This is a genomic window from Methanomicrobium sp. (assembly GCF_055145805.1).
Genome location: NZ_JBSREC010000121.1, coordinates 1 through 57,671 on the forward strand (window position 1 = coordinate 1; position 57,671 = coordinate 57,671).

At 41.0% G+C, this 57,671-nt stretch carries 55 protein-coding genes and 1 tRNA gene (1 of these 56 running past the window's edge); 15 read left to right on the plus strand and 41 right to left on the minus strand.

The window, feature by feature from the left end; translation table 11 throughout:
• From ACTB1O_RS11070 to ACTB1O_RS11155, 18 genes are all read right to left on the minus strand, one after another.
• The coding region (locus ACTB1O_RS11070) for an ABC transporter permease (RefSeq protein ID WP_462995195.1) at window positions 1-1,107 on the minus strand (1,107 nt) is incomplete at its 3' end.
• Window positions 1,104-1,781, minus strand: a complete 678-nt coding sequence (locus ACTB1O_RS11075; RefSeq protein ID WP_462995196.1) for an ABC transporter ATP-binding protein — start codon at window positions 1,779-1,781, stop codon at window positions 1,104-1,106. The genes ACTB1O_RS11070 and ACTB1O_RS11075, both read right to left, overlap by 4 nt.
• A gap of 35 nt (window positions 1,782-1,816) precedes the next feature.
• Entirely contained in the window at window positions 1,817-2,965 is a 1,149-nt protein-coding gene (locus ACTB1O_RS11080) for a COG1361 family protein (protein WP_462995197.1), read from the minus strand.
• 15 nt (window positions 2,966-2,980) lie between these two features.
• Window positions 2,981-3,613 (minus strand): YIP1 family protein, encoded by a 633-nt coding sequence (locus ACTB1O_RS11085; RefSeq protein ID WP_462995198.1) that lies wholly within the window; start codon window positions 3,611-3,613, stop codon window positions 2,981-2,983.
• A 188-nt stretch (window positions 3,614-3,801) separates the two neighbouring features.
• Window positions 3,802-4,962, minus strand: coding sequence for an ATP-binding response regulator (locus ACTB1O_RS11090; RefSeq protein ID WP_462995199.1), 1,161 nt, complete (start codon window positions 4,960-4,962; stop codon window positions 3,802-3,804).
• 3 nt (window positions 4,963-4,965) lie between these two features.
• Window positions 4,966-5,334, minus strand: a complete 369-nt coding sequence (locus ACTB1O_RS11095; protein WP_462995200.1) for a response regulator — start codon at window positions 5,332-5,334, stop codon at window positions 4,966-4,968.
• Window positions 5,331-7,262: an ATP-binding response regulator gene (locus ACTB1O_RS11100; RefSeq protein WP_462995201.1), complete on the minus strand. Its 1,932-nt coding sequence runs from the start codon at window positions 7,260-7,262 to the stop codon at window positions 5,331-5,333. Before ACTB1O_RS11100 ends, ACTB1O_RS11095 begins: the two co-directional genes overlap by 4 nt.
• 102 nt (window positions 7,263-7,364) lie before the next feature.
• The gene (locus ACTB1O_RS11105; protein ID WP_462995202.1) at window positions 7,365-7,730 is read right to left on the minus strand and encodes a DUF2703 domain-containing protein; all 366 of its coding nucleotides are present in this window, start codon (window positions 7,728-7,730) and stop codon (window positions 7,365-7,367) included.
• A 4-nt stretch (window positions 7,731-7,734) separates the two neighbouring features.
• A complete protein-coding gene (locus tag ACTB1O_RS11110; RefSeq protein WP_462995203.1) occupies window positions 7,735-8,160 on the minus strand; it encodes an arsenate reductase ArsC in 426 nt (141 codons plus the stop codon).
• Window positions 8,161-8,220: 60 nt separating this feature from the next.
• Window positions 8,221-8,625 carry an arsenate reductase/protein-tyrosine-phosphatase family protein gene (locus tag ACTB1O_RS11115; protein ID WP_462995204.1) on the minus strand — a complete coding sequence of 135 codons (405 nt, stop codon included), beginning with the start codon at window positions 8,623-8,625 and terminating at the stop codon, window positions 8,221-8,223.
• A 21-nt stretch (window positions 8,626-8,646) separates the two neighbouring features.
• The gene (locus ACTB1O_RS11120; RefSeq protein ID WP_462995205.1) at window positions 8,647-9,318 is read right to left on the minus strand and encodes a small multi-drug export protein; all 672 of its coding nucleotides are present in this window, start codon (window positions 9,316-9,318) and stop codon (window positions 8,647-8,649) included.
• A gap of 105 nt (window positions 9,319-9,423) precedes the next feature.
• The gene (locus ACTB1O_RS11125; protein ID WP_462995206.1) at window positions 9,424-10,146 is read right to left on the minus strand and encodes a small multi-drug export protein; all 723 of its coding nucleotides are present in this window, start codon (window positions 10,144-10,146) and stop codon (window positions 9,424-9,426) included.
• Window positions 10,147-10,161: 15 nt separating this feature from the next.
• Complete coding sequence (locus ACTB1O_RS11130) at window positions 10,162-11,292, minus strand: pyridoxal phosphate-dependent aminotransferase (RefSeq protein WP_462995256.1); 1,131 nt, start codon at window positions 11,290-11,292, stop codon at window positions 10,162-10,164.
• Window positions 11,293-11,348: 56 nt separating this feature from the next.
• A complete protein-coding gene (gene ribH, locus ACTB1O_RS11135; protein ID WP_462995207.1) occupies window positions 11,349-11,753 on the minus strand; it encodes a 6,7-dimethyl-8-ribityllumazine synthase in 405 nt (134 codons plus the stop codon).
• Between the two features lie 134 nt (window positions 11,754-11,887).
• The gene (ablB, locus tag ACTB1O_RS11140; protein ID WP_462995208.1) at window positions 11,888-12,736 is read right to left on the minus strand and encodes a putative beta-lysine N-acetyltransferase; all 849 of its coding nucleotides are present in this window, start codon (window positions 12,734-12,736) and stop codon (window positions 11,888-11,890) included.
• Window positions 12,729-14,039: a lysine 2,3-aminomutase gene (gene kamA / locus ACTB1O_RS11145; protein ID WP_462995209.1), complete on the minus strand. Its 1,311-nt coding sequence runs from the start codon at window positions 14,037-14,039 to the stop codon at window positions 12,729-12,731. Before kamA ends, ablB begins: the two co-directional genes overlap by 8 nt.
• Window positions 14,040-14,597: 558 nt before the next feature.
• Window positions 14,598-15,059, minus strand: a complete 462-nt coding sequence (gene ribC, locus ACTB1O_RS11150; RefSeq protein ID WP_462995210.1) for a riboflavin synthase — start codon at window positions 15,057-15,059, stop codon at window positions 14,598-14,600.
• An 18-nt stretch (window positions 15,060-15,077) separates the two neighbouring features.
• Complete coding sequence (locus ACTB1O_RS11155; RefSeq protein WP_462995211.1) at window positions 15,078-16,208, minus strand: pyridoxal-phosphate-dependent aminotransferase family protein; 1,131 nt, start codon at window positions 16,206-16,208, stop codon at window positions 15,078-15,080.
• A gap of 493 nt (window positions 16,209-16,701) precedes the next feature.
• Here ACTB1O_RS11155 and ACTB1O_RS11160 point away from each other — a divergent pair, with 493 nt between their 5' ends.
• Window positions 16,702-17,091 carry a 5-(carboxyamino)imidazole ribonucleotide mutase gene (locus ACTB1O_RS11160; protein WP_462995212.1) on the plus strand — a complete coding sequence of 130 codons (390 nt, stop codon included), beginning with the start codon at window positions 16,702-16,704 and terminating at the stop codon, window positions 17,089-17,091.
• A gap of 76 nt (window positions 17,092-17,167) precedes the next feature.
• Here ACTB1O_RS11160 and thiC read toward each other — a convergent pair whose 3' ends face one another.
• Window positions 17,168-18,424: a phosphomethylpyrimidine synthase ThiC gene (gene thiC, locus ACTB1O_RS11165; protein ID WP_462995213.1), complete on the minus strand. Its 1,257-nt coding sequence runs from the start codon at window positions 18,422-18,424 to the stop codon at window positions 17,168-17,170.
• Window positions 18,425-18,464: 40 nt separating this feature from the next.
• Here thiC and ACTB1O_RS11170 point away from each other — a divergent pair, with 40 nt between their 5' ends.
• The 4 genes from ACTB1O_RS11170 (at window position 18,465) to ACTB1O_RS11185 (ending at window position 23,889) form a co-directional block, all read left to right on the plus strand.
• On the plus strand, window positions 18,465-19,070 hold the full coding sequence (locus tag ACTB1O_RS11170; protein ID WP_462995214.1) for an MBL fold metallo-hydrolase: 606 nt from the start codon (window positions 18,465-18,467) through the stop codon (window positions 19,068-19,070).
• A gap of 69 nt (window positions 19,071-19,139) precedes the next feature.
• Window positions 19,140-19,556, plus strand: a complete 417-nt coding sequence (locus tag ACTB1O_RS11175; protein WP_462995215.1) for a GIY-YIG nuclease family protein — start codon at window positions 19,140-19,142, stop codon at window positions 19,554-19,556.
• 64 nt (window positions 19,557-19,620) lie between these two features.
• The gene (locus ACTB1O_RS11180) at window positions 19,621-20,199 is read left to right on the plus strand and encodes a flavodoxin family protein (protein ID WP_462995216.1); all 579 of its coding nucleotides are present in this window, start codon (window positions 19,621-19,623) and stop codon (window positions 20,197-20,199) included.
• A gap of 195 nt (window positions 20,200-20,394) precedes the next feature.
• On the plus strand, window positions 20,395-23,889 hold the full coding sequence (locus ACTB1O_RS11185) for a tetratricopeptide repeat protein (protein ID WP_462995217.1): 3,495 nt from the start codon (window positions 20,395-20,397) through the stop codon (window positions 23,887-23,889).
• 81 nt (window positions 23,890-23,970) lie between these two features.
• On the opposite strand, the gene ACTB1O_RS11190 is transcribed toward ACTB1O_RS11185, so the two are convergent.
• Together ACTB1O_RS11190 and ACTB1O_RS11195 are read right to left on the minus strand one after the other, a co-directional pair.
• The gene (locus ACTB1O_RS11190) at window positions 23,971-24,495 is read right to left on the minus strand and encodes a ribbon-helix-helix domain-containing protein (RefSeq protein ID WP_462995218.1); all 525 of its coding nucleotides are present in this window, start codon (window positions 24,493-24,495) and stop codon (window positions 23,971-23,973) included.
• Window positions 24,496-24,885: a tetratricopeptide repeat protein gene (locus ACTB1O_RS11195; RefSeq protein WP_462995219.1), complete on the minus strand. Its 390-nt coding sequence runs from the start codon at window positions 24,883-24,885 to the stop codon at window positions 24,496-24,498. It abuts the gene before it with no gap.
• A gap of 218 nt (window positions 24,886-25,103) precedes the next feature.
• Between ACTB1O_RS11195 and recQ the strand changes: the two genes are divergently transcribed.
• Complete coding sequence (gene recQ / locus ACTB1O_RS11200) at window positions 25,104-27,257, plus strand: DNA helicase RecQ (protein ID WP_462995220.1); 2,154 nt, start codon at window positions 25,104-25,106, stop codon at window positions 27,255-27,257.
• A 72-nt stretch (window positions 27,258-27,329) separates the two neighbouring features.
• Here the strand turns inward: recQ and cofH are convergent, their stop codons facing one another.
• Together cofH and ACTB1O_RS11210 are read right to left on the minus strand one after the other, a co-directional pair.
• Complete coding sequence (gene cofH / locus ACTB1O_RS11205) at window positions 27,330-28,421, minus strand: 5-amino-6-(D-ribitylamino)uracil--L-tyrosine 4-hydroxyphenyl transferase CofH (RefSeq protein WP_462995221.1); 1,092 nt, start codon at window positions 28,419-28,421, stop codon at window positions 27,330-27,332.
• On the minus strand, window positions 28,418-29,077 hold the full coding sequence (locus ACTB1O_RS11210; RefSeq protein WP_462995222.1) for a S26 family signal peptidase: 660 nt from the start codon (window positions 29,075-29,077) through the stop codon (window positions 28,418-28,420). Before ACTB1O_RS11210 ends, cofH begins: the two co-directional genes overlap by 4 nt.
• 127 nt (window positions 29,078-29,204) lie before the next feature.
• Here ACTB1O_RS11210 and ACTB1O_RS11215 point away from each other — a divergent pair, with 127 nt between their 5' ends.
• Together ACTB1O_RS11215 and ACTB1O_RS11220 are read left to right on the plus strand one after the other, a co-directional pair.
• Window positions 29,205-29,540, plus strand: coding sequence for a cupin domain-containing protein (locus tag ACTB1O_RS11215; RefSeq protein WP_462995223.1), 336 nt, complete (start codon window positions 29,205-29,207; stop codon window positions 29,538-29,540).
• Window positions 29,541-29,553: 13 nt separating this feature from the next.
• The gene (locus ACTB1O_RS11220) at window positions 29,554-29,820 is read left to right on the plus strand and encodes an NAC family transcription factor (RefSeq protein ID WP_462995224.1); all 267 of its coding nucleotides are present in this window, start codon (window positions 29,554-29,556) and stop codon (window positions 29,818-29,820) included.
• 98 nt (window positions 29,821-29,918) lie between these two features.
• Here the strand turns inward: ACTB1O_RS11220 and ACTB1O_RS11225 are convergent, their stop codons facing one another.
• The 3 genes from ACTB1O_RS11225 to ACTB1O_RS11235 all read right to left on the minus strand — a co-directional run bounded on the left by ACTB1O_RS11225 (window position 29,919) and on the right by ACTB1O_RS11235 (window position 33,826).
• A complete protein-coding gene (locus ACTB1O_RS11225; RefSeq protein ID WP_462995225.1) occupies window positions 29,919-32,576 on the minus strand; it encodes a PAS domain S-box protein in 2,658 nt (885 codons plus the stop codon).
• Window positions 32,577-32,825: 249 nt separating this feature from the next.
• Window positions 32,826-32,898, minus strand: a tRNA-Gln gene (locus tag ACTB1O_RS11230).
• A 172-nt stretch (window positions 32,899-33,070) separates the two neighbouring features.
• Window positions 33,071-33,826, minus strand: a complete 756-nt coding sequence (locus tag ACTB1O_RS11235; RefSeq protein ID WP_462995226.1) for a hypothetical protein — start codon at window positions 33,824-33,826, stop codon at window positions 33,071-33,073.
• A gap of 115 nt (window positions 33,827-33,941) precedes the next feature.
• Between ACTB1O_RS11235 and ACTB1O_RS11240 the strand changes: the two genes are divergently transcribed.
• The 3 genes from ACTB1O_RS11240 to ACTB1O_RS11250 all read left to right on the plus strand — a co-directional run bounded on the left by ACTB1O_RS11240 (window position 33,942) and on the right by ACTB1O_RS11250 (window position 36,870).
• Window positions 33,942-34,826 carry an alpha/beta fold hydrolase gene (locus tag ACTB1O_RS11240; RefSeq protein ID WP_462995227.1) on the plus strand — a complete coding sequence of 295 codons (885 nt, stop codon included), beginning with the start codon at window positions 33,942-33,944 and terminating at the stop codon, window positions 34,824-34,826.
• A 139-nt stretch (window positions 34,827-34,965) separates the two neighbouring features.
• Window positions 34,966-35,814: an alpha/beta fold hydrolase gene (locus ACTB1O_RS11245; RefSeq protein ID WP_462995228.1), complete on the plus strand. Its 849-nt coding sequence runs from the start codon at window positions 34,966-34,968 to the stop codon at window positions 35,812-35,814.
• A gap of 144 nt (window positions 35,815-35,958) precedes the next feature.
• Window positions 35,959-36,870 (plus strand): restriction endonuclease, encoded by a 912-nt coding sequence (locus ACTB1O_RS11250; RefSeq protein ID WP_462995229.1) that lies wholly within the window; start codon window positions 35,959-35,961, stop codon window positions 36,868-36,870.
• A 116-nt stretch (window positions 36,871-36,986) separates the two neighbouring features.
• Here ACTB1O_RS11250 and ACTB1O_RS11255 read toward each other — a convergent pair whose 3' ends face one another.
• The 3 genes from ACTB1O_RS11255 to ACTB1O_RS11265 all read right to left on the minus strand — a co-directional run bounded on the left by ACTB1O_RS11255 (window position 36,987) and on the right by ACTB1O_RS11265 (window position 40,203).
• A complete protein-coding gene (locus ACTB1O_RS11255) occupies window positions 36,987-38,486 on the minus strand; it encodes an MFS transporter (protein WP_462995230.1) in 1,500 nt (499 codons plus the stop codon).
• Window positions 38,487-38,616: 130 nt separating this feature from the next.
• Window positions 38,617-39,165, minus strand: a complete 549-nt coding sequence (locus tag ACTB1O_RS11260) for a DUF7504 family protein (protein WP_462995231.1) — start codon at window positions 39,163-39,165, stop codon at window positions 38,617-38,619.
• 12 nt (window positions 39,166-39,177) lie between these two features.
• Window positions 39,178-40,203, minus strand: a complete 1,026-nt coding sequence (locus ACTB1O_RS11265) for a PAS domain-containing protein (RefSeq protein WP_462995232.1) — start codon at window positions 40,201-40,203, stop codon at window positions 39,178-39,180.
• A 207-nt stretch (window positions 40,204-40,410) separates the two neighbouring features.
• Between ACTB1O_RS11265 and ACTB1O_RS11270 the strand changes: the two genes are divergently transcribed.
• Window positions 40,411-41,685: a HEAT repeat domain-containing protein gene (locus tag ACTB1O_RS11270; RefSeq protein ID WP_462995233.1), complete on the plus strand. Its 1,275-nt coding sequence runs from the start codon at window positions 40,411-40,413 to the stop codon at window positions 41,683-41,685.
• A gap of 5 nt (window positions 41,686-41,690) precedes the next feature.
• Here the strand turns inward: ACTB1O_RS11270 and ACTB1O_RS11275 are convergent, their stop codons facing one another.
• The 9 genes from ACTB1O_RS11275 to ppsA form a co-directional block, all read right to left on the minus strand.
• Window positions 41,691-42,869, minus strand: a complete 1,179-nt coding sequence (locus ACTB1O_RS11275) for an MFS transporter (RefSeq protein ID WP_462995234.1) — start codon at window positions 42,867-42,869, stop codon at window positions 41,691-41,693.
• Between the two features lie 9 nt (window positions 42,870-42,878).
• Window positions 42,879-43,478 (minus strand): METTL5 family protein, encoded by a 600-nt coding sequence (locus ACTB1O_RS11280; protein WP_462995235.1) that lies wholly within the window; start codon window positions 43,476-43,478, stop codon window positions 42,879-42,881.
• 270 nt (window positions 43,479-43,748) lie between these two features.
• Complete coding sequence (locus ACTB1O_RS11285; RefSeq protein ID WP_462995236.1) at window positions 43,749-44,444, minus strand: 2'-5' RNA ligase family protein; 696 nt, start codon at window positions 44,442-44,444, stop codon at window positions 43,749-43,751.
• A gap of 53 nt (window positions 44,445-44,497) precedes the next feature.
• Window positions 44,498-44,863, minus strand: a complete 366-nt coding sequence (locus ACTB1O_RS11290) for an NUDIX domain-containing protein (RefSeq protein WP_462995237.1) — start codon at window positions 44,861-44,863, stop codon at window positions 44,498-44,500.
• Between the two features lie 12 nt (window positions 44,864-44,875).
• Window positions 44,876-45,049, minus strand: a complete 174-nt coding sequence (locus ACTB1O_RS11295; protein ID WP_462995238.1) for a hypothetical protein — start codon at window positions 45,047-45,049, stop codon at window positions 44,876-44,878.
• A 174-nt stretch (window positions 45,050-45,223) separates the two neighbouring features.
• Window positions 45,224-46,171 carry a diphthamide biosynthesis enzyme Dph2 gene (gene dph2 / locus ACTB1O_RS11300; protein ID WP_462995239.1) on the minus strand — a complete coding sequence of 316 codons (948 nt, stop codon included), beginning with the start codon at window positions 46,169-46,171 and terminating at the stop codon, window positions 45,224-45,226.
• Window positions 46,149-46,700, minus strand: coding sequence for a hypoxanthine/guanine phosphoribosyltransferase (gene hpt, locus ACTB1O_RS11305; RefSeq protein ID WP_462995240.1), 552 nt, complete (start codon window positions 46,698-46,700; stop codon window positions 46,149-46,151). Before hpt ends, dph2 begins: the two co-directional genes overlap by 23 nt.
• 5 nt (window positions 46,701-46,705) lie before the next feature.
• The gene (gene mfnA, locus ACTB1O_RS11310; protein ID WP_462995241.1) at window positions 46,706-47,797 is read right to left on the minus strand and encodes a tyrosine decarboxylase MfnA; all 1,092 of its coding nucleotides are present in this window, start codon (window positions 47,795-47,797) and stop codon (window positions 46,706-46,708) included.
• A 21-nt stretch (window positions 47,798-47,818) separates the two neighbouring features.
• Complete coding sequence (ppsA, locus tag ACTB1O_RS11315) at window positions 47,819-50,086, minus strand: phosphoenolpyruvate synthase (RefSeq protein WP_462995242.1); 2,268 nt, start codon at window positions 50,084-50,086, stop codon at window positions 47,819-47,821.
• Window positions 50,087-50,281: 195 nt separating this feature from the next.
• On the opposite strand from ppsA, the gene serA reads away from it, so the two are divergent.
• Complete coding sequence (gene serA, locus ACTB1O_RS11320; protein ID WP_462995243.1) at window positions 50,282-51,868, plus strand: phosphoglycerate dehydrogenase; 1,587 nt, start codon at window positions 50,282-50,284, stop codon at window positions 51,866-51,868.
• Between the two features lie 364 nt (window positions 51,869-52,232).
• Window positions 52,233-53,723 carry an MFS transporter gene (locus ACTB1O_RS11325; protein WP_462995244.1) on the plus strand — a complete coding sequence of 497 codons (1,491 nt, stop codon included), beginning with the start codon at window positions 52,233-52,235 and terminating at the stop codon, window positions 53,721-53,723.
• 67 nt (window positions 53,724-53,790) lie between these two features.
• Here the strand turns inward: ACTB1O_RS11325 and ACTB1O_RS11330 are convergent, their stop codons facing one another.
• On the minus strand, window positions 53,791-54,093 hold the full coding sequence (locus tag ACTB1O_RS11330; RefSeq protein WP_462995245.1) for a hypothetical protein: 303 nt from the start codon (window positions 54,091-54,093) through the stop codon (window positions 53,791-53,793).
• Window positions 54,094-54,550: 457 nt separating this feature from the next.
• Between ACTB1O_RS11330 and ACTB1O_RS11335 the strand changes: the two genes are divergently transcribed.
• Window positions 54,551-55,195: a hypothetical protein gene (locus ACTB1O_RS11335; RefSeq protein ID WP_462995246.1), complete on the plus strand. Its 645-nt coding sequence runs from the start codon at window positions 54,551-54,553 to the stop codon at window positions 55,193-55,195.
• Window positions 55,196-55,229: 34 nt separating this feature from the next.
• Here ACTB1O_RS11335 and ACTB1O_RS11340 read toward each other — a convergent pair whose 3' ends face one another.
• Window positions 55,230-56,456, minus strand: coding sequence for an aldo/keto reductase (locus ACTB1O_RS11340; protein WP_462995247.1), 1,227 nt, complete (start codon window positions 56,454-56,456; stop codon window positions 55,230-55,232).
• Window positions 56,457-56,561: 105 nt separating this feature from the next.
• A protein-coding gene (locus ACTB1O_RS11345; protein ID WP_462995248.1) for an arginine deiminase crosses the window boundary here: on the minus strand, window positions 56,562-57,671 show its 3' portion. 159 nt of this gene lie beyond the right edge of the window; the window shows 1,110 of its 1,269 coding nt (coding positions 160-1,269); its start codon lies beyond the right edge, outside the window; its stop codon occupies window positions 56,562-56,564.

Genomic DNA, 57,671 nt, shown 5'->3' on the forward strand with positions numbered 1-57,671 from the left:
GTGTGCTCTTCCGATCTTTACTATTCCAAAGAGCATTCCGAACGGGATGTAGATTAAGGTTGAGGGTTCGAAGAGATAAGCGGTATCCTGAAGCATTATAAAAATTGCAAGATATCCGCCGACAAAACTGAAGACTGCTCCCAGTGTTGCTCCGAAAAATCCAAGTATTAAGGATTCGTAGATAAACATCTTCAAAACCTCGTTTTTTTGTGTTCCGATACTCCGGATAATTCCAATCTCTTTTATTCTCTCTGTAACAGACATCATCTGGACATTAAATATTGAAACTCCTGCAACAAGGAGAGAGATGCCTCCGATTGCGGTTGTAAACATTGAAATCTTGCCGAATGTATCAAGGATTGTTTCAAGAATAGCCTTCGTGTCGAATGCATCAATGACATCATCACGCTTGTTCATCTTTTTGTCGATTGCATCCATCACATTGTCTATCTCATTGATATCAGCCACTTTTACAATGACCTGATCATAGTCGTCCTGATCATAAGTTGAATGGTAGTATTTGTCGGTTACAATAATTGCATTATCGGGATTGATATCAAAGCCCATTCCTCTTTCTTTTAGTATCCCGACAATCCTGAGGTTATTATCCCCGAGTTTTATCCGGCTTCCCGGCTTTAATTCATACTCCTCTGCCAGTCTGGCACCTGCCATTGCTCCTGAGGAGCTTTTTAGCCACTGTCCCTCCTCAAGTGTGAGAACTATAGGCAGATCTTCAGCATTAAGGCCGTAAACAGATGCAATGCCGTCTTCTCCGCCGACTCTTATCTCTTCTGCCGTGGAATAGAGGGGCACCACCTCGTTTCCGCCTGCCGCACTTTTAATGTCCTTTACCTGTCTCTCTGTAATCTTGTCATTTACAGCCGTTGTTCCCGGCCCCTGTTGTATTCCTCCGTGGGGATAGATTACAATAGAATCGCCCACATCTGATAAGGAATCCGAAACCGACAGAACAAGACTGTTTCCAAGCATTCCCATTGATGCTATTGCAGCAACTCCTATTACAATTCCGATGACGGCAAGTGATGACCTGAGCCAGTGAAGTATGACACTTCTTTTTGCAAATTCAAAAAATATTCTGTTGCTCACTCCACCTCACCATCCTTCAAAACTATCTTCCTGTCGGCGTAATCGGCGATATTCTGGTCATGAGTGACCATAATCACAGTCATTCCCTGGCGGTTGAGTTCTACTAAAAGCTCCATTACCTGCTGTCCTGTTTTTGAATCCAGATTTCCTGTCGGCTCGTCGCACAGGAGTATCTTTGGATTGTTCACCAGAGCTCTTGCAATTGCGACCCTCTGCTGCTGGCCTCCGGAAAGCTCTGACGGTTTATGATGAATCAGGCTGTCGTTTAAGTCAACGCGGTGCAGGAGTTCCTCACATCTCCCTTCGTTGTCTTTATGCCTGTATTTGAGAATATAAGGGTACTCTACGTTTTCCTTTATGTTAAGAAGAGGAATCAGATTGAACTGCTGAAATATAAATCCTATTCTGTCACGCCTGAGATTTGTAAGTTCGTCGTCAGAAAGTTTCTTTATATCAATCCCGTCAATAAAAAGGCTCCCTGATGTAGGGATGTCAAGGGAGCCTATAAGGTTTAACATGGTCGATTTGCCTGAGCCTGAAGGACCCATAATCGCCACAAAATCGCCTGTCATTATATCCAGGGATACTTTTTTTAATGCATTGACATCACCAAAAGGAAGGGAGTATGTCTTGCATACATTCTTTAAACTTATAACGGGTTTATTATCGGTCAAAAAAATCTCACCTCAAAAATAGGATTTTTCAGGAATCACTTTTTCTTCCATGAGTAATATATTGCCCCGCCTGCTACAGCTGCAACAGCGATTATGAGAATTATAACAGTAATTGGGATTCCTTCTGAATTATCACTGTTTTTTGTATTTCCCTGTGAAATAGCGGAATTATCCCTTATTTTAACATCAAATATCTTTGTGTAGTCGTTTCCGTCCTCATCCTTGTATTTTATCACAAGAGGGATTGTTTTTGCATCTTCTGCGGTGAAATCCACATCAAAGCCTGAGAAGTCATCCGGTTCAAGCTCACCAATAACATATATGCGGTTTGGTTCAACCGGTACTGCGGGGCTCTGTGTTGTCACGACAACTGATTTTGCATTTTCAAGTCCTGCATTTGTAACATCTCCGGATACCCTGAAACCGCTTCCGGAAGTTGTCACTTCGATGTTGTTTACAACAGGATTTGCGTTCTTCTTCCCCTCTGTAATTGATACGGGGACTGTTATTTCTGTTTCATGGTGGTTCATTCCGTTTCTGTACTCGGCGATAAATTTTATCTCGCCGTCTGCAACAGGGGTCACTTCAAATTCTGTCTCTGAATTTGCGTTTGTGAGTAATTCTCCGATGAAAACACTGCTCTGTGTAAAGGTTGCAATTTCTGATACAGGTCTGATTACAACTCCGTTTATTGTATTTTCCCTGGTGTTTCCGACAGTAAGCGTTATTGTATCCTTAACATCTTTCTGAAAATCATCCGGTTTTTCGATTACCGAGAGCTCAAGAGGGCTTGATTCCACCTTTACAACAACAGGATAACTGAGACTGCCGCCACTGGAAAAGTCAAGATAAAATCTCGGGTAATAAATTCCGTCGCCCTTTGCCTTAAGAGTGAATGTGAACTCTTTTGTAACATCCGGGCCAATTGCGCCCACAGTTGCATACGCCTGATCATTCTGTAGCAAAAGATCCTTTGTAATGATTGTTGCCCTTCTGATATCGACACTTTCAGTACCGGTATTTTTTACAACCACTTTGACAGTCCCCGTATCCCCCTGCATAAAAACGCCGGGATCAACCTCATATGACAAAACAGAGACCTCTGATGCCGCAGTATTTGTCGTAGCCGATGCTGTTGTCACGATGAGGAACAGGGATATTATTATTAGTAAGATTTTTTTCATTTTTATCAGCCTCTTTTAGATAAATTTCATTGTTGCTAAAAGCAAATACGCAATAATCATTATTCCTACAGCTATTACTGCTTTTTTAAGTTCCATATCTTTGCATTTTAAAATACCGAATAGCCAGATATTTGCACTCCATATGAATAATATAATACTTATTAGTGCTACTGCCTGCATAAGAGGCCCTGAGGACATCATTGCAGTAAGAGTTTCCATGTCAGCCTGAGATGTTATTGGGGTGAGATTAAGCGATGAATAATGGAAGTAGACAAGAAATGATGAAATTATACCTCCAAAAATTTGTGGTATACTGCCATATCCTACAATCTCAAGTGAGCGGGTAAATGATCCATTTCCCTTAAGAACAGATGATAATCCATACAGAATTCCCCCCCAGATTATCCATCCGATGAATGCCATAATAACTCCTGCAATAAATCCTATCGCAGGGAGTATGCCACTCATGAATGCCGCATCCGGTGGAAGTATTGCTGAGGATGCAGATGCTTCTATTGCCGCAGCAATTCCTGAGAAAAGTCCCAGAATCAGGATTATTACAACCGGTGTTTTCAGACTCTCCGGTTTTTTTGAAAGTTTGTCAAAAAAATCACCGGGAGATAATAATATTTCCTTAACCGGAATCATGCACAAATATCTTATTCTGGCTTATATATATTGTGCGGATATTTCCTGTCTCATTATTTTTTTATGGGATTTTTAGGGTTTATGCTGATTAGACCGGAGTCTTTTCATCAGTATCCTGTCTGTAATTATGTGAAAAAATACTTTTTATAGAGGATTTTTTGCGAAAAAAATATGAATATCAGGTTATATCAGATTGATTCCTCGTCACTATTACCAAATTCGAGATGCCTTTTTAAAAATTCACGAATTTTTGCGGATTCTAACCAGCCCCTGTCAAGCTTTGTTATAATGTCGTCAATAATTTTAACCTGATCCAGAATTTCCTGTGATTTCCCTGTGTTATCAATGCTCACAAGTCCTGAAATAATAGCAAGCGGATTTCTTATCTGATCATTTAATGTTGCACTTAAGGTAAGATTCTGCTCAATATCTCTAAGAGCTTCTCTCTCACGTTTTCTGTTCTCTTTTTCTGCAGTTAAATCGCGGGCCAGGGAGACTCCGTAAATTATTCCCTTCATTTCAATAAGGCCGGCCTTTACATAAACCGGGAATAATGATTCATCTTTTTTCTTCATTTTAGTTTCAAAAGAAAACCTGCTTTCAATATTCAGGGCATTTGTATCTGCCGGGTTACTTTTTTTAACAGCTGTAGTGTAGAAATCATCAAGATTCATCTGCAATAATTCTTCACGTGAATATCCGAGTTTTTTGCATGCAGCTTCATTGACTTCCAGAATTTTTCCGGGGGATTTGTCGGGTTTTATTTCATAGAAAAAAACAGCTTCCAGGATGCTGTTATAGAGTGTGTGAAATTTATTTTCACTCTCCTTTAAGGCTATTTGAGATTCAATAAGCTCTCTATTTTTCTTTTCAAGTTCTTCAATCTTTTTTTCAAGCTGGTTAAATACACGTGAGCTGTAGCCCTGCAGATACTGCTCTTTGGATTCGTTTTTGATAGCAGGTTCGCCAGGCACAATGTTATTGGCAGTTAGAAGCATATCGCCAATAATCTCTAAAAATTCATCCGGATCAATTGGTTTTATAATATATCTGTCTGCACCGAGATCCAGTCCGAATTTCTGATCTTCAGGTGAAGTGTACGAGGCGGTATAAAAAATAAATGGAATATTCTTAAATTTTTCATCACTCTTTAATTCACGGCATAGCTGAAAACCATCCATTTTAGGCATTAATATATCTGTAATTATCATATCCACCGGATTTTTTTTGATTATATCCAGTGCCTCACGTCCGTTTGTGGCTGTTATTGCCTCATATCCGCGACTATTTAAGGCAGATTCAAGCAGATATCTGTTCTCCTTTAGATCGTCGACTACAAGTATCTTCATTATTCAGTCTCCTTTAAGGAATTCGGTAATCTGAGAAATTATTTTATCCGGATCAATAGGCTTTTCAATATAACCTGTACATCCAAGAGAAAGCGCCTTTTCACGATCTCCTGTCATTGCATAGGACGTAAGTGCAATAACAGGAATCTCAGACAGATCTTTTATCTCCCTTATCCGGCGTGTTGCTTCAAATCCGTCAATTCCCGGAAGTTGTATGTCCATTAAGATTACATCAGGCTTCTCTGAAACTGCTTTTACAATGCCTTCTTCGCCTGTAGTTGCTTCTGTTATCTCAAAACCGTGTTTGTTAAGAATAAATCTTATCAGATAGAGATTATTTGGGTTATCCTCAATTATCAGAATTTTTGTCATTGTTTTTCACTCCTTACCGGCAGAGTAAGTATGAACTCACTTCCCTCTCCCAAAGTGCTGTTTACCGTAATTCTGCCTCCGAGTGCAGCAGCTATCTTTTGAGAGAGATAGAGTCCGAGACCTGTTCCCTCAGTAAGTCTGCCCTCGGTCGGGATTCTGATAAAAGGATTAAAGAGGTCATTTATTTTATCCTCCGGAATTCCTATGCCTGTATCCCTGACCGAGACAAACAGATTATCCCCTTCTGATCCCGCTTTTATATGAACTGAGCCTTCATCAGTGAACTTTACTGCGTTTCCTATCATGTTTATCAGCACCTGCTTTGTCCGGCGTTCATCTCCATAAACATCTATTTTTTCCGGGATATCTTTGGTTAATACCAAATTCTGCTCTTTTGCTCTCTCTTCAAATGATGAGATTACCTCTTTTAAAACCGGAATCAGATCAAAAGAGGCAAGTGAGAGCTCCATTTTTCCTGCCTCTATTTTACTTATGTCAATTACATCATTGATAAGGCTTAAAAGATGCCTGGAACTGCTCTCAACTATTTTTAGCTGCTTTCTTTGTTCTTCGTTAATATCCCCGCTCCATCCTTTGAGGAGAATTACTGTGAATCCTATGATTGAATTTAGAGGAGTTCTTAGTTCATGGCTCATAGAGGCAATAAACATTGATTTGAGCCTGTCAAGCTCTTTTAAGTGTTCATTTGCCTTTTCAAGCTGACTTGTTCTTTCTATTACTTTATCCTCAAGTTCTGCCTGTGACTTTTTAAGTTCTGATTTTGCCTCTTTTTCAAGTTCTATTGCCTGATTCAGTTTTTTCTCTTCAGCTTTTATCCTCTCTACCATATCTTTAAATGCGGTTGCCAGGATTCCAATCTCATTTATTCCCGTTACCGGAATATCCTGTTCAAGGTCACCTGTATCGGCAATTTTCCTGCTGATCTCTGTAAGACTGGAAAGCGGTCTGATTATCTCACGGTTTAAAACAATTATTGATAAAGCACCCAGGATTATCAGTGTGATTATAAGGTATGTGAGAACGGTAAATATCGCCTCATTTGTCTCCTCATCCACTTCTTCTGAGGGAACTATCAGTCCTATCTTCCAGCCCAGATCATTTGATGTATAATAGATCAGATAGTCGTCTTCAAAGGGCAATACCCCGTTTTCTGTTGACAGAAATTCAGCTTTTTTAGAATTGAGAATATGTCCTATATCAGTAAAAAGGTTTGAAGAATCTTCTTCCGCAAGAATTGTGCCTTTACTGTCAGTAATAATTATATCGCCGCTTCTTCCCGGGTCAAATCCGGTTATAAATGAGGTCATTCCTTCAAGCGTGATATCAGCGCCGACAACTCCGTAAAAAGTGCCATCTTCATCAATAAGGGCTTTTACAACTCCAATATTTACATCCGGAGTTGTGACCGAGCGGTAGGCCTCTGTTATAATCACCGAGTCAGGATTTTCTTTTGCAAGAATATACCAGGGCCGGGTTCGCGGGTCATATTCAGTGTTATTTGCGCGGGGGTGCGATCTGACAAATGCTCCGTTTTCCCTGCCCATATATACCGAATTAACATAGGGATGGGTTATCTCGTAATTATACAGTATGTCAGTTATTGCCTGTTCTTCCTCTGTATTTCCCGGTTTGAAAGTTTCTTCTGTTACATTCAGGTAATTTGTAAAATACTGATCATTGCGGTTTTTTACCGCATCCTGCATGGATAATTCAAGAATATGATTTTTTGCGGACTCTATGAAACTTAACAGGGAATAATCCAGGAGGTTTAGCTGCTCTTTTGAGTTTTCTGTGACAGTATCAAGACTCTGCTGGTTAAGGGTTACGGGAAGAATAATTCCGACAAGGAACATTACAAGGACTGCAATGCAGAGAAAAATTATAATGACCCTTGTCTGAAGTTTCATATTTTTGAATTGTCTTTTTGCTATATATCAGTTTGTGGCCAGATTATATTGCCTTTTTAAAAAGAGAGAAAATCCGGATTCAGGGATTATTATTAGTATTTTTTAGAGTTCTGCTGCCGCTTTTTTGATTGCAAGCCTCAATACAGACTCAGGAATTTCTTTATAGATTCTCAGGCATCTGCTGTCTGAATCAGAGTTGCACCCTTTGCATGAAAATCCACAGTATTTTGCCGGGTTGGGAAGAGGGACAAGTTCCTCAAGGGTTTTTTCGTTGATAATTATCACGGGACTGCGTTCGTCCTTTGAATCTGTATCCTTCTCCTCAAAGGATATTTCAATGCCGTCCTTTGACATCATCTGTTTTATATCTGAAATAACGTCCTTTACATTCCGCATTGTATCAGGACACATAAGTGGCGGGGATATAGGATCAAATTTTTTAATGAGCCGGATTTTTATTTCCTGCATAAAACTACCTGTTTTTTTTACTGAAAGTTTCATCAGTCCACAGTGAAATTTCTTCCAGGACTCCTCTGAAACCTTTGAGGATTTCATCCTTTGAACCTGAGAATTCAGAAGGATCGGCAAACATTTTTCTGATAAACTGTCTGTTTTTTGGTATTTTCGGACATTTATCCCCGCAGTCGCATGTAAGGATAACTGTATCAAATTTTTTGTCTGCGAAGAGACTCAGATGCTTTGGTTTTTTATCTGAGATATCAATTCCAATCTCTTTTAAGACTTCTGTTGTATTAGGGTTTAATTCTCCTGAGGGATTCATTCCTGCACTGAATGCCTCATAACTGTCACCATAGCGGGAGTTTAAAAGTGCCTCTCCCATCTGGGATCTCCCTGCGTTATGGTTGCAGATAAAAAGAACCTGCTTTTTTTCTGTCATATCAAAATCTCAACTGATGTATTCTGCAGTTATAATATTGGATTTGATCCTTCATAATATTCATTGGAAATAATTTAGAATCCAGTCTCTAAGCTCGTCTCTGAGCGCCGCAAAACCTTTGAGAGGGTCATGAAATCCTGAAGGCATATCTACCTGATGAAGAAGAATCTTTTTTGCTTCAGGAAGATAACGGGCATTTTTGTATGCGTTTTCGCAGAGGAAAACCACATAATCATATTTTTTATCAGAGCATTTACCCAGTGGGAGTGGCATTTTTTTTGATATGTCGTACCCTGCCTCCTTCATGACAAAAATCGCTCTTCTGTCAGTCTCAAGGGGATGAATGCCTGCGCTGGAGACGTCATATAAATCTCCCATCTCTGCTTTTAAGATACCCTCCGCCATAGGAGACCTTGCTGAATTGTAGGAGCATACAAAAAGAACTGACTTCTTTGGATGTGTCATTTGTCACTCAGAAAAATAAGTTTAGAAATGCCTCTTTGGAGACTTTTCCCTTAGTTTTTTCTTATTTCTGTTCCATAGGAAGTATCCCGCCGCAAGAATTACAATCAATAATATTATCGCTGCAATTCCGTATCTGATATCAATTAAAAAGAGCTCTCTTATGTATTCCGAGCCGAGTGCAATTGCATAACACCCTGTAAGCGAACCGATAATGACTGCAATAAGCACCTTTATTCCGGGTATACCTATCATTTTTCCGACAATCGGCGTTGAAACCCCCCCTGTGCCCTGCATCGGAATCATTACAAATATTGCAAGGCCTATTGCGGAAAATCTTTCAATCCAGCGGTGTTTATTGAAAAATTCTTCTCCATGCTCCATGAAGGACTTCATCCACCGATCACCGAGAATCGGGATCTTTAATGCCAGATCAAAATTTAAGATCATAAACAGGGTTGATATGATATCCATCATCGCAACCGATGTTCCTATAAGCCACCAGGGCATCCCTAAGGATACACCTATCGGAATTACCGACTCTTTTCCGGCAGGAGGAATAAAGTAGATAGCCAGAAGTCCTAAAAGGGCAATAAAAACTTCATATGGGAGGAATATGAAGAGAATGAGGAGATATGCTCCGAGGACAATAAACGGAAAAATAAGATAAAATATAATTTTACCCGTTTTTGTCATATTATCAGTAAAACTGCGCAGATCTCCGGTCATTTAGTTTATAAAGATGGTCTCTGTTTATAGATAAAAACAATCATTAGAAGGAGATTTAAAAAGACTGTCTTATTATTTTTTTAAAAAATTAATCTTCTGTTTAAAGCCGCTTCTGAGTTTTTTATCATATTTGTCCTTTATTATATAGATAATTGCAATGAGCAGCATTAGGGCTGAAAGGACAACTGCGGCAACAACCGGGTCAAATCTGAAGAGTTCAAGAACATATTCCACACCAAGTGCGATGGAAAAAGAGCCGATAAAAGCACCGAGTGCTACCGATAAAATGACCTTCAGCTTTGGTATTCCCATCATACGGCCGACAACAGAGCCCCCTATTCCGCCTGATCCCTGAAATGGCACAATCACAAAGATAACAAGTCCTATTACGGAGAGTTTCTCCATCCATCTGTGTGATTCAAAAAAGCTTTCCCCACTCTCCATAATTCCTTTCATCCACCGGCCAAGCAAAGGAATTTTCAGTGCGAGATCAAAATTCAGTGCCATAAATATCGCACCGGTTATGTCCATTACCATCGTTGACGCTGCAATAATCCACCATGGTATTCCAAGAGCTATCCCAAGGGGGATGATACTCTCCTTTCCGGCAGGAGGTATCAGATTTAAGACCATTAAGCCCATGAGCTTTTCAAAACTATCAAACGGGATTAAGAAAAAAATAAAGAAAAAACAGATTCCTGCGAATAAAAAAGGGGCAGAGAGATTTATAATCACCTTTTGAAGAGAGGAAAATCCGGATATATCTTTTTCTGAATTATCCCCCCCCGAATTCATAACTGTCTCCTGTTATTAAAGTCCGTCAATCCGTCGGACTGCTTCTTTTAAGGTGTCCAGGCCTGCTGCATAGGATATTCTTATCCACCCGGGAGCATTGAATGCAGAACCGGGTGTTGTTGCAACAAGACCTTTTTCAAGCCACTCACTGCATATCTTCATATCGTCACCTTCAACCTTAACAAATGCGTAGAATGCTCCGTCAGCGGGAGCTGTTCTATAACCCAGTTTGTTTAACGCACCTGTTAAGTATCTGCGGCGGCGGTCAAATTCCAGTCTCATATCCTCAACACAGGACTGATCACCGGTAAGTGCCGCAACTCCTCCCCACATTGCAAACGATGCCGGATGGCTTATTGTATGCTGCTGAACCTTTGTCATCGCCTTTGTTATATCCGGTGGTGCATGTGCATATCCGAGTCTCCATCCTGTCATCGCATAGGCCTTTGAAAATCCGTTTACTGTTATTGTTCTCTCATGCATATCCCCAATTGATGCAATCGAGATATGCTCCTTATCATAGATGAGCTTCTCATAAATTTCGTCTGAGAGTGCGATTATATTGTTATCCTCACAGACATCCTTTAGAAGATTAATCGAATTTTTGTTAAGAACAGAGCCTGTCGGATTTGAAGGCGTGTTGAAGATGAGCATCTTCGTATTTTTGTTTACCTTCTCCAGAAGGGTGTCATCGGCCTGAAAGTCCTTTTCATTCAGGGAATGATGAACCGGCGTTCCGCCTGCCATCAGAACTGTCGGTTCGTAGCTTACCCATGACGGACTGAGGATTATTACCTCGTCGCCGGGATTTAAGCATGCCTCCATCGCTTCTGAGATGTTGTTTTTTGCACCGCATGCAACAACAATTCCGGACGGGTCTGCAGGAATCCGGTTTTCTTTGTTCAGCTTTTCAGATATCGCTTCACGAAGTTCTAAAAGTCCCTGACTTGCCTCATAGTGGGTTTTACCGTTTTTTAAAGCCTCTATGCAGGCCTCTGTTATGTGCGCAGGGGTGTCAAAGTCAGGTTCACCTATTGATAAGGATATTATATCCTTACCTTCGGATTTCATCTTCCTGGCCTTATCTGAAATCTCAATTGTGGCAGACGGAGGTATCTGTGAAATTTTTTCAGAGAGTCTTCTCATATTAAGCACGCATCAAATTTTATTTAACGCAGGTTTCATTAAAAACCCGGTCTTTATTATAATCTCTGAACCAGTTTAATTGCCGACTCGACTGCACGTTTTGCGTAGTCGATTCTCTCTGATGCTTCAAGACGGGTCATTCCCGGCCCTGAGATTCCGAGTGTTACAGGCTTGTCAAACTCAAGCGAGAGATCGATAATCTTTCTTGATGCGTGGGAAACGACAACCTCATCGTGATGTGTTGCACCCTCAATAACACAGCCGATTGTAATAACAGCGTCAATGTTGTCGTCTTTTAGGAGTTTTTTGATTGCAAGGGGCATGTCATATGCACCCGGGACGTAGATCTTTTCAACTACTTCTGCGCCGAGGAATTTAGCGTGTTCCTCTCCTTCAATCTCCATCATGTATGTCAGATCGCGGTTAAATTCCGCAACAACGAATCCTAATTTTATTGCCATAATATTCTCCTGTATTCAGTTTTGTTCTTTTAATAGTATTATCTTTCTCATCCTGAATTTTTGGGAGTGAATTTTAAAAGTCGGGGTAATTATCTTAAAAAACCGCTTATGTTAAAAAAAATCTTAAATCCGGATTACAATTTTTTGTACCACAGATTCATCGATTCAAAAGAGCCGCAGATATTGGTATTGTTGATAAGAGTCCCTGCGTATCTGTAATTTTTTCGAAAGAAAAGTTTGTTTACAGGCAAAAAAGCACCTCTTGCAATCGTATAGGTTGTAATAAATCCCCTTTTTCTCATGCTATCTTCCATTTTATCAAGAAGAATGCCTGCGAGTCCGAATCCTCTGTAATCCTCGTGTGATGCAAAATCCGTCATCTCAACACTCAGGGAGTTTATATCTGTCTCTGAAGAGGATGCTGCTATGAGTTTTTCATCCTTCCAGACTCCGAAATAGACAATTCCCTCATCCATTGTTTTCACTATATATGCCGGGTCACTGACCGGAAACGGATAGCTTTCAAAGACCTCTGAAAAAAGATTTGAAAGAGCTTCTGCGTCTGAATAATTCGCCTCTCTTAAATTGTAATCTTTTAGTAAATCAAAGGATTTTTTGTTTTGAGAATGGTCTGCTTCTTTTGGGGTCTGTTCTCTCAGCGTATTTTCAGTTATAATGACGTCTTCGGTTATCTTTCGTTTTTCATCGTAATATCCGGAGAGAAAAGACCCGTCGGATTCACCTCTGTACATTCCCGGAATTAATCCTTCCTCTATATATCCGCAGGCTAAAAATTCATCCTTAAACTGTGACGGCACTTTTGCAAATGATTTGGAATAACCCTTCTTCTCAGAAAGTCTGTCGATTTCGGATACAATTTTTGGATAATCCTCAACTGCCATCTTCATCAGGTACACCCTGTCATTGTGTGTGCCGTGCTGAATGTATGAATTCAAAATTTTACAGACTTTATCACTACTCATCCCTTCTCTCCATTCTCTCATTATCTTCGGGATGAAGTGATATTCTGTCATCATGATCAGAAAGAAGCATCTCAATTCCGATAGACTTTATCTCACTTGCATCGTCAAGTTTTAACTGAAGATTGCATTCCTCGCATTTCCTGTCGCAATAGATCTGATTGTAAGTGTCAGGCTCTTTATAGGTGCAGATAACTCCCTCATAATTTCTTAAGACCACTTTGTTTGTCGACCATGACATGAGATAGTTGGGCATAAGAGGAATCTTCCCTCCGCCTCCGGGCGCATCAATTACATATGTCGGGACTGCAAGACCTGATGTGTGGCCTCTCAGACTCTCAATTATTTCAATTCCCTTTCCGATTGGTGTTCTGAAATGTGAGAGTCCTTCGGTGAGATCACACTGATACATGTAATAAGGTCTGACCCTGTTCATCAGAAGTTTCTGGAAGAGTGATTTCATAATTCTCGGACAGTCATTTACTCCTGCGAGAAGAACAGTCTGGTTTCCGAGAGGAATTCCTCCGTCTGCAAGTTTTCGGAGAGCTTCTGACGATGAATTTGTAATCTCCCTCGGGTGGTTGAAATGGGTGTTGAGCCAGACCGGATTATACTGTTTTATAACATCGACAAGCTCGTCATCGATTCTGTACGGAAGCACCACAGGCAGTCTGCTTCCTATGCGTATAATTTCAACATGGGGTATATCTGAGAGTTCAGAGAGAATCCAGTCCAGATAATTATTATCAAGAAGAAGAGGGTCGCCTCCTGAGAGCAGAACATCCCTAATCTGCGGGTTATTGCTGATATAATCAAGACCCTTTTTTATCTCATTTCTGTCCGGTATGTACTCAGAGTCCCCCACCTTTCTTTTTCTGGTGCAGTGCCTGCAGTACATGGCACAGACATTGCTTACCAGAAAAAGAACCCTGTCAGGATATCTGTGTGTAATTCCGGGGACAGGACTGTCCTCATCCTCCGCAAGCGGATCACTCATGTCATCCTTTTCGATTTCAAGTTCATACTTTGAAGGAAAGGACTGCATGAAGATTGGATCATTCTCATAATCCTCGGTCTCGATAAGGGAGAGATAATAGGGCGTAATTGCCATAGGGAATTTTTTGAGGGTAGATTCAAGCTCCTCTTTTTTTTCTTCGGAAAATGTAATTCCTGTAAGTCTTTCAAATGTCGGAATGTCACGTATGGTGTTTTCTAACTGCCATTCCCAGTCTCTCCATTTTGAAAGTGTGCTCGATGTGTCAATTCTGTCTGCAATTTGTTTCTGGGTTTTTGAATATGATTTCATATGTTTCATCTTGAGGGATAAAATGCCCAAGGATATATTCCGGTTTCAAACAGTGATGGAGACGAATCCTTCACATGTTTGAACAGATATCACAAAGTGATTTTCAGATTAAATCCCCAGTCAGGCTGAAATATTTTATCCTTTGGGTATTTTTTATATCAGCAGTTCATCTGCGATTATCTGGTGTTTTTTTGGTATCGCAATCAGGTTTATTAAAAAAAGTCGCTATAAAATACGTTTTTTAAAAAATATGCTGAGGCAGATTAATATGGGGCCGTAATAGAACAATTTGAATAATCTTTGATTTGAAAAAATCATTTTTTTACCTTTTTTTAGTGATCAGAAATGAGATATCTGTATTATTTAAAAAAAATCTCATTTGGAAAAGCCATGGATTTCAAAAGATCCTGCTGTTGATCACAGCTTATTATATTATTCCCTCTCTCTATATATTATTGGTGTCTATATATTATTAATCTGTGTAACAATTTACAAAAAAGAAGTATCTTTAAAATTCTGCAATTTTTAAAAAGGGATATTTGAGTATTTATGGGTTTATTAACGTCTTGCAGGGCCTGCGTCTTTAAATCCCTGTCTCTGGCCGGTTCCTGCCATTCTTGTCAGCTCGTCCGGACGGAGGATGAGTTTAACCGTGTTCTCGGCATGCTCCCGGGTTCTGCTCTCGGCAAGCCATGCAAGCTCTGCATCGTCTTTTGCCTCATCTTCGTGGACAAATACCTCTATTATATGGGTGTTTGTCATGAGCTGCGCCTTGATAAGTCCCTGTGATGCCTCATGTGCACACATCTTATCCTTTTCAACACCGCCCGGCATCCCGAGCGCCATTACAATGTCACAGCCTCTCTCTTCTATGAGTTTTTTTGCCGCAACAGGGAGATCCTTAACACCCGGAACTGTATATCTTTCAATTGAGACGCTTGCATGACGGCGAAGTTCGTCTGCTGCAATTCCCCCCATATTTACGCGGGCAAATGTCGTGTCCGCAACCCCTACTTTCATAACAGATCAGATGCTCCCTTAGAACTTTAATACATCCGATGCAGCCTGAAGACCGCATCCTTTCTGTCTGTATCCGAGTTCGTTTAGTGTCTTTAGAGTTGCGTTTAATACTGCCATAACTTCCGGTGCACTAACAGCACCCATTGTTCCGATTCTGAAGATCTTTCCTTTAAGTCCGTCCTGTCCGCCGGAGATCTCAATTCCGAGTTTCTTCATTGTGCCGCGGAACTCTGAGTCATCCATGCCCTCCGGGTAGCAGATTGCGGTTGCCGTGTTTGAGTATTCATGGAATTTGTCAGTCTTTGCAAAAAGATCAAGTCCCCATGACCCTGCCGCTGTTCTTACGGCTTCTGCAAGATTCTGGTGTCTGGCAATTCTGTTTTCAAGTCCTTCCTCTTCAACTATTCTGCATGCCTCTCTTAATGCAAAGAAAAGAGGTACTGCCGGGGTGTATGGTGTCTGATTCTTATCGGCACTCTTCCTGTATGCCTCAAGGTCAAGATACATAGGTCTCCATTCCGAGAGGTTCTCCCATGCCTTTTCAGATACGGAAACGGCTGCAAGTCCTGCCGGTGCCGCAATACATTTCTGTGATCCTACTATTGCAACGTCTGCACCCCATTTGTCAGCTTTTACAACATCTCCGCCGATAGAGGTTATTGCGTCCATAATATAGAGGGCATCATACTTTTTGCAGAGCCTTCCGACCTCTTCTGCAGGGTTTTTAATTGCGGCAGATGTCTCGTTGTGGACAAGTGTTACAACTTCGGCGCCGTTTTCAAGCTCACGTTCAAGCTGTTCGAGAGGAAGCGGTGTTCCCCATTCTGACTCAAGTCCTGTGACATTGTCAGAGTATAGTTTGCTTATCTTACAGAGACGGTCGCCGAATTTACCGTTTACAAGTGATACAATCTTCTTTTTTGCGCAGAAGTTTGCTATTGCAGCTTCCATCCCGGCTGTACCTGACCCGGAGAGGATGAGCATATCATTTTCAGTCCCGAACATGGGTTTCAGCATTCTGACAGTGTCCTCAAAGCATTCGCCAAATTCGCTGCCTCTGTGGTTTATTGCCTGTTTGGCCATTGCCAGTCTGACACGCTGCGGCATCGGGACAGGTCCCGGCATCATTAGAAGTGTTTCGTCCTGCATAAAAATCAGTGTATAAGTATTTGTTCGCAGGGGAAATTTATGTTATTGCTTTGAGTATGAATTTTTTAAAATTCAGTCAGTTTTTGAAAATACCGAAGAATATTCTCATCCGGAAAAAATGTGCCCTTAAAAAATGAATTTTTTTACCTGTATCTTTTTTAAATCTTTAGAACAGGGAGATTATACTATCCAGATTCTCAGATAAAAAGGAAAGAAACAGCGAAATAAAGCCAATCCAGTCAAACATTTCAAATATCCTCCATATGTTTTTATGCAGTCTGAAACCACAGCATTCTGCCCGGCACAACTGCACTAAATAAAAGATAATCTCTCTCACTTAAAAGTATTCTTCAACTATCGTTCGGGGGAAACAAATAAGGCGTTATTCTTAATTTATTGAAAGAAAAATCCGGCGAAAGTGCTTTCACTGAAATTTATGCAACCCGGGGACTGCCCGAAAGGATAAATCACCCTGAAAAACAAAGATAACTGTATGGCAGATGTGGCAATAATCGCCGGCTCGGCATCCGATGAGCACATTGTGGAAAAAGTGACATCAGTTCTCTCTGAAAATAAAACAGATTACGATTACAGGGTAATATCGGCGCACAGAAATCCGGATGAACTTGATTCATTTGTGAAATCCTCTGATGCAAAGGTATTCATCTGTATTGCAGGTCTTTCCGCAGCGCTTCCCGGCGTTGTTGCCTCTAAAACAGAAAAACCTGTGATTGGCGTTCCTGTATCAGGCACTCTTATGGGAATGGACGCACTTTTATCAATCGTTCAGATGCCGCGTGGTGTGCCTGTCGCATGCGTTGGTATTGACAACGGTGCAAACGCAGCCCATCTTGCAGTAAGGATACTAAACGCCGGAAAATGAAAATAAAAACAAAAAATGGCTGAAATTCAGCCGGATATTTTTTTAAAATTTTAATTTATATCACAAATTTTTAACATCAGAGACTGTCGCGGACGATTTTCACGGCACAGAGATCGCCGCACATTGAGCATGTCTCAAGATCGCCGTCACGCTCATGTATCTTTTTTGCGTGTTCGCCAAACATCGCAATCGAGTACTGCTTTTCCCAGTCCAGATTCTTTCTTGCTTCAGCCATCGCGGCCTCACCTGTCTCAAACCACTTATTACCAAGTCTTGCGGTATCGCCCACATGTGCGGCAAGCCTTGCAACCCTTGTTCCTTCCCTGATATCACTAACATCAGGAAGTGCAAGATGTTCCGAGGGAGATACCATGCATAAAAAGTCTGCGCCGTTAAGTGCCGCAATTGCTCCTCCGATTGCGCCTGACACATGATCGTATCCCGGGATTATATCGGTCACAAGAGGGCCGAGGAGATAAAGGGGCGCATATCCCGAGAGCTCTTTTATCATTTTAACATTGTATGCAATCTGATCAACAGGGATGTGGCCCGGGCCTTCTATCATTCTCATAACGCCTGCATCAAGGGAGCGCTGTGAAAGTTCCCCGAGGTTTAAGTATTCAACAGTCTTTGCCCTTTTGACAGCGTCCACCATCGCACCGGGGCGCATTCCGTCGCCTAAGGATATTACAACATCCTCTTCTGCAAGTATCTCAAGGAGATAGTCAAACTCCGAGTATAACGGGTTTTCCTCACCTGATGATGCCATCATTGCGGTGTGAAACGCACCGCCCCTTGAGACAACACCCATCACCCGCGGATCTGCCCTTAAGGACTTTAATGTCTCTAAGTTTACGCCGCAGTGAAGTGTCAGGAAATCAACACCCTGTTTACAGTGATCGCGTATCACGTTGAAGAGCAGATCGCCTGTTATATCAAGAGCGCTTCCTGCCCGGCGCACTGCCTCATATATAGGGACTGTGCCGACTGTTGTATTGAATTTTAGTATCTCCTCTCTTATGGCTACAAGATCCCCGCCTGTTGAGAGGTCCATTATGGCATCGGCGCCTTCGTCTATTGCGCATTTTGCCTTTATCATCTCAAGTTCCGGGTCGCATCTTGCACCGGATGTGCCGAGATTGACATTTACCTTAACAGTGCATCCTTCTCCGATTGCACAAAGTTTGTGCTCGCGTCTTCTGTTTGCCGGAACTACTGCTCTGCCACAGGCAATCGCACGTGCCAGTTTTTCAGCATCAATACCTTCATATTCTGCTGCGGAAATTACATTCTCAGGAATGCCGGATTTGCACTCCCTGATGAGAGTCTGCATGGGTAATAATTTAGTACGTGTTTACTAAAAACTACTACCAATGTCAGTTGAGTGGATAAGAGGGGAAGGGTACTATGCAAATTCCTATGTGTGTGGCAGTATTCTTTTTGATGCCGGAGTTATGCCTATGTCTCTGGAGAAATACAGGGATGATATCGACACGATTGTTTTAACCCACTGTCACTATGATCACATTGCACATCTAAAAGAGGCGGCGCATATGTGCGGCGGCGCTGAAATTTGCATACATGAGGCGGATGCGGCAGGGCTTTTGGATGACACTTTGAGCCTTTCCATAATGTTCTCGGAAAGAGGTCCGGGACTGGTACCTGACCGTATCCTAAAGGAAGGTGATATGGTGGGAAAATTTGAGGTTTTACACACACCGGGGCATACTCCCGGAGGCATCTGCCTCTATGACCGGGAGAATAAAAATCTGATATCGGGCGATACCGTATTTACTGACGGAGGTTTCGGTCGTTTTGATTTCCCCGGCGGAAGTCTCTCCTCCCTTAAGAGTTCAGTAAAACGCTTATCAGAACTTGATGTGGAGGGTCTTTATCCGGGACATGGCAATCCTGTCGAAAAAGACGGAATCAGGCACATAAAAGCCGCACTCCGTGCTCTTGAGTTCTCATATTATTAAGTCGGCCAAAAATGGAATTGAGAAATAACGGAGGTTTTGATGTCCCCTCCCGGAATATATTTTTTAGTTTTGCAAAATACTGATACAAAAATCAAAACAGGGGCGCTTGGAAGCGTTCATTTCAGGTCAGGATGGCACATATACACAGGTTCCGCCCTTGGCAATGCAGGGCTTCTGCGGGTCAGGAGGCATTTTAATCTTGCAGAAAAAAGGGACAAAAAACCGCGGTGGCACATAGACTATCTTCTTCTTTCAGAAAACTTTACACTCATATATGCCTTGTTTGCCGAAACCGGAGAAAGACTGGAATGTGAGGCTGCAAAAAAATTAGGGGGCGATGCTGTCGGAGGGTTCGGGTGCAGCGACTGTCTCTGTAATTCTCATCTTTTTTTCAGGGATTATGATCCCTTTGATGAACTGTGTGGGGTTTTTTCCTCTCTTAACCTCAGACCGCAGAGAATTGATGTGGATTTTTGGGAACATTAGTGATTTTTTGTGTTTTTTGTCATCATGCCAAATATTTTTCTAAGAGAAAGCTGAGAATAGAATTATGAAAGTTCTTGGTATCTCCGGAAGTATGAGAAAGAAGGGAAATACTGCAATTCTCATTCAAAAAATACTGGATCACATCGAAAAAGAAGGCTGTTCCGAGTTTGATACTGAATATCTCTCTCTTTCATGTCTGGATATAGGCGCATGCACCGGATGTGAAAAGTGCAAAGAGGATAAATGGTGCATATTAAAGGATGACTGGGATATGGTCGCTGAGAAGATGATTGACTGTGATGTCTTAATCATTGGTTCACCTACTTATTTTTATGATGTCAACGGGCATACCAAAAATCTGATAGACAGAACATATTCTCTTTATCATGACAAAAAACTTGCAGGCAAAAATGCGGTTGTGGTGTCAGTTTGTGCTGATCGCGGGTGTGAACGGACGCTTTCAACTCTTGAAGGTTTTGTGAATACCCATGGATTCTCTTCTCTTGGGTTTATATCAGGAAGGGGATTTAAGGAGGGGGATATACTAAAAGACACCCACGCCATAACAAAATGTGATGATATCGGCGAGAAAATTTTAAAGCTGGTGAGCAATACGCACAGAGACAGTAATAAATTAAATTAAAATTCTGAATTTCAAAAATCCGGCTATTTTTAAATTCAGAAAGATGAAAAATTGTTTTTTTTATCAATCAAAAATCAATTTTTTCTTTTAATTAAAGAAGCTACATATTTAATCTTTTAATTGATAATTACAATTGTAAATTTATATAGAGGTTAATTCCCTATATTTAAAAATCGGTACGGGGTCAGAATTTTTATGGCAGATATATATGTAAAAAGATATTTCGAGGTGGAAGACGGATATCTTGTTCCTGCTGAATATAAATTATGTTTTAACTCCGTTAAAGAAGACTATTTAAAAAGCTTTTTAGGCAAATACAAGGCCTTAAATGTCAAAGCCACAGACGGGGCTTTAGATGTCAGGGTCTCGGAAGACCCTGCTCTGATTCATATTGTTGAAAATGAGATTGAACAGATGCTTATACTTGCAAAGGATTTCGAAGGAAAATGTATGGAATCCGGGGAAGGCAGCCTTTTAAATTCAGAAGAAAATACTGCAATAAATGAAGATATAATAGTTTCAGATGAGTTTCCCGGGGAAGCGCAGGGAGTTTCCTTCACTCCGCCTGCATTCGGGAAGACAGAGCAGGAGGAAACTGTTGAAGAAAATGCTGCAGAGAAAACTCCTGCCTTCTCGCATTTTGTCTCAGAATGCGTAGCTTTTTTCAACCCTGATACAAAAAAAGGAGAAGCTGCAGAGTCTGCGGATGACATTCCTTCAGAAGAGAAATTTACTTTTAATGACGAATCTGAGATGCCGGACGAAGACACTGAAAATGTTCCTGAATGGTCCGCTGACACATTTGAGCCTGATAAAGTTCACGATGAGGAATTTTTCACAAGTGAAGTTTTGGACGAGGAGTCAGTTGACTCTTCTGACTCTGAGATTCCTGATCTTTCTGCTCTTGATTCTTCCCTTGATGCTGAGCTGTCCCCTTTCGGTGATGATTTAGATCTCTCTGACTCTGATATAGAATCTGAGTCTTCTGACTCTTCTGACTCCGGGATTCCTGATCTTTCTGCCCTCGATTCTTCTCTTGAAGATGAGCTTTCGCCTTTCGGTGATGATCTTGTTCTCTCTGACTCTGATATAGAATCTGAGCCTCCTGACTCTTCTGACTCCGGGATCCCTGATCTTTCTGCTCTTGACTCTTCTGTTGAAGATGAGCTATCGCCTTTCGGTGATGATCTTGTTCTCTCTGACTCTGATATAGAATTTGAGTCTCCTGACTCTTCTGACTCCGGGATCCCTGATCTTTCTGCCCTTGACTCTTCCCTTGATGGTGAGCTGTCGCCTTTTGGTGATGATCTTGATCTCTCTGACTCTGATATAGAATCTGAGTCTCCTGACTCTTCTGACTCCGAGATCCCTGATCTTTCTGCTCTTGACTCTTCCCTTGATGCTGAGCTGTCGCCTTTCGGTGATGATTTTGAAATCCCTGATATTGAGGCTGAGGATGATTTAATTTCAGATGTCGAAAGAACAGATCAGGCCCCGGCACCAGAAGAATTGTCTTTTGATGATGAATCTCCGGAACAAATTTCATCTGAAGCTGAGGAGAATCTGCCGGATGAATCCTTATCGCTTAAAAAGGCAGGGGATCTTTATTCAGATGGTGATCTAAACGGTGCTTTAAATGCCCTGAATATAGTTCTCAATATAAATCCGGAAAACAGTGATGCGCTGTTAATGCGGGCAGCAGTCCTCTCTGATGCCGGAAGCTTCAAAGAAGCTTTAATGGATTTTGAAAAGGCAGAGTCTCTGGATGATTTAGAGCCGGAGTATCTCTTTAAGCTTGCAAAAGCTCAGAATGCCTGTGAAAGGCAAAAAGAATCTCTCATAACCTGTGATCATATACTCTCGCTGATTCCTGATCACAGTGAAGCCCTTTTCCTGAAGTTTGACATCCAAAAACTACTTGGAAGAATGCGTGAGGCTCAGTTAACTCTTGAAAAATTAACTGAGGTAAATCCTGATGAATATCGTGTCTGGTATGAAAAGGCTCTTTTGGATGAGAATTCCGGTAAAACCGAGGACGCAATTTATGATTACGATCGCCTTTTAGAGTTAAACGGGGATTTCACCGAAGGCTGGGTGAGAAAAGCGCTTCTCCTTGTAAAACTTGAGCGTCATTTAGAGGCGCTTTTGTGTTATGAGAATCTTGTCGGGAAAAAACCTGAAAATGCAGGACTCTGGTACTCAAAAGGCCTTGTTCACAGAGTTATCGGACAGTTTGACGAGGCTCTTCATGCATTTGAAGTATCTATTGCATTAGATTCAAAAGATCTGGATGCAATGCATGCCAAAGCCCGCGTTCTGGTAGATCTGGACAGATACGATGAAGCAATAGAGGAATACGACCGCATAATTAATGCAGGGTCAAAGGATTATTCGGTTTACTGTGAAGTGGCTGTGATTCAGCAGAAAAAAGGTTTGTATGATGATGCAGTCCGGAATTTCAAAATTGCTTTTTCATACAATCCCGGGAATTTAAAGGCCCTTTTGGGAAAGGCAGAATGTGAAAAGATGGCCGGAAGAATAGATCTGTCGATAGCAGATTATAGAAAACTCGCCGGTCTTGACTCCAAAAATGAGGGTGCATGGTTATCTCTTGGAAGTCTTTATGAGAGTGCAGGCAGGCCTGAAGATGCACTCTCTGCATATAATGCGATTCTGGAACTAAATCCCGGCTCAGAGGACGCTCTGAATGGAAAACTCAGAATTTTAATTAAAACAGGCCGTTACAGTGAGTCACTGCCGCTTTATGATATGTTACTTGTCCGAAATCCCGGTGATGCTTCGCTCATTGCAGGTAAGGGGGCTGTCCTTGCAAAATTAGAGCGTTTTGATGAGGCAGTTGTAGTGTACCGGTCCGCAATAAGAATTGACCCTAAAAATGCTGTAAATATTCTGGATCTTGTTGCGATACTATCTGATATGGGTCTTTATTCCGAAACTATTGTTTACTATGATATGCTCGTCTCCCTTCTTCCGAATGAGCCTGATATACTGATGTCAAAGGGTATGGCACATTACAGTGCAGGACAGAATGAGGCCGCAGTTTCGGTGTTTAAAAGACTCTCTGCTATGCGGCCTGATGATCCTGATGTTCTTCTAAAACTGGGTCTTTCATTAATTAAGCTTGGAAAATCCGATGATGCACTTATGTGCTATCAGAAGACACTGGAGATTGACTCTGAATATGGCAATGTGTGGCTTAAAAGCGGAATTGATCCTACATCGTTTATAAAAAGGAAACCTCCCGCACCTGCAATCGCAAAAGGAACATATAGGGAATTTAAAGAGAATACCTATAAAAAACAGGACGATTCAGCTTTAAAAGGTCCTGTGTTGAAATCTGATGCAGAAATTAAAATAAATGCACCTGAAGAGAAACCAAAATCTCAAAGGCCGACGGAAAGCCAGCTTTATGACTCTGAATATCTCTACAAAAAAGGATTATCACTCACAAAGCACGGATATTACGATGCCGCAATAAAATGTTTTGACAGGGCTTTCTCTCTCAAACCTGAAAATGTGATTTACATATTCTCTCTGGGAATTGTATATGGAAAAACCGGCGAATACGAGAAGGCAATAGAATGCTTTGATAAAGTTCTTGAGACTGAACCGCGTCATGAGGGTGCCAAAAAAGGGAAGAATATGGCGTTAAAAAGCCTTTATAAATGATTTTTAACACCAGATGAAACAATTATAAAAAAATCCTGAAAAAAACAGGATGAATAATATATCTGAAAAAGAGGATTTTTTTTATTTCCAGAATTTCCATCTGGATTTTTGAACTATATCTCTGTCATCTTCATGGGAATTATCATCCCCGTTTCCGCTCTTAAGTGCCGGCTTTATTGCTGACTGGAGTGCCGCACTATGAGCTGCTGCCTGTGCCTGAAGGTGTTCTATCATCTGGGTTAAGTCTTTAATTCTTTCATCCTTGGAAGAGGCTATCTGATCTGTTGTTGTAATGCTCATCGCCTCAATTCTTGAAATGCTCTCTTTCATATCCTCGATACGCTGATCTTTTTCAGAGATTAGTCTGGTGTATGCTTCCCGAAGTTCTTTCTGTGCTTTAACCTCTTCTTTCAGATTCAGTATCTCAGTTTTAAGTGCCTCAGTTTTCTTTTCATTTTCTTTTTCAGAAAAATCAGGGTTTTTTTCTGTATTAAGATATTCTTTGCATGCCATCTTTACCAGATCGGCTTTTTTAAGATCCATTTTTTCAGCAGCATTCTCAATCTCTGCAGCGAGTTCATCATCAAAAGTTACAGTAGTTCTCATTTAAATCCCCTTTTTGGTTTCATCTGTTTTTTCCATTTCAGTCGAAATGTTTTTGTTGATATTAATTCCCGGATTTCCCGGTTTCATGTCAAGAGCATTTTTGAAGCATTCTTTCGCTTCATCGAATCGCTTTAAGGCAGAAAGGGCAACACCCTTATTGTTTAAGGCTGCGGCGTTGTCGGGGTTTATCCCGAGAGATTTGTTAAAACTTAATACTGCATCCTGAAGCCTTTTTGAATGAACAAGTGCAATTCCCTGTCTGAACCATATAAGAGCATCTTCATCTTCCATGGAAATAGCTTTATCAAAGCAGTAGAGGGCTTTCTCATGCAGATTTGCATTACAGAGTGAAACTCCTTTATTGTACCAGTAACTGACGCCCACTTTCATACTATCTCCTGCCGGGCTTCCTGCTGAAATTTCGGCTTACAGGAATCCTGAATAAATATTCTATCAATGTTAGCTTTGATATAAACATCTATCCGGCTTTATATATCGTTGATATTCCTATGGCATATAATTTATCCGTTTTCATCGGAATTTCACTGATCAGATTATTTAGTCTTCTTTTTCCATAATCAGATACATAATATTCATAACTGAATTTCATGTATAAAATTCCCGGCGACTCTGTATCAAAAAACATTCAGGCAGAGAAGGCACTCTTAAAATATTTCGGATATTCATCTTTCTATCCCTATCAGGAGGAGATAATCGCTTCTGTAATGAAAGGAGGGGATGTTCTGGCAGTGATTGCAACCGGCGGCGGAAAATCCGTATGTTATCAGCTTCCCGCAATATTAAGGGACGGAGTGGGAGTTGTCATATCACCCCTTATATCTCTTATGAAGGATCAGGTGGACTCTCTTGTTACAGCGGGTGTCTCTGCGGGTTTTTTAAACAGTACACAGGACTATTCTGAATATTCAAAAACGACAAAATCGATGTTAAACGGTTCTCTTGATATCGTTTACGTATCTCCGGAAAGGGCAGTTACACCTGCATTTATCTCAACTCTTAAGAGGTGCAAAGTATCCGTTCTTGCTGTTGACGAGGCGCACTGCATCTCACAGTGGGGGCATGAATTCCGGACTGAATACAGGAGACTAAACACCCTCAAAAAGGAATTTCCGGGCGTTCCTGTAATTGCACTGACCGCAACCGCAACTCCTGTTGTAAGGTCGGATATCGCAAAACAGCTGAAATTAAATGATCCTCTGATTTATGTAGGGAGTTTTTTCAGAAAAAATCTAAAATACAGCGTTCTCCCAAAAAAAGATGCACTGGGGCAGATCCTTGGTTATATCAAGAAGAGACGAAAGGATGATTCCGGAATCATCTATTGCCAGAGCAGAAAGAGCGTTGAGGACATTTCAAAAAAATTAAATTCTGCCGGAATATATGCCCTTCCCTATCATGCCGGACTTTCAAAAACTGCACGTGAAAAGACACAGGACAAGTTCATAAAAGACAATGTGCCTGTGATTGTTGCAACTGTTGCTTTTGGTATGGGAATAAACAAACCTGATGTAAGGTATGTAATCCACTATGATCTGCCTGCAAGTCTTGAAAATTTCTATCAGGAGACCGGAAGGGCCGGACGTGACGGGCTTCTTTCAGACTGTATACTTTTCTATACAAGGGCAGACCGGGCAAAAATAGATTATTTCATCTCAAGAATGGACAGCGGCAAACAGAAAGCAGTCGCAACAAAGAAGCTTGACGCAATGACTGATTTTTGTGAAAGTCGCTCCTGCCGTGTAAAAATATATCTGGATTATTTCGGGGAGGATACAAAAGGGTTTGAGTGCGGGGAATGCGACAACTGCCTTAATCCTTCTGAATCATTTGACGGCACAGAGATTGCAAAAACGGCTATAAAATGCATAGACTCTCTTGAGGTATCCTTTGGTATAGGATATGTTGCAGACGTACTGCGGGGTTCAAAAAGTAAAAAGATAAAGGAAAGAGGCCATGAAAAATCCCCATATTTTGGAAAAGGAAAGGAAATTTCAAAGGATGAATGGGAGTCTTACATTAAGGAGACAGTCCGGTCCGGCTTTTTAACAAGGGAAGGCGGCAGATATCCTGTTGTCCTCCTAAATGAGAAGAGTATGGATGTTCTTTCCGGAAAGTCCCGTGTGACGCTTACAAAATGCCGTGGAAAAATCACAAAAAAAGCAGAAAAATCCGCAAAATCAGGCGAATCAAGGCCGCAGATTCATGACAGTGAGCTTTATGAGAGGCTAAAGAAACTCCGGAAGAAGATTGCGGATGAGAGGGGAATTCCGCCTTACATGGTTTTATCAATTGCCTCGCTTGCAGAATTATCATCACGCCTTCCGAAAACAAGGGATGAATTATTGCTTGTGAAAGGGATAGGCGAGCATAAAGCAGATGATTTCGGCTCTCTTTTCCTCAAAGAGATAGCTTTCAAAAAAGAAGAAATTCCTGAAAAAAATGATGAAAGCAGCTCTGATATAACATACAAAATGTACTGTGAGGGTTTAACAGTAAACCAGATTGCAAAAAAAAGAGAGCTTAACTCTGATATTGTCTCTGTTCATCTTGAAGAAAAGATAAAGGCCGGTTACGGGATTGATATCTTTGATCTGGTATCACCTGATAAACAGGAGTACATAATATCATTAATCAGAGAATTTGGCGATATTTCAATAAAGGATATTGGTAAGCTTTCAGACGGCAGGGTAACATTTAGTGAAATCCGGTTTGTAAAGGCATTTTATGACAGAGATAAATAATATTGATTCCTGCTTAAAAATGCGGTTCAGTTTCAGATAGAGTCTAAATGAGGCCAAAATAAGATATTATTGTTAAATTAATTCATATTTTGTTGTTCTCTGTCTGAGTGTTCTTCCGATATCCTCAGCAATTCTTTTCATCTCTTCAGGGTTGAAGAAGTCCGATCCCTCGCCGCCTGCATCAGTTGAAACTTCGTCTGCAAACATTGTTCCGCCTAAGTCGTTCCCGCCGGCAAGAAGTCCAAGCTGGGTGAATTTAAGACCCACTTTTCCCCATGAGATCTGAATATTGTCAAAGTTATCCAGAAACAGGCGTGATACTGCAAAGAAGAGAAGATCAGATCTTCCTGTCGCACCTGCGGGGGCTAAGCCTCTTTCATAGAGTCTTGTGTTCTGATGGAGGTAGGGAAGTGGAACCAGTTCTGTAAAACCGCCTGTTTCATCCTGTATGTCCCTTAAAACTCCCAGGTGCTCAGCCCTGTCTTTTTCTGTATCAACAGATCCGTACATTATTGTGGATGTTGATTTCAGACCGAGGGAATGTGCTTCTTTTATTATTCTGACCCATTCAGCAGTGGATATTTTTGAAGGGCAGATTACCTTCCTTACATCATCAACAAGTATCTCGGCAGCTGTGCCCTGAAGAGTGCCAAGACCTGCGGAAATCATCCTTTCAAGAACGTCTTTTGTGCTGATTCCACTCATTTTTGCTGCATGATATACCTCATCGGGACTCATAGTGTGAATATCCACATCAGGTGCTTCTTCTATTATGCACCTTAGGATATCCTCATAGCTTTCGACATTAAAATCCGGATGAACGCCTGAAAGAAGGCAGATCTCTGTAACATTTCTCTCCTTTGCAAGCGCTGCACTGTTTTTTATTGACTCTTTATCGAAGAGATATGCATCCTTGTCTGATTTTGGTTTTCCGAATGCACAGAAATTGCACAGATTCCTGCATATGTTTGTTACATGGACGTTCTGGTTTCTGACGTATGTTACAATGTCCCCTGCCCGTCTTTCACGCATCGTGTCAGCTGCTTTTGCAACATCCCAGATTCGCCTGTCGTTTATCTTCATCAGGCTTTCAGCTTCGCCAGTTGTCATCCTGTGTCCGTTTAAGAGATCGTCTAAGAGTGTTTTGAGGTCGTTGTCGTTCATTTATTCTTCTCCTCACGCCTTCTTAAGTAGAGTTCGTGAATTATCATGATTGCAATCAGAATTATGGCAAATTCAAAGAGATGAAGGGGTGCGTATCCAATGAGTGGTATTGAAAACAGGGCTTTTCCGACAACCCATTCCTCTTTTACAGGTTTTATTGCACCAACACCTGCAATGCCGGAAAGCTGGTCGTAAACCTGGTTGTTGTCACCTTTTGTAATGTATCCGTTGTTTGGTTCTCCTTCATACCATTCAACGGCGCGGTGTATTATCGGGTGAACATTTTCATTTCCGTTTGGCCTGTAGATTATTACATCGCCGAAAACAGTGTTTCCCTGTTTGTCAGGTTTATTGTTGAACTTCCCATATCCGGTTACTAAGCCTTTCTGCCAGGTTGAAAGTTCTCCGAATCTGTCGGGTGCGACTATGAATACAAGGTCTCCCTTATTCATGTTTGGCACCATACTCTCTGATTCAACTGCAACAACAGCAGGCCATGTGCCTGATATTAAAAGAAGCAGAAGTGCAATTACGCCGACAGCACACAATACCCCTGCAATATCACGAATGAATCCAATCTTTGGATCACTGGTTTTTAAGAATTTTTTCAGGGGATTTATTTTCTCTTTTTGCCCTGTCTTTTTTGCATTTTTCATGTTATCGTGATCTTAGGTTTGTTTTACAGAATAGAAAGGTTTTGCAGATTTTAATTACTGCCTTAAAAGCAGGATATAAAAGCCGGCTAAATATGATGATATAGGATAAATGCCTAAGTGCTTATTTATGAGCGATGAAAAAAGGGCGGAATTAAAGGGAAAGGTTCTGGATTTAAAGAGTCTTGTCGATTATCAGGACGGATCAGTTGCAAGCAGGATGATTGTAAACCGAAATTCCGGCAGCATCACAATATTTTCATTCGATGAAAATGAGGGTCTTTCAGAACATACAGCTCCTTATGACGCTGTTGTCACAATACTTGACGGTGAATGTGAGGTCTGGGTCGCAGGTGAGACATTTTCAATGAAGGAGGCAGATACCATAATTTTTCCGGCAAATGCCCCTCATGCACTCTCTGCTGTTACAAGGTTTAAGATGATGCTTACAATGATAAAGGGTTAGCTGGCAGGCATTTATGACTGAAAAAGAAGGAGATTACTGCACAATATGTGGTGGTATTGTACCTGAAGGGAATGATATTAAAAAAATTATTGTCGAAGGAAAAGAGGTGGGGATAAATAAACTGGATTTCATTCTGGATGATGTAAAAAAGCTGAACCTGTCATCTGTTCCTGCAATAAAAGAAGAGCTCATAAAAAGGGCGTGTGTATTAAATTACATTCCGTCCAAGAAAAAAGATGCGTACTCCGAATCTCTCCTAAAGGAGTATCAAAAGCTTTGATCTTTTTATTGAGGTACGGGTATTTTTTAAACCGCAGTAAAATACCTCTGAATGCGGCTTCAGGAAATATATATTCCTTATATTTTTTTAAAAATCCTTCAGTCAACACCATAATGTCTTCTGAGAAACTCTCTTATCTTATGTGATTCCAGCCAGCCTCTGTCAAGCTCAGTTATTATATCATCAATTTCTTTTACCTGCTGCAGGAGTAATTCCGATGTATTTCTATCTTCTTCAAGCGAGAGGTATCCGGCAATTACTGACAGAGGGTTTCTGACTTTGTCATTTAAGGCAGCCATCTGAAGCAGATTTTTTTCAATCTGCATCAGTGCTTCTGCTTCTCTTCTTTTGGTCTCCTTATCTTCTGAAATGTCTCTTACAAGAGACATGATATATTTTTCACCGGCAATATCTATCATCCTCGCTTTAACAAAAACAGGGAAAACAGAACCGTCCTTTCTGACATGTTCGCCCTCAAAATCTATTGAACCAAATTTTTTAAGGTCTTTAACTCTCTTTATGTCATCTTTTCTGATTACAGGCGTGTTTATATCAGCTACAGTCATCTCAAGGAGTTCATCCCGCGTATAACCGAGACGCTGGCAGGCTGTGTCGTTTACCTCAACAAAATTTCCTCTTTGATTGTTCTTCATCACTTTATGCAGAAAAACCGCTTCGGAAACGTTGTTGAATAGCTCCCTGTATTTTACCTCTTTCTCTAAAATCTCATATTCATCTCTCTTTTTTTGGGTTATATCGCTGGAATTTGCTATTTCAAATTCTTCTCCTTTGTAATTAAGGTAATAGCTAATGACCTCTACAGGAAATATCCGGCCGTCTTTAGCCTTATGGAGGGTTTCTATTTTTAGAACCTTTTCTTTTTTAAGGTTCCTCCATAAAGATTTCCTCTCAGATATGGGATAATTGGGATCCACATCAGCTACGCCCAGTTTTAAAAGCTCTCCTTTAGAATATCCATGTTCTTTACAGGCATTTTCATTGACATAATAAAAGGATCCGTCGGGTTTTATCCAGAATATTGATGTGGGTGATTTGTCTACTGAAAAACTTGTTAGCCTAAGAATCTCTTCCTGCTTTTTATTCTTTGTTATATCCCTTATTGTGCATATCATTCCTGAGAATGTATTTTCTTTTATTATCGGGACCAGCCAGCCTGCCTGCCAGGTGGGTTTGTGTGCAGGTGTGACCACAAATGCTTCATAATAAACATTTTTAAGTGTTTTTCTGGCCTGATTGTAATATTTTATGAATTCGTTGACTGTCCCTGTATCAAAATCATTTGGGACGGATTTTCCTTTTAAAAACTCCGTATCGACACCTGAAATCTCAGCAATGGAAGAATTGGCATATATTATTACATCATTACAATCTGTTATCCAGATACCGTCAGGTATGTTTTCTATAATATTTTCGTAGAATTTTTTCTGCTCAGATATTTTTATCTCTTTAGTTATCCTGTCAGTAATATCTATGTGATTTCCTATCAACCGCAAGGCATTGCCGCCTTTATCCCTGTCGGTAACTTTTGCAGAAGCCTGAATCCATTTGTATCCCCCGTCTTTTGTTTTTAAACGGAATTCGTTCTCATAATTGTCAGGTTTGGTTTCAAGATATTTTTCAGCTGTTTCTAGTGCTTTTTCCCTGTCTTCAGGATAAATGAGAGATACCCATGATTCGTAATTCGCCGGAAATTCAAAAGGCTCATACCCCAGCATTGTATAATATCCGGAATTAAACTCCAGCTCGCCAGTTGATAAATTCCATTTCCAAATACCGTCTGTTGTGGCATTAAGTGTTAAAATGAGCTCTTTTTCAAGAATTTTTCGTTCTGAGATATCACGGACGACAGCAAGAGCAACATTCTCCCCTTCCAGCACAAAATTATGAACAGATATTTCAACAGGTATTTTTTCTCCGTTTTTTGCTAGATGTATCCATTCAAAAACAAAATTTTTTTCCTTATTTAGTTTATTGATAATCTGTAACAGGTCACCCTCATAGTCCGGATCATTTAAATCCTGGACGCTTTTTTTGAGGAATTCTTCGCGGGTATAACCCATTTTAATACATGCTGTTTCATTTACTTCAAGAATTCGTCCGGGGAATCCATCATCTTTTGTCTCGTGAAGATAGATCATGTCGTTTGCAGAGTCGAAGAGTTTCTGATATTTTTTCTTATTCTCCTCAATTAAAGCAAATGCCTGTAATCTTTCCCTTTCCTTTTCTATTGATGATATTGCGTATCCGAGATCTCCGGCCATCTCGGTGAAAAGATCTATCTCTTCTTCAACGGACTCAAAAATTGCAGAAGTTGATACTGTTATTATGCCGTAATTTTTTTCGTTATAACTTATGGCGGCGGTCATTGCAGACCGTCCCTTATACTTGTCTGAGAGAACGCAGTCTCTGCATTCTGATGAGGGATCTTTTATTAAGACGACTTCGCCGGTTTTAATGGCTTTCTTTGCGCAGTTTGATATTTTTTTATTTATAATGGACTTTTTCAGTTCATCAAAATCTTTTCCCAGCCCTTTTTCTGCAAATATATAACCGCTTTTATCGTCGGGAAAAAGAGCAATCCATGCGCTAAAGTAGCCCTGATCACGAACAAGGATCCCGCATGCTTTTGTTATGAGCGAAGTGAGATCCTTTTCATGAACTATCAACTGGTTTATATCGCGTATTGATCTTAAAATCTTATTCAGGTGCCTTAATTTTTCATCAGAGTTGTCCATTGATTGTTTTCACCCGGGCTTAGTTTGCATTTTTAATTAATCCTGAAATATTTTCATGACATTTCCGGTTTCATCTGATTATTATTATTTAATATTTAAATTTTAGCTTTGACTTTTAATTAAAGCTAACAATACTTTTTGTAGTATATATAAATAGTCTTCCGTCGTTCAGGGAGGAATCGGGAGTCTGTTTTAAGTAAAACACGGGAAAAAAGGCATTTATCAATTTAGGTTGTGCTAAAGGCAGTATACCCCCGGGCGGATTCGAACCGCCGTAACCAGCTCCAAAGGCTGGTATGATTGACCGCTACACCACGGGGGTTTTGTAATAATCTGGTTTGATAAACAAATTTCCTAAAAGAAATTCTTTTACTTAATTTGGTGCTGAAGATATTAAAATTAACATCCATCAGCTTTTCCTGACTTAGCGGGAACACAGGTTTTTTTTTATTTAATATCCGATGATGATAAAAACCACTATAAAACTTATCCGGTTATAAATTATTTTTCTGGCAGTATTCGTTCAGGTAACACTTATCGCATCCGGAGAAGTCACCCTTGCAATATTCCCTGCCAATTTCCCGAATAAGGGATTGTGCAATCCCCGGATAATCGGGATAAATGTTTCTGGCGGCCTCGATTATCTGCTGATTTGATGCATTTTTCGGAACCATTCCTGTTCGTTTGAATACTTTTCCAATCTGTGAATCAACCGAGATATCTATTTCATTAACACCTTTTAATGGCACTTTAAATTCCCTTACAAGAATATTGGCAGCCATTGTGGAGATCTTCTGACCCACTCCGGGAAAATTCGCAAATCGTTTGATTACCAGTTTACAATCCGGTTCAGCCAGATGCCATATTTCTGATGCATCATCCTTATATTCGGAATGAATTCTTCTGATTGCCTTATGAAAATAACCGGCCATCTTTTCGTTAAATTTGTGCAAATGCTTCTCAGCAAAAACTGAATTGATATCATCCAGATTTAAGGCCAGAAAATTTTCAAATTCCGGGCCTCCACACTCCTTTGATATGATATACGGGATATTCCATGCCTGTTCTGCCGTAATCTGACGGTCCATGACACAGCCGAGAACGAAAAAGTGGGGATAATTTTTGATATCATTTAAAAGGGCGTCAGATTTCGGGATGCCTGTAAAAGCAACAGTTTCACGGGGTTTGTCATGCAGCTCTTTTGCCTTATTGAATAAGATATTTTTTATTGTCTGTTCCGGTGCTGACATTGGATAATTTCTTTTCATCTGATTGTATAAATCAGGTTGTTTCATCCAAATTCTTTCGAAAATTATGAATGATTTTTTTATTATTAATGTGAAAAGATAGACCAGGGAGATATTTATGAACAAAATAATGATTACAGCGTTTACTGTGATGCTTTCGCTCTGTTTTGTGTTCACATGCGGCTGCATCACATCACCCGGAACAACAGGATCAACTGCACAACCGGCAGATACGGCAGTTCCTGCAATCTCATATGATGACACACCTGTTCATTACATCGATGTAAACGGAGTTACTCTCAGCTATCGGGAATTCGGGACAGAAAACACAGAACCTCTCCTCATGATCATGGGATTCGGTCAGACGATGGATCAGTGGGATACCACGTTTATCGGCATTCTTTCAAAGAATTACCATGTTTATATGTATGATCACCGCGGGATGGGGAAGAGTACTGATGTTGATGCACAGTATTCTCTCCGGCAATTATCTGACGATGCGGCAGGTCTTATTACGTCACTGGAATATGACAGCATGAACATTTACGGTGTTTCAATGGGATCATCCGTGTCCCAGAATCTTTTAATTGACCACCCGGAAATGGTTAGAAAGGCGATACTTTCTTCTGCCGCATACAGCGCCTCAATTCCTGCAACAGAGAAACTGCACAGTCAGCTAACAGAAAGTGCCCAAAATCCTGATACTCCCGAAGGTGTGAGGAAGGAGGCTGTTGCAAACCTTGAATGGGGGGGCTGCTATGACAATCTTTCCGGCATTAAAAACGATGTAATGTTAATTACAGGAACAGCGGACGACTTAACGCCGCAGTCGGTAGCGGTTGAGATTGCCGGACAGATTGACGGTTCATGGCTCATAAGATTTAAGGGCCTTCCGCATGCAGGCTCATTCTATACACCTGTTGAGTACGGGACAATTACAACGACATTTCTGGAGATGAATGAATCTCCTGGAGATATTTTTTCAATATTATGGGCTCTTTAGATAATTAATTCACATTTTTTCAGGCTTATCTGATGTCTGGTTATATTATTATGCATCCTTTTTTTCGCTAAAAAACAGGAAATAAAGAATAAATGGGATTAAACCAATTAAGAACCTGAAGAAAATCCTGGAGATAATTATGAAAAAAACAGCAATTACGGGAATTTCAGTCCTGATTTTAATCTGCATTGCTTTAACATGCGGATGCACAGCAACTCCTGCATCATCTGAAAACGCAGGAGCCGCGGCTGTTCCTGCAATCTCATATGAAGATACTCCTGTTCAGTATAAGACTGTAAACGGAGTCAGTCTTGCATACCGTGAATTCGGAACAGAAAACACAGAACCCATACTCATGCTCATCGGGTTCGGTGGGACAATGAAATCGTGGAATACCACGTTTGTCGGTCTTCTCTCTGAAGATTATCACGTCTATGTTTTTGATTACCGCGACATGGGTGAGAGTTTTAAAACGGATTCAAATTTTACAATATACCAGCTTTCCGATGATGCGGCAGGACTGGTTGAAGCGCTTGGCTACGACAGCATGAATACCTATAGCGGCTCGATGGGATCAACAGTCGCACAACAGCTTTTAATCTCACACCCAAAAAAGGTAAGAAAGGCTGTTTTGTCATCAGCGACATACAGCGTTTTAATTCCGGAGACAAAAATACTGCACAGTCTTATTGAGAGCGAATTAACAGATCCTGCCTCTTCCGAAGGCGTTGTAAAAGAGGCAAATGCAAACCTGAATTATCCGGGATGCTATGATAATCTTTCATCAATAGAGAATGATGTAATGCTCATTACCGGAACTGCGGATTTTATAACGCCACAATCTGTAGCAGTTCAGATTGCAGGTCAGATAAACGGTTCATGGCTTGTAAGGTTCAAAGGTATTCTTCACATGGGTTCAAACTATGCACCTTATGAATACGCTGAAATTACAAAGACATTTCTGGAGATGGATGAATCTCCTGTTTGACTTTTTTTATAATGATTAACTATTCAAATCATTCTTTTTGTCCCACTTCATTTGATTAAAAGCTGAAAGGGCAGTGAAAGTTAAAACCGACAATTTCCAAAATTTTATTTTAATGTAAATTATATTAAAAAATAAGGAGAGAATATGCCCATTCCCGATTATCAAACATTAATGCTCCCTGTCCTGAAGTGCGTTTCGGATGGACAGGAACACGCCTCAAAAGAATTGCGTCAGAAAATATCTAAAACTTTACAGCTCTCTGATGAGGATCTGGCAGAAAGGCTCCCAAGTGGCATCCAGTCAACCTTTGATAACCGGGTCGGATGGGCGACGACGTATCTGAAGAAATCCGGTCTGCTCACAAGTCCAAAACGTGGTGTCATTCTGATCACTGATCGTGGCAGAGATGTCCTGCGACAGAATCCTGAAAGGATAGATACCAAATTCCTTGAACAGTTCAAAGAATATCAGGATTTCAAGGTACTTCGTCGTGATAAATCCGGGACCGATAGAAGTAATGATGTCTCTTCAGCTGAACTGACACCGGAGGAGATCCTTGAAAACAGCTATCATGACCTTCGTTCCCAGCTTGCCGATGAGATTTTAGAGCGTGTCATGCAGTGTTCACCTGAATTTTTTGAGAATCTTGTTGTGGATCTGCTTGTTGCAATGGGCTATGGCGGGTCAAGGAGTGATGCAGGAAAAGCGGTTGGTAAAAGCGGCGATGATGGAATTGACGGGATTATCAAGGAAGACCGGTTGGGCCTGGATGTAGTGAATATTCAGGCGAAAAGATGGCAGAATACAGTAGGCAGGCCTGAAATACAGGCATTTGTAGGAAGTCTTGCAGGGAACCGGGCAAAGAAAGGTGTCTTCATCACAACTTCTAAATTCTCCAAAGAAGCAGATGATTATGTCCGGAGAATTGAGCAGAAAGTAGTGCTCATCGGCGGTGAACAACTTGCTCAGCTGATGATAGATTATGATATCGGTGTATCTAAAGAAGCACAGTATGTCGTAAAAAAGATTGATTTTGACTATTTTGAAAGTAATTAGCTTTTTTTAATATTTTTTTTATTTGTTTAATTTGATCCCCTTTCTGTGAGAAAGTTAAAGGAGAATATTAGCCGACTTTATTTAACTCTATAAATTCCTAAAAAAGGTTAAAAAAATCAAATCATCCCGACAACAACCTCATCTTCATCACTCTTCTCAAGATAATCCGGGTGAATCTCCTGCCTTGCAAAAAGTGCCAGAATCAGGATTACAATTCCGATGATAAATGCCGCTGTGAATGCGAGATCAAATCCGGAAGATAAGACATCCATCTTTATATTGACAGGCGCCTCCTGTGTAACACCCCTGTGTACTGCAATCGAATTCATGCCCTCAATAAATATCAGGTTAAATATTGCAATACCAATCGTCATCGGTGCGAATCTTTCAAGTCCGGTTAAACTTGAGACCATTCCCTGATATCCCTTACCGACAGAATTTAAGATCATATTTGAGACCGGCGTGGCCATGAGTCCGAGTCCGAATCCTATCACAAGCAGGCATACTATCACAAACGCTGTTGTTGTATCGGCATGCAGAAATGTAATCATGAGATATCCTGCTGTAAGTATAATTCCGGCAGCGATGCAAAGAGGCCTTCCTCCTGCTCTGTTATAGAGTGAGCCTGCAATAAGCCCTGCTATCATCATGGCAACAGAAAGAGACGTTAATATCAGACCTGCATCCGATGTGCCAAACCCTTTTACATATTCCAGATAGAACGGGAGAAGATAGTTGATTCCTGCAAAACTCAGATAAAGAAGTGCCAGTATCAGATTTGTATAGATGAAATTTCTGTTCTTAAACAGTCTGATTTCAAGAAGTGGATCAGACGACTTCAGTTCATTCCAGACGAAATACGCAAGAGATGCAATTGCAATCGCAAATGAAACAAGTATCGGTGTGGATGTCCATCCGAGCGTCTGGCCCTCTGATACTGCAAAGAGAAGTGTTGCTAGACCTGTAAAAATAAGCATTGCGCCGGATTTGTCAAACCCTGAGAGATTCTTTTTATCAGCCGCAACTGTAGAGGGAATTACCTTAAATCCTATTATCAGTGCAATAATACCTACAGGCACATTGATGTAGAATATCCAGTTCCAGGATATAAACTGGGTTAAAATACCTCCGATTGTCGGTCCGATTGCTGTACCGAGTGCTGCAATCGTCATAATTATGCCCATCGCCTTTCCCTTCTGACTCATCGGAATATAGCCCGTAATCATGGCAGGGCCTATTGCGGTAATCATTGCACCGCCCACTCCCTGAAATATCCTTGACCCGATAAGAGACGGGAATGAGTTTAGAATATCGGGCAGAAAACCGCAGGCAAACGAACCTGCTGTGAATACAATAAAGCCTGAAAGGAATATTTTTTTAAAACCGATACTGTCTGATATCTTTCCGAATATTAAAACACAGCCTGCCATTACCAGGAGATATGCGGTTGCAACCCAGCTGACAGTACTGGATGAAATATTAAAAGACTGTGATATCGTCGGAAGAGCAATATTAACGATTGTCCCGTCAAGGGCAGACATAAAAGTTGCCAGCGATATGGCAAGAATCAGCAGGCTGTAACTCTGACCTGATGATTTTTGAGGGATTATTTCCATTATTTATTAATTGCGGGCTTTTTTTTAAATAAATATCTTAATGTCCTTTTTTTCCGGATAAACTGATTTAAAACTTTTTTTATGATTTTAGTCACGCCGGTTAAAAAAAGTATTGCGAAAATATTTGTCTTTATTTATCAGGCTCTATTATTTCATCCACAAAAGAGCTCATTTGTGAAAGAAGCATGGGGTCAAGTCCGCCGTCAACCGCCAGAAGAACACCACTATTTTCTCTCTGTCTTAGTTTTGATGCTATAAAATGCATAAACTGTGATATTTTCACAGACGGAAGATAGATAAGCATAGTGCTGACCGAGTCTAGCAGAACAAGAATTTTTTTGTCGTTAAGTCTTTTTAACATTTCTGTAATTGCAATGCCAAGTCCTGTAAGATCAGAAGGATTTTTGGTATACATATGATGTTCATCTGAAACAGGGTCTGTTCCCATCGAATACCTTGTAATGGCATCGATAAAATATACACTTTCCATGTTTATTCCGTTCTTTTTGTAAAGTTTTTCAAGAATTGATACCGGAAAATTAGCTGTGACCAGTATTGTCACATATCCTGAATCCTGAGCTTCTTTTAGTATTTTTGTATTGCTCTCCCTGATTTTCGCCGGGTCTGACAGATAAAGGACAATCAGTGGCTCGCCTTCGTTTTTAAGTGAAAAATCCATGATTTTAAGCTCCTATCTTTTCAAAAAATCAGCATATGCATCAGGTATTGCTTTCTGCTTGTCCACAACCGCAATATTAAGCTCTTTTATGTTCTCAAGAATTTTATCTGCATTGGTTATCTGAATATTCAGAAGCATTTCTGCGTCTTCATTGGTTATTTCCTTTGATTTCAAAAGATTTTTGATATCCTCCATATTGTTTCTTATAATTTCAACAGGTCTGTTAAGCCTTAAGGCGCTCTCTGTTACAAATGACAAAAGTTCACGTTCTGTTTTTCTCTCCTTTGAGAGGTCATGGCCCATAAAGGATATTCCGTTGATTATTCCTCTTTCGTCATACATGGGCTGGACATTTATTGAGATCTCTGCCTCATCCCCGTTTTTTAAGAGAAGTGCGGATTCAAACCTCTCAAAAGTCTCTCCACTGATGAGTTTTTTCATTATTTCTTCGTAATCCTCTTTTTTATTCTCTGGAAAGAGAATACGGATATCTTTTCCTATAATTTCATCCCCGGAATATCCGAAAAGTTGTTTGGCACCATAATTCCAGTATTTAACAATTCCATCAGTTTTGATGCCGACTATTGCATCACATGAGTTCTCGACTATCTCTGCAAGATTTGTTCTGTCTGCGTTTAAACTGACTATTTCGTTTATGTCTGTTATGAAATGGATAGCGCCGATAACATCCCCTTTGTCATTAATAAGAGGGTCAATTTTCACCATGTACCATTTGTCCATAAAAAGCTGATAGCTCTCTCTTTTGTGTGAATCCATTGATTTGACGAAGGGACATCCTTCAATAAAATGGCTGAGTTTATGCACGAGTTCATAACAGTGTCTGCCTAAAATGTCACCTGATGGCATTTCAAGGAATTTTTCAGTGGCACTGTTGCAGTAGAGTATTTCTCCCTCATTTGAAAGAATAAATATTGGCTCTGCCATTGAATCATATATCATCCGCCACATTCTGTCAGGATATTCTGACTGTTTTTTTGTCCACTCCCTTAGTTCATCGGCATTTATTTTGTTTTCCATTTTAATTAACCCCCTAATTTCAGATTTCTCAGATGATTCTAATGTAATTCTTATTATAGAAAATCTTATGTGTTTAGATGGAATCAAAGGACAGGGATATATAATCTGCTAAAAAAAGAAATCTATCTGGAAAAAGTATAAAATTGATGCAATTAAATCTCTCATAATAAGAGATTAAAGGAAAAGGATGTTGTTTTGCGAAAAATTTTGAATATTAAGGATACAAATTTTGTAAAGGCATATATTCTGATTGCATATATCATTCTGGTTGTTATTCTGGCAGTATATGCATTTTCTCCCTTCAGCGGAGAGGTAGGCTATATACTTGCAAGACTCACACCTCATCTTGTTTATATCCCTCTTGTCTTAACAGCTCTCTGGTATCCCAAGCAGAAATTAGCCCATATTTTCATATTTCTCTTAATCTTTGCTCTTTTTCTCTCCGGATATGTTATCGGAGGGTGGAATCCGGATCTGATCTTTACAATATTCACGTCTTTTATCTATCTCTGGGTATATTTCGCAATCCTTCTGATACCTTCATGGGATTCCGGTGAAGGTGGCATAAAAACAGGCAGGAGGCCATCTTTAAGCAGAAAGAAGATTTCGGCCGGTATATCAAAAGTACTTAAAAAGAAGTCCTCTGAAAGCGTAGCAAAAAACCAGGGTGCCGGGAAATGTGCAGAACCATTCTCTCCTGCTCCGGTTCCTGAATACAGGCAGGTGCCTGTTGAACAGATTTTGCCACTGATTGAATCATTCCGGATAATGGACAATGATGTTTTGTCAAACACATTCCGTGCGATAGAGGCTATAGGGAGTCCAGCCGAACCTCATCTTATCAATGCGTTAAAAAGTCCGCATCTTCCTGTCAGGGAAAATTCCGCAAGAATGCTTGGTATAATGGAATCCACTGATTCCATATGCTTTCTTATTGAGTCAATGGATGACAGTTCAAAGAGGGTGCATAATGCGAGTATTCAGGCGCTGGCAAAGATAGGCGAACCTGCCATTGCTCCCCTTATTGAGGCTCTCAGTGACGGGAGGGCAGATATCCGTGCCGGGAGTTGTGCGGCACTGAGGATTATCGGGGTTAAAGGTGCAATCTCCGGCATAAAACCTCTTCTTTCTGATGAGAATCATTATGTCAGAAAAGAGGCGGCAAAATCACTTGGACGGCTTGGTGATGATACGGTTGCAGGAGATTTGTGTTTAGCTTTAAATGACGAATCACGTGGTGTCCGTCTGGCAGCTGTTGCGGCGCTTGGAAGAATCGGTACGCCCGAATCTGTTGATTCTCTTTTCAGCCTCTTAAAGACCGAGAAGGACTGTCAGGTAAGAGAGAGAATAATTGAATCTCTGGGACTGATAGGGGGGGAATCTGCAATAGTCGCGATAAAATATGCAACACTGGATTCTGACCCTGAGATCAGAAGTCTTGCAAAAGATTATCTTTTTGGACTTAATTGTCCTGTAGAGTAATCTTCTTATTTTTCAATTTTTAATGAACGTTGTTTCCAGGGGTACGGGACAAAGAAGAAGAGTACTAATGATATCATAATCGGAATTATCAGAAGGGATAACGCCCCGATTACAGATGTCATATCAGCAATGTATCCTGTGACTGCAACCCCGAGTCCTCCGGCGCCTACCGCAAGACCGAGCATAAGACCGGATACTGTGCCTGTCCCTTTCGGTGCAAGCTCGTGTGACATTGCGATTGTAACCGAAAATGTCGACCACAGGAAGTATCCGAATACAATCAGGGCAATTATTGAGATATAACCTCTGGTCCCGATAAACAGAATGAAAGGCGGAATTGATGCAATCAGACCGAATAAGGTGTATTCTTTTCTCCCGTATTTATCTGAGAGTATTGCACCAATTACCTGTCCCAAAACGCCTGCAATAAGCATGACAGATGTCAGGACATTTGCAATGAGGAGGGAAAATCCCTGTTCACTGAGAAATGTGGGAAGGTAGGCTATTGATGCAAAGATAACCCATGACCTAAATCCTGACGCGATTACAAGAAGTGATATCGGAAAGTAAGGGAATCTGACTCCGTTTGGATCTTCGGATTTAATTACATTCTTCTTCTCATTTCTGTTGAAATTCTTTGGAAGAACCTTATAGAGGACTGCTGCCATTATCAGGCCGGGGATAAACAGAAGTGCAAGGCCGTGCAATCCGTAAAATCCTACTGCAACTCCCACCAGAAGAGGGCCTATTGCAAACCCGAGGTTTCCTCCGACGACAAAAATGGATGTCAGTTTTCCTCTCTGTGCCCCGTGTGCAAGTCTGCTTACAAGGCCGAGTGCACTCGGGTGAAAGAAGGCATGGCCGAGTGCCGCACCGATTCCAAACAACAGAATCATATTGTAATCCTGCTGGACAAATCCGACAAAGGACATGAAAAAGGCGCAGAACAGGATTGATACAGGTATAGGGATACTGATGTTTTTGTTGTCATACAGCCATCCGATGAAAGGCTGGGTGAAGGACGATGTAAGATTATATACTGTTACCAGAAGTCCTGCAAGAAAGTATGAATAACCGTTCTGGAGGATTAAAAGCGGCAGAATTGCCGGAAGAACCGGCGAATATATATCGTTTACAAGATGGGACGCTGAAAGTCCTAAAATTGAGCGGGTATTATCCTCCATTTATATCACCTATAACTTTTCCATTCTGAGTATTTCAACCCGGATATCGACACATTCCTTTGTGTGGTGGGCAAATGTATGTTTAAGCGGCAGATCGCATGCGATAGCATCGGTTATCTCCGCCTTATCCTTAATATACGGCCTGATAAATCCTATTGAGCGTTTGTTGAATATTCCATATACGACATCTCCGCATCCAAGTGCCGCGTCAATAAAAGGCCGGTCGGCATGAACATTCTGGGCGCCGAATGGCGGATTCATGATAACAGTGTCAAATTCAGGGCATTCAAATGTTTTTATGTCAGACACCTCAAAATCGACATCAACCCTGAGTTTTGATGCGTTCTTTTCCGCAATTTCTATTGCTTTTTGGTCAATGTCAACTCCGAGAACATATTCCGCACCCAAAAGTGCGGCACCGCAGGAGAGAACACCTGTGCCGCATCCGGGGTCAAAGACTCTCATGCCTTCAATATCGCCTTTGAGCATTGCATTATAGAGAAATCTTGCGGCAATGACTGCCGGGGTTTTGTACTGTTCAAGAAAGGCACTGGGTTTTTCAAAACTTTCCAGACCTTCAAGCTTTATTTCAAGGGTTCTTAGTTTCAAAAATATACCTCAGATAATCTCATCAATTGTGTAATCTTCCCAGTCCCGAATCCCGCAGACTATCTCAAACTCTGAGGGGGAGAGCATGGGAGCAGGGAAAATTTCATGATGCCCATTTTCACATCAATATCTTATTAAATGGTATTTTAATTGATGTCTAATATTTGCCTTTTAAATGATTATTTATTTTGTTATCTTTCTGTTAATATTCTATGTATTCATCCGTTAGCCTGAGAAAAATATTTGTTTTGTGGGATTCTGATAATTATATCAATGGATTTTCATAAGCCTGTAATTTCTTAGACTTTTTTTCCAACTATTTGAATTTAGAGCCTCTGTTCTTCCGAGCCATTTTTTTGTTGTGAGGTCATATTCTCTGTGAATTTTGGAGCTTTTAAGAATCGTTATTCTTAAAGCGTCAGTTTTAAGATATAGTGGCCTGGTAACAGGTTTTTTAGCTCTCCTGTTAAGTTTTTTTCTGCAAAAAAGTCTGCAAAATTTTTCAAAGATGTTTAGATCCATTCCGATGAATCCGGCTATATCAAGATACTGATAATGATTGAGTTTGTGGGCAAGTGTTATATGAGCCCAAAATCCTCCTCTTTTATCAAAACTATTTTCAGGATCACACACCCTGTTGAGTTCAATTTTCAGTTCATTCCAGAAACTTTGAAATTTTGGAGAAATCTCAATTTTATATGCAATGACTCTCCCTCTGCTATTTTGCTTTGAATTCCATCCGTTAATTGAATAAGGCAGGTAATCAAGTTCTCCTGATAATTTCTTGATAATACTATAAACTTCATGTATAGAATGACCTCTTTTCATACGAAACGGCCCATATATTGTAAGATGAGGTACTCTTAGAGTGTTATTTGGATAGGCCATTCTTACAGGTTTTGTGTTCTTATAGACATTCCATTTAATATTTCCAAGCCTTAATTCAATAAAATATGGGTAATTCATTAAGAAACTCTCTTAATTTTAAATTATCACCTGTTTTCAGGAATCCGGAAATCTCAATAATGTTGCTTTTCCTTTGTTGCGTAATATTTGTCGATTATTTTCTTGGTATTTGATGAAACTCTTGTATTATTTCCTGGTTTGTAATATGCGATTCTTTTAATCTCGTTTCTGGCTTTGGGTGTACCTTTAACCTTCATAAAAAATACCTTAGCTTTCATGAACTTAAAGAGATATTTCACTTCTATAGGATAAAGTCCGGTTTCTTCCCTGAGTTCTCTGATTGCAGACTGTATTTGCAATTCATATGGGTGAGCACCCCCTCCGGGAAGCAGATATCCTCCTCCATGTGAAACAACCAGAATGCCGTTTCTGGTCTCAATAATGGCTGTTCCTCTCCGCCGATTGTATGCACTGTTCATAGTGAATCGTTCCTAATGGGATTTCCGCGATGACATTCCGATAACAATTAATGTCATGAATATTCCAAATGCAAAGCCAAATGAAGTATTTAATGGAGACTGGTTTGTTAAAAAATTAAAAATTCCATATCCAAAACCTGCTGCGGCAAAAAAACTCTCAATTAGAACCCAGCTGAATTTGTTCATGTGATTTTTTTTATATAATAGCTATAAATTCTTTTTGGAAAGAAGTAATTTTTTTTATAGAAAGTGGTGTTGGCAAACCCTTAAAAAATATCTAATTTCCAGCAAAAAATTAAAAAGTGAGCATTTACTGTTTGCATGTCCAATTTTGAGATAAAAAAGATGTTTTTGAGATAATCAGATTATCTCATCAATTGTGTAATCTTCCCAGTCCCTAATCCCGCAGACTATCTCAAACTCTGAGGGGGAGAGCATGGGAGCAGGGTATCTTGCCTGATCATCGTATGCAAGCCTCGGGCATGCCGTATTTACATATGCATCAAAACCGAGGTTTAGGAGTGAATCAGGAGTAACCTCGCTGAGATATACAATATATGCCTTGTCAGTTAAGGAACAGAGCTTCATGGCAAGCTCTTCTCTTTTCTGTCCTGATTTTTTGCTTACAATAATTCCAATCCTTTCAGCTTCTTTTGCTTTCTCAATCTTTGCAAATCTTTGCCTGAGAAGACGTGACGGGTCAATAACTTCTGCTTTTTTCATGTACGGGTCGAATGCAACAACCCGCATGCCGGTTGCAAGCGCAATTCCAAGCGGGTGGAAAACTCCTGTTCCTATGAATAATATCTCATCACATCCGGTGTTTTTTGCGGCCTCAAAACTGCATCCGAGAACCTGACCTTTATATGGTGTTCTTGAACTTCCCTCTCTTATTACGCACTCAATTCCTTTATCTAAAAGATATGCCGCGATTTTTTCAAGTTCGTGAACATGCTGGATTGTTGTTACAAGACCTATTTTTTCATCCCTTATTGTATCCAAAACATTTTCAAGTGAATTTACATCAATATCCTGTCTTATGAACTCATAAAGGACGCCTTTTGTATCATCGACAGGTGCATGCCCGTAGTGTATCAGAATATCGGCATCTTTCAGAAGTGTCAGGTCAAGGTCGCATGCACCCCAGCAGGGATCACCTGAAATAATAACCTGATATCCCCTTTTTTTTAGTTCATCCGAAAAAAGGTAAGCCTCTCTTTTGAGTCCTTCGGGAAACTGGAGTGCAACTTTTTTTGCACCTGAATCCAGAAGCCTTAAAAAAATATCAGAATTTTTTATTTTTAACATTTACGCCCGATTCCGAGACTTCAATCTCAACAAGATACTTGTAATCGCGTCCGATATCGCACTCTCCCCTTTTGATTACGACAAGGACATCAGCAACTTCTGCACCTTTATTCTCAAGGCCTTTAAGGATAGCTTTCATTGTGCCGCCGGTTGAGAAAACATCGTCTATTACGACTACTTTGTCACCTTTCTCAATGCTGTTTAAGTAAAGCTCGCCCTTTGAATATCCTGTTGTCTGGTGAAGTGCAATCTCTCCGGGAAGCTGGTATTCCCTTTTTCTTATGATTGTTAAGGGAAGATCTGTCATCAGTGATAATGCAACGCCGATGTGAATTCCCATCGCTTCTGCAACGACTATCTTGTTTACACCCTTAAGGTCCAGTGCTCTTAACATTAATACGGCAACCTCTCTTAGAAGGGCCGGCTCAACAATCGGGACGCCGTCTGAGATCGGGTGAATGAAGTAGTTGTATTCGCCTCTTTTTACAATCGGGCAGGTTTCCAGTGAATGTACAAGTTCGTTAAACATAATTTTCACATATTTCCAATAGCTGTTAAAAATTCTTCAATTACTGATTCTGTTATATGCGGCATGCATACTGTTCTCATATGTCCGGCACGTGTCCTTGAGACCTGCCACTCTTTTGGTGTCTCATCGCATATGAAGGATGCAACATTTACAGACGGGTATGTGGCAACAGGGTATCCAAGCTCTTTCATACCGGAGATTAATTTCTTTGTGTTATCCATGCAGGTTTTAACAATTTTTGAAAGTCCGTCCTCTCCGAGATATTCAAGAACAGCAAATGCAGCGGCAACCGACCCTCCGGGTCTTGTACCGCAGAGTGTGCATTCTTTTTTGACTGTCAGATAGGGGGTATCAACCTCGGTTGATCTGAATACTGAATCATCACGGACAAGCAGGCATCCTGCAGGAATTGTTGACATTCCCATCTTGTGCGGGTCTACCGACATGCTTGAGACACCGGGGAGTTTAAAGTCAAAATCCGGAGAATTTTCTATGAAAGGAAGAACGAGTCCCCCAAACGCGGCATCAACATGAAGGAATATTTCCCTGTCGCATGCAAGGTCTGAAAGTTGTGATATAGGATCAACAACACCGTATTCTGTTGTTCCCGCAACACCGACAAGACATACTGTGTTTTTATCGATATAGTCCTCAATCTTCTCTGCGTCCATCCGGAATTTGTCATCCGAGGGAACAGAACGAAGTTCAAGGGAGAGTATCTCGCAGGCTTTTTCAAAGGAGAAATGGGCTGATTCCGGCACAACAATATTTGGATTTTCTGACCCTCCCATCTCTCTTGCAATCCTTAATGCCTGAATATTTGACTCTGTTCCTCCTGATGTCGAATATCCACCCGCATCTTTGTGGCCGAGAAGAGAACCAATTCTCTCAACAAGCATTGTCTCTATTGATGCAGTGCCGATGAAAAGTCCCGGGTCGCCTAAATTTGTCTCTATAAACATATTGTGGGCACGAACTGCAACCGGATGCGGAATTGTGCACATCGAACTTAAGACCTTATCGTAGGCTCTGTCGTTTTTTCTTACTGAAGAGAGAAAAGAGAAGAGTTCTTCTTCAGAACAACCCTTTTTTTGCATGATTTTTAGGATAACTTTTGTTTATTTTCTTGCGGCATCAAGAATAATCTTAGTCTCTGTTCTTGCCGCTGTCTCACGGATCTTTTGGACTGCGTCGATGTTTGCGGAGACGCTTGTGATTCCTGTCTCAACAAGCCATTTTACCATCTCGGGATCAGAACCGGCCTGACCGCATATTGAGCATTCGACACCGCCTTTGCGGCAGCGTTTTATTGCATATTTGATGAGTTTTAAAACGGCAGGGTGCTTCGGGTTGTACATGTCTGCAACATTCTGGTTGTTTCTGTCAATTGCAAGTGTGTACTGAATCAGATCGTTTGTTCCGAATGATGCAAAGTCAATTCCGGCATCAATAAAGTCGTCGATCATTATTGCACTGCTTGGGATCTCAACCATAATTCCAAGAGTTCTGTTATCGACATCAACACCGAACTCTTTCATCATCGCTTTTGCAGCAATGAACTCATCGGAGTGGCCGACAAGCGGGAACATAATTCCAAGATTGTCGTATCCCTCGTCCCAGAGTTTTTTGAATGCCTCAACCTGAAGTGCAAACTGGTCGCGGCTCTGAAGGTCACGGCGTATTCCTCTCCATCCGAGCATAGGGTTGTGCTCTTCAGGCTCTTCTTCGCCGCCTTTCATATTTCTGAACTCATCAGTCGGTGCATCAAGGGTTCTTACCCAGACAGGCTTCCCGTTGAACTCGTCCATTACGGTTTTTATGCCGGAGTAGAGCTCATTTATGAACTCGTCCTCTCTTTTGTTTCTGATATACCAGCCTGGTGTCTTTCCGAGTCCGAGGATTAAGTGTTCAATTCTTAAAAGACCCACTCCGTCAGCACCTGTTGCTGCAGCACGCTTTGCGGCTTCGGGGAGTGAAACATTGACTTTAATGCTTGTCGCGGTAATAATCGGTGCACCTGCCGCTACTACCTGCACAGCCTGTGCCGAAGCATCTGCTGTCTTTGCAACATTTCCTTCAAAGACGATTCCTTTTTCACCGTCTACTGTGACAATCTGTCCGTTTTTGAGGATCTTTGTGGCCTTCTTTGTCCCGACAGCTGCAGGTGTTCCGAGTTCCCTGCTTACAATTGCCGCATGGCATGTCATTCCGCCTTCATCTGTTATGATTGCGGCTGCCTTTCTCATTGCAGGCACCATGTCGGGGTTGGTCATCTTTGCGACCATAATGTCGCCTTCCTTTACCTTTGCAAGATCTTTTACAGAGTTTACAATAACAACAGCACCGGTTGCAATACCCGGTGATGCTCCCTGCCCTTCAAGAAGAATAATTCCGCCACTTTCCATCTTTGCCCCTCCTTTTGAGGAACTCTCGGTTATTGTTGTTATCGGACGCGACTGGAGAATGTAGAGTGTTTCGCCTACAATTCCCCATTCAACATCCTGTGGATTTTCATAATGGTCTTCTGCAATTTTTGCGTATTTTGCCAGTTTTGCTATCTCTTCGTCAGAGAGAACACAGGCATCCTGTCTCTTCTTTGAAACAAGGACTTCCTTTGTTCCCTTATTGCCGTCAGGCAGTATTTCCACCAGTTTATTTGCGATATAGCGGTCAACGATGCGGTTTGCATTCTGATCAAAGACATAGTTGTCAGGAGATACAATACCGGAAACAACAGCTTCTCCGAGTCCCCATGATGCTTCAATTATTGTTGTGGACTCTCCTGTGACAGGATGTGAGGAGAACATAACACCTGCTTTTTCGGAGTAAACAAGTTTCTGGACGACAACGGCAATGTCAACGCTGCTGTCATCAAAGCCCTGTTTTGCACGGTAATAAATGGCACGTGCCCCATAAAGTGAAGCCCAGCATTTCTGTATTGCTTCAAAGAGATCTTTTTCTCCCTTGATATTCAGGAAAGTCTCCTGCTGTCCTGCAAAACTTGCATCCGGAAGGTCTTCTGCTGTCGCGCTTGAGCGGACTGCGACAACAACGTCTTTTCCCATTTTGGTATATGCGTCGGTAATGCTCTTTTTGAGTGTATCCTGCATTTTAGCACTCATTACAAGCTTAATTACTTCCTGTGCGGTCGCTTCAAGTGTTTCTGCATCCTCAACGTCAAGACCTTCAAGTTTTTTGAAGAGTTCGGTCTCTATACCGCTTTTAATTAAAAAACGGCGGAATGCCTGTGCAGTTACAACAAATGCCGGAGGTACAGGAAGTCCGACTGATGTCATTTCACCAAGTGAGGCTCCTTTTCCTCCAACTGACGGAATATCCTCTTTTTTTATTTCTGCAAGCCACAGTATGTCTGGCATATTACTCATGATAAAAAACCACCTGTCGTATAGGTTGTGTAATATCTATTACTATAAGGCTAAATTATGTTTGCCAAAAGAATGCGTTCAACCTTTTTTCGGGTCCCGGCTTTTTGGCAGCCAAATCCGGTTGCGGCACAAAACCTCCCGGGGCATAAAAACAATCAATATACTGTATGTGCAAATAAATACGGGGACTTTTAAGTGAGCTATAAAGTGCTTGTAAGCGACCCTCTTGCAGAAGAGGGAGTGGATATACTTCGCGATTTTTGTGAAGTCGATGTAAAGACCGGATTATCAGAGGATGAGCTCGTCAAAATAATAGGTGAATATGACGGCCTTCTCGTAAGATCCGGTACACAGGTAACGGAAAAGGTAATAGATGCAGCAGAAAAACTCAAATTTGTCGGCCGTGCTGGTGCAGGTGTGGACAATATTGATCTGGATGCTGCAACAAAGCGCGGAATAATTGTTGCAAACGCGCCGGCAGGAAACACCCTTGCGGCATGTGAGCACACCCTTGCAATGATGGCATCTCTTGCACGAAATATTCCGGAAGCTACAGCGTCTGTAAAAAGAGGCGAGTGGAAACGCTCGGCATTTATGGGTGTTGAATTAAACGAGAAGGTTCTTGGAATCGTAGGTTTCGGCAGAATCGGACAGGAGCTTGCAAAACGTGCAAACGCCCTTGAGATGAAGGTCGTCGCATATGATCCTTATATCAACGTGGAAAGGGCAAAAGAGCTCGGTGTTGAGGTAATGACACTGGAGCAGCTGTTCCCTGTTGCAGACTTCATTACAGTCCACACACCTCTGATCAAGGAGACAAAACACCTTGTAAACAAGGATACAATTGCAACGATGAAGACCGGCGTACGCTTAATTAACTGTGCACGTGGTGGTATAATAGACGAAGAGGCATTGTATGACGCAATTGTCGCAGGAAAGGTAGCAGGTGCGGCACTTGATGTATATGAGGAAGAGCCCCCTTCGAATTCAAAGATAATTACACTTGATCAGGTAGTCGCAACACCGCACCTTGGCGCATCTACTGTTGAGGCACAGCAGAATGTTGCGGTATCAGTTGCAAAGCAGTGCATTGAGGTATTAAAAGGCGGATCAGCAAAGTTTGTTGTAAATGCACCGATGGTTCCTCCTGACCAGCAGGAAAGAATTGAGCCATACGCAATTCTTGCGCAGAAGATGGGAAAACTTCTGATACAGCTTGTTGAAGGAAGAATTGAGTCGGTTGATATTGAGTACGGCGGAAAGGCGGCAGACTTTGGAAGGAGCACCAGGTATGTCTCACGTCTTGCACTGAAGGGCATTTTGGATCCTATTCTCCAGACACCTGTAAATCTTGTAAATGCCGACTTCGTTGCAAAAGAGCGTGGAATTAAGGTTTCAGAGACTCTCGCAAAGGAATCTTTGGGCTTTACCAATCTGATTACAATAACAATCAAAACAGATTTAATGACAGAAACTGTCAGCGGCAATGTCTCATCGCCCGGGAAGTCAAGAATTGTAAAGATTGGCGAATACATGACAGATATGACACCTGGCGGCAATGTAATAATCTCGCGGCATCAGGATGTCCCCGGAGTAATCGGCAAATTTGCAACAATTACAGGACAGCACAATATTAACATTGCAGGTATGCAGGTTGGAAGGAACAATCCGGGAGAAGAGGCTATAATGGTATTAAATGTTGACTCTCCTGTCCCCCAGGATGCTGTTGATGAAATGATAAAGATTGAAGGCGTATTTACTGCAAAATACGCCCACATATAATTCAGTAAAGATTGTTCTCCGGCATTTTATGCCATAGAGATCCCTGTTTTATTTTTTACCGGAAAATTTGGAATATTGCCTGAATCTGAATAATTCTCGGGTATTCTTTATTTAGCCCTAATAAGAGACTGTTTTTCTGCATAAAGCAGGGGGTGATAGTTTATGAAAGAAGAAAGTTATGTTCGCCGTTTATCAGACGATGAATATGAAAGAATTGTTCAGATGTTTCGATACCGAAAGGTAAGATTCTGATATAATTTTGTTTTATCCTGTTTTTTTAATCATTTGAGAGGTTCTTTAAGTGTTTTTTATTATGTCGCATTAATATAAAAGATTTTAACTATCGGAAATTCCAGTAAATATCATGCAGATTTCAAAGGATAATACCAAAAAAAGTAGTTTCTTTCTTTTGGTTTTATCAATTTCCCTTGCAACGTTTATGTCGTCTCTGGACGGCACGATAGTAAATATAGCACTTCCGACGATATCGGAATCATTCGGTGTTTCCACAAGTTCGGTAAGCTGGGTTGCAACATCCTACCTTCTTGTAATGGCCGGATGTCTTCTGATATTTGGGAAAATCTCCGATGCAATCGGGTTTAAGAGAGTTTTCATCTCCGGTTTTATTGTTTTTACCATAGGTTCTTTTGCCTGCGGTTTTGTCCCGGATTTTTTAAATTCATTCTATTCGCTTGTGGGCTTTAGGGCCTTTCAGGGAGTAGGCGGTGCGATGATAACTGCAATCGGGCCTGCGATGATTGCCGCACTTATACCGATGGAGCAGAAAGGAAAGGCGATGGGAATAATCATGACATTTGCAGCTCTTGGTATGGCTTTGGGGCCGACAGTCGGTGGTATTCTTACACAGTATCTCTCATGGCACTGGATATTTTTCATAAATGTGCCTGTGGGAATCTTTGCCGTTGTCCTTGGAAGCAGGGTTATTCCGCATATGGAATCAAAAGGAGATCTCAGCGGCTTTGATAAATACGGCGCAGCTCTGATATTCGGTGGTCTTGCAGCCCTTCTGTTTGGTGTATCGGAGGGTCAGGTGCTTGGCTGGACAAATCCTCTGATAATTGTTTCGTTTGTAGCCGCAGTCCTTCTTCTTGGAGGATTTTTGTGGTATGAAACCAGACATAAAGATCCCCTTCTTGAGCTGCGACTCTTTAAGAGCAGAAACTTTTTGCTTACAAATCTGGTTGTGACTCTGTCGTTTTTCAGTTTTGCAGGAATAAGCTACCTTCTTCCGTTCTATCTGGAGTATGTCCTGGGATATGATACCTCAACCGCAGGTCTTATCCTGACAACGCTTTCGTTTTCGATGATGATAGCAGGTTTAATCGCCGGAATTTTGTTTAACCGGACCGGTGGGAGATTGCTGTGTATGGCAGCCGCATTTGTGATAGCTGTGGGCTATTATCTGATGAGCAATCTGCATTCAGACACAACTCTTGGCTACGTAATTTTATGCCTTATTTTAATCGGATTGGGAGTAGGTCTCATGGTTACGCCGGCATTTAACATGATTATGAATTCTGTCTCCAAAAAGCACCAGGGGATGGTCTCAAGTTTAACCAGCCTTGAGAGGTTTGCACCTATGACGATAGGGATTGCAATCTATAATCTGGTATTTATTCAGGGGGTAATCTATATTGCGAAGCATAGCGGAATTACGCAGAGTGCCCCTGCATCCATTAAAACCGGAATATTATCGGCAGGTTTTGATCTCGCATTCTTTGTTGCAATGATCTTTGGCATAATAATTCTCATCATTACAATATTTGCGAGAGAGGAGATTCATCCTGATTATCTTGAAAAGAGTGATGATGAAGTGATTGCAACCGGTCTGTAAAAATATCAAAAAAATCAATTCTTATTCTTTTTTTTGTGTTTTTTTAATATTACAGCTATTTAAAATTTCAGTCTGTTGAGAATTCCCCGACCGCATGAATAATTGTCATATCGTCATGAATTGTCAGCAGTGCATTATAACCGTTTAATTTGAGGGAATATATGGCGACATCCTCATTCTGATTCATGCCTGTCACTATAATTTTGTTCTGATTCTTCTCAAAGGCTGCGGGGAGAATAAATTTTTCAGGTTCTGTTTTTATTTTATAATGGAAATTTTTAAACTCTTTAAAAAACTCATTTTTTACTTCTTCCGGCAGGTTTGACAGGTTCTTTTTTGCATATGTTGTTACAAGCACCCGCTGATTCATTTTTCCTCCCTCCGGTTTTTGATAAAGTTAAATGAATTAACTATGCTCTTCTCTGACTGGTTATGATTAATAATTAACTGTGAAAATGAAGTTATTTCCCGTTAGTGTGAAGACCTGAGTGTCTCATCATTGTAGTGATAAAAGTTAATCTGTGTTTTATCCCTCATTCTTTTGATTCATCTGTTTTTTCAGGCTTCTGCTTATCCCGGATATGAAGAAAAAAGCAGGAATATTCTTGGTTATCTCTTATATCCTGCGATATTTGTGCTCTTTTTTAGAATCTGTGTTGGTCGGCCAAAAAAACTCCATAAACCGTATATGGGTTTATGGTGGCGATGTGACGTTTTTCAGCTTTTCCCTGTGTAACCTGTGAATAACCTTTGTAATCTTTGGCATAACGAAAATCTGAGGCATTTGGGATAAATTTAACCCGAAAGAGTTCACAATAGATGTTAAGATGAGAATACTCTCCTTTCTTTCAATAATTGCTGCCATGCCATCATTTTTCGGAATGGTTCACGAGAGGCTTTATGGTCCTTCGCAGGAGCCATTAGATGATGACTCGGTTTTTGCTCTTCTCTCAAAGACTGAAATTTCATTTGACAGATTTTTAAAGAATCTTACACTGCTTATGGGTACATCCGTTCTCGGAATGATATCAGACCCTCCTGATGCCGAAGAGAAGGCCGAGAAGGTTTTTGATGAGTTTAAAGAAAGTTATCATGTTTTCATATTGGATTTTAAAAATTTGATTGACTGCCTCTCCTCACATAAGTCGGCAATTCAGAATTCCTTCGGGAGTGACTGGCTCAGGGTTGAAACCCTCAAAGCAGCATTTGAAAAACCGGATGTTGACTGGGATTACATATCGGAAAAGAGGGCGCTTATCTGTGACAGTCCGATTCTAAAAAATGAAAGGCGTTTTAATTCAAGGCTTTTTGAGAAGATGAGGGGTTTTGTTACAAAAGAGCTTGGTGCTGATGACTTTGAGCCTTTATCCCTGGTTCCTGAGTTTCTTGAAAATTCCACCTATATAAATCCGGCTGCAAATTATCTGATTAACCTGATGTCATATTCGGATGAATCCGAAAGACCTGAATAATTTTTTTATTTTATTTTTTGATGTTCCCGGGGTATCAGGAGCGTTTTTTTCCTTTTCTGGCTGAAATTTTTCCCTGGAGTGATGCAAGAGTCTTAAATATGGCAAGTTTTATGCCGAATGTCATTCCCTCAAATTCATTTGATACGTCCTTTAGGAGATTAGGAATATCGAGGTTTTGCGGACAGGATTTTTTGCATTTTCCACAGTCTCTGCACATTCCCGCATTGCTTTTATTTCCGAGAATACCTCCGAGGCGGGTGATGTAGTGGAATTTATCTATCGGTTTTTTGCCAAACATGTGGTATGTGTTGTATAGCGAGAAGCATTCGGGAATATCGACCCCGTAAGGGCATGGCATGCAGTAGCGGCACCCTGTGCATCCGATTTTCATAGTTTTTGCATAGACGTCCCTAACCCTTTCAACCAGTTCAAGCTCTTTTTCTGTAAGGGAGTCTGGCAATGCCTCGCCGGCAGTTTTTATATTCTCATCAATGTGGGCGATTTCATTCATCCCTGATAAAACGACTGTAACCTGTGGTTTGTTTAGTATCCAGCGAAAGGACCATTCTGCAGGAGTCCTTTTTATTTCAGCCTCATCCCATATGGCTGAAATATCTTCAGGTATATCTCCCGCAAGATTTCCTCCCCGCAGCGGCTCCATTATGATTACTGCAAGGTCTCTTTCTCCGGCGTAGAGGAGTCCTTCTGTTCCTGCCTGGTTTTTTTCATCAAGGAAGTTGTACTGTATCTGGCAGAAATCCCAGGGATATTCGTCCACTATTTTCTTAAAATCGTCGATATCCCCATGAAACGAAAATCCTGCGTTTATTATCCTGCCACTATTTTTTGCGTCATCTAAAAATTCAGCCACGCCAAGACTTTTCATCTTCTCCCATGATTCGCCTGCAAGACTGTGAATAAGATAATAGTCTATATGGTCAGTCTGAAGTTTTTCAAGTTGTGAAGAGAGAATTTTGTCCATATCCTCCCTTTTTTTAACAGACCACGGGGGGAGTTTGGTAGCAATTTTTACCTTTTCCCGGTACCCTTCTGAGAGTGCACGTCCGAGCAGGGGTTCACTTGCACCAAGGTGGTAGGGAACAGCGGTATCAAAGTAATTTATGCCGTTATCAATTGCGTGTCTGATCTGTTTTGTGGCCTCCTCCTCTTCTATGCGTCCGTTCTTCTGGGGGAGACGCATGCACCCGAAACCGAGTGCGGAGAGCTCATCGCCGTTTTTTGGGACTTTTCTGTATTGCATTTTAGGATACCTTCTCCGGATTTACTACTCCGTCTGTGTATTTTTATTTTATATACTTATTCTCAATTTAAACGGTTTAAAATAATTTTAAAAATTAAGACAATTTCATATTTTGTCTCTTAAAAGGGGGCATGTCATACAGTGGGTACCGCCCCTTCCCCGTCCTAGTTCGGCGCCTTTAATCTCGATAACGTCGATTCCGGCATCTCTCATGTTTTTGTTTGTGCAGGTGTTTCTCTCATATGCAACAACGACACCGGGGCGAAGGGCAAGAACATTGTTCCCGTCATCCCACTGTTCTCTTTGTGCTTCAGATTTGTCCCCGCCTGTCGGGATGAGATTTAGCCTCCCTATTTCGAGTGCATCCGAAACGGCTTCATAAAGACTGTTCTCTTTTTCAATATCAAATATGTCTTCTTTTTCCGAAGGTCTTATACTAAAAGTGTCAGCATCTGAAAGGACTTCTTTGCATACGGTTGCGGTATCCCCATTTAACATTGTAAACACAGTGTCAAGATGCATATGGGCTCTTTCAGGAGTAATACGGCATACAATTATCCTTTCAGCCGATTTTTTTTCAAACAGCGTCTTTGCAACAGATTCTATCATATTTGCCTTTGTTCTCTCGCTCATTCCGATAAGTACAGTCTCTTTTCCAATCGGCATCACATCACCGCCTTCAAGCGATGACAGTCCGAAATTTTCAGGATTTTGGCCTTCCCTGCATGTATCGCCTGATGTGGGATACCAGTACTCAAAATCAGCACCGGAAAATAAGGGGTGATGGCGATAAATAGCGGCGGTGTTTACTGATTCGCGTCTTCTGACAGGCCAGAACATCGGGTTTATTGTAACACCTTTGTATATCCAGCAGGATGTGTCGCGGGTGTAGAGGCTGTTTGGAAGAGGAGGAATTAAAAAATCATCTTTGGAGGATGAAGCGGCTAAAAGTGAGTGTTTTATGTGTTTATTTATATCAAAACCGCAGGCTTCCGGGATTGTAAGGCCCCCTGTAAGATGGACTGAAAGTCTCTCAGGCTCCATATTGTGCAGATATTCATACAGCCCGTCTGCAATTGAAACGCCTGCGGTTTTATCATTTATAAGTTCATTTAATATCTCTGTCCTGGCACCGGTTTTTGATGAAATGGCTTCTTTTAGGAGATTCTGGAGATAATATACAGTTACGCCGTTTTCTCTTAAGACTTTTGTAAA

Bases quoted from the DNA above. Each gene is read 5' to 3' on its own strand.
- ACTB1O_RS11210 (WP_462995222.1), bottom strand. From the start codon at position 29,077: ATGAAAAATGCAAAAAAGACAGGGCAAAAAGAGAAAATAAATCCCCTG.
- kamA (WP_462995209.1), bottom strand. From the start codon at position 14,039: ATGAAATCATATTCAAAAACCCAGAAACAAATTGCAGACAGAATTGAC.
- ACTB1O_RS11235 (WP_462995226.1), bottom strand. From the start codon at position 33,826: ATGTCAGCACCGGAACAGACAATAAAAAATATCTTATTCAATAAGGCA.
- ACTB1O_RS11125 (WP_462995206.1), bottom strand. From the start codon at position 10,146: ATGAATTCGGGGGGGGATAATTCAGAAAAAGATATATCCGGATTTTCC.
- ACTB1O_RS11245 (WP_462995228.1), top strand. From the start codon at position 34,966: ATGAAAAAAACAGCAATTACGGGAATTTCAGTCCTGATTTTAATCTGC.
- ACTB1O_RS11190 (WP_462995218.1), bottom strand. From the start codon at position 24,495: ATGAGAACTACTGTAACTTTTGATGATGAACTCGCTGCAGAGATTGAG.
- dph2 (WP_462995239.1), bottom strand. From the start codon at position 46,171: ATGTTAAAAATAAAAAATTCTGATATTTTTTTAAGGCTTCTGGATTCA.
- ACTB1O_RS11225 (WP_462995225.1), bottom strand. From the start codon at position 32,576: ATGGACAACTCTGATGAAAAATTAAGGCACCTGAATAAGATTTTAAGA.
- ACTB1O_RS11180 (WP_462995216.1), top strand. From the start codon at position 19,621: ATGAAAGTTCTTGGTATCTCCGGAAGTATGAGAAAGAAGGGAAATACT.
- ACTB1O_RS11295 (WP_462995238.1), bottom strand. From the start codon at position 45,049: ATGAACAAATTCAGCTGGGTTCTAATTGAGAGTTTTTTTGCCGCAGCA.
- ACTB1O_RS11325 (WP_462995244.1), top strand. From the start codon at position 52,233: ATGCAGATTTCAAAGGATAATACCAAAAAAAGTAGTTTCTTTCTTTTG.
- ACTB1O_RS11330 (WP_462995245.1), bottom strand. From the start codon at position 54,093: ATGAATCAGCGGGTGCTTGTAACAACATATGCAAAAAAGAACCTGTCA.
- ACTB1O_RS11170 (WP_462995214.1), top strand. From the start codon at position 18,465: ATGTCAGTTGAGTGGATAAGAGGGGAAGGGTACTATGCAAATTCCTAT.
- ACTB1O_RS11255 (WP_462995230.1), bottom strand. From the start codon at position 38,486: ATGGAAATAATCCCTCAAAAATCATCAGGTCAGAGTTACAGCCTGCTG.
- ACTB1O_RS11240 (WP_462995227.1), top strand. From the start codon at position 33,942: ATGAACAAAATAATGATTACAGCGTTTACTGTGATGCTTTCGCTCTGT.
- ACTB1O_RS11115 (WP_462995204.1), bottom strand. From the start codon at position 8,625: ATGACACATCCAAAGAAGTCAGTTCTTTTTGTATGCTCCTACAATTCA.
- ACTB1O_RS11340 (WP_462995247.1), bottom strand. From the start codon at position 56,456: ATGCAATACAGAAAAGTCCCAAAAAACGGCGATGAGCTCTCCGCACTC.
- ACTB1O_RS11085 (WP_462995198.1), bottom strand. From the start codon at position 3,613: ATGATTCCGGTTAAGGAAATATTATTATCTCCCGGTGATTTTTTTGAC.
- ACTB1O_RS11185 (WP_462995217.1), top strand. From the start codon at position 20,395: ATGGCAGATATATATGTAAAAAGATATTTCGAGGTGGAAGACGGATAT.
- ACTB1O_RS11290 (WP_462995237.1), bottom strand. From the start codon at position 44,863: ATGAACAGTGCATACAATCGGCGGAGAGGAACAGCCATTATTGAGACC.
- hpt (WP_462995240.1), bottom strand. From the start codon at position 46,700: ATGTTTAACGAACTTGTACATTCACTGGAAACCTGCCCGATTGTAAAA.
- ACTB1O_RS11215 (WP_462995223.1), top strand. From the start codon at position 29,205: ATGAGCGATGAAAAAAGGGCGGAATTAAAGGGAAAGGTTCTGGATTTA.
- ACTB1O_RS11155 (WP_462995211.1), bottom strand. From the start codon at position 16,208: ATGCAGGACGAAACACTTCTAATGATGCCGGGACCTGTCCCGATGCCG.
- ACTB1O_RS11160 (WP_462995212.1), top strand. From the start codon at position 16,702: ATGGCAGATGTGGCAATAATCGCCGGCTCGGCATCCGATGAGCACATT.
- ACTB1O_RS11095 (WP_462995200.1), bottom strand. From the start codon at position 5,334: ATGACAAAAATTCTGATAATTGAGGATAACCCAAATAATCTCTATCTG.
- thiC (WP_462995213.1), bottom strand. From the start codon at position 18,424: ATGCAGACTCTCATCAGGGAGTGCAAATCCGGCATTCCTGAGAATGTA.
- cofH (WP_462995221.1), bottom strand. From the start codon at position 28,421: ATGAACGACAACGACCTCAAAACACTCTTAGACGATCTCTTAAACGGA.
- ppsA (WP_462995242.1), bottom strand. From the start codon at position 50,086: ATGAGTAATATGCCAGACATACTGTGGCTTGCAGAAATAAAAAAAGAG.
- ribC (WP_462995210.1), bottom strand. From the start codon at position 15,059: ATGAAAGTAGGGGTTGCGGACACGACATTTGCCCGCGTAAATATGGGG.
- ribH (WP_462995207.1), bottom strand. From the start codon at position 11,753: ATGGCAATAAAATTAGGATTCGTTGTTGCGGAATTTAACCGCGATCTG.
- ACTB1O_RS11335 (WP_462995246.1), top strand. From the start codon at position 54,551: ATGAGAATACTCTCCTTTCTTTCAATAATTGCTGCCATGCCATCATTT.
- ACTB1O_RS11265 (WP_462995232.1), bottom strand. From the start codon at position 40,203: ATGGAAAACAAAATAAATGCCGATGAACTAAGGGAGTGGACAAAAAAA.
- ACTB1O_RS11120 (WP_462995205.1), bottom strand. From the start codon at position 9,318: ATGACAAAAACGGGTAAAATTATATTTTATCTTATTTTTCCGTTTATT.
- ACTB1O_RS11130 (WP_462995256.1), bottom strand. From the start codon at position 11,292: ATGAGAAGACTCTCTGAAAAAATTTCACAGATACCTCCGTCTGCCACA.
- ACTB1O_RS11090 (WP_462995199.1), bottom strand. From the start codon at position 4,962: ATGAAGATACTTGTAGTCGACGATCTAAAGGAGAACAGATATCTGCTT.
- ablB (WP_462995208.1), bottom strand. From the start codon at position 12,736: ATGAGTAGTGATAAAGTCTGTAAAATTTTGAATTCATACATTCAGCAC.
- ACTB1O_RS11285 (WP_462995236.1), bottom strand. From the start codon at position 44,444: ATGAATTACCCATATTTTATTGAATTAAGGCTTGGAAATATTAAATGG.
- recQ (WP_462995220.1), top strand. From the start codon at position 25,104: ATGTATAAAATTCCCGGCGACTCTGTATCAAAAAACATTCAGGCAGAG.
- ACTB1O_RS11110 (WP_462995203.1), bottom strand. From the start codon at position 8,160: ATGACAGAAAAAAAGCAGGTTCTTTTTATCTGCAACCATAACGCAGGG.
- ACTB1O_RS11105 (WP_462995202.1), bottom strand. From the start codon at position 7,730: ATGCAGGAAATAAAAATCCGGCTCATTAAAAAATTTGATCCTATATCC.
- ACTB1O_RS11250 (WP_462995229.1), top strand. From the start codon at position 35,959: ATGCCCATTCCCGATTATCAAACATTAATGCTCCCTGTCCTGAAGTGC.
- ACTB1O_RS11220 (WP_462995224.1), top strand. From the start codon at position 29,554: ATGACTGAAAAAGAAGGAGATTACTGCACAATATGTGGTGGTATTGTA.
- ACTB1O_RS11100 (WP_462995201.1), bottom strand. From the start codon at position 7,262: ATGAAACTTCAGACAAGGGTCATTATAATTTTTCTCTGCATTGCAGTC.
- ACTB1O_RS11080 (WP_462995197.1), bottom strand. From the start codon at position 2,965: ATGAAAAAAATCTTACTAATAATAATATCCCTGTTCCTCATCGTGACA.
- mfnA (WP_462995241.1), bottom strand. From the start codon at position 47,797: ATGCAAAAAAAGGGTTGTTCTGAAGAAGAACTCTTCTCTTTTCTCTCT.
- ACTB1O_RS11275 (WP_462995234.1), bottom strand. From the start codon at position 42,869: ATGGAGGATAATACCCGCTCAATTTTAGGACTTTCAGCGTCCCATCTT.
- ACTB1O_RS11195 (WP_462995219.1), bottom strand. From the start codon at position 24,885: ATGAAAGTGGGCGTCAGTTACTGGTACAATAAAGGAGTTTCACTCTGT.
- ACTB1O_RS11260 (WP_462995231.1), bottom strand. From the start codon at position 39,165: ATGGATTTTTCACTTAAAAACGAAGGCGAGCCACTGATTGTCCTTTAT.